Origin of the sequence: Glutamicibacter sp. NPDC087661 (assembly GCF_044743275.1) — a bacterium.
Taxonomy (GTDB): Bacteria; Actinomycetota; Actinomycetes; order Actinomycetales; family Micrococcaceae; genus Glutamicibacter.
This window is the reverse complement of sequence record NZ_JBIUWE010000001.1, coordinates 960,740-1,018,410: the sequence shown is the minus strand read 5'-3', so window position 1 is coordinate 1,018,410 and position 57,671 is coordinate 960,740. Positions and strand designations below refer to the sequence as shown.

Below are 57,671 nucleotides of genomic sequence, written 5' to 3'. Positions count from 1 at the left end.
GGTTTGCAGGCCTCGCGCGCATGGGTCTTGAGAATCTCTCGGATTTGCCGGTATTTGCTTTGCCGGCTGGCCGGATCAAGGTGCGCCTGGACATGTGGCTGCGGTGCGTGGCGCATGCTGCTTCTCCTTGATCCAAATATCCTGACGGCCTATCGCCATCGAGGAACCCCTATTAAAAGACTAACGGGACGACAAGCAAAATTGCTTGTCGTCCCGTTAGGGTTACTGCCTAGTGAGCGTGATCGCCACGGCTGTATTCGTAAACCCAGCCGGTCACGCCAACGACGGCCAAACCGGCGCCGATGAAGAAGACCCACCAGCCCACAGCGAGGCCAAGGAAGCCAATCGCTGCAGCCGAAGCCAGGACCAGTGGCCACCAGCTCCATGGGGAGAACATTCCGATATCGCCGGCGTTCTCGTGGATTTCGCCATCCACGCGGTCCTCGGGCCTGTTGCCAACGCGCTTAGCGGTGAATAGCAAGTAGCCACCTACCATCGCGGACAATGCGACCAGCATCAGCAATGCCAGGAATCCGACCCATTCGCTCCAGTTGGTCATGTAACCGTAGACAATCGCTACTGGGGTGAAGAAGAAGACGCCACCCAGGAAAATCCAGGATTCAACTTTCATCGTTACACGTCCTTCTGGTCAGCCGAGCCGAAGATCTTCGCAACCGGAGTTTCGGGGGTTACCCGTCCACTCAGTTCCGGGTGGTGCAGATCCAGTGCCGGACGCTCGGAACGGATGCGAGGGATCGAGTGGAAGTTGTGGCGTGGTGGAGGGCAAGAAGTTGCCCATTCCAGCGATGCGCCGAAGCCCCATGGATCATCTACTTCGACCTTCTTGGCGTTTCGGTGGGTTACCCACACGTTCCAGAAGAATGGAATCATCGACGCACCCAGAATGAATGCGAAGACGGTCGAAACCTGGTTCATGGTGGTGAAGCCATCTTCAGGCATGTAGTCGGCGTAGCGACGTGGCATGCCCATAACGCCCAGCCAGTGCTGGATCAGGAAGGTGCCGTGGAAGCCGATGAACAGCAACCAGAAGTGGATCTTGCCAAGACGCTCGTTGAGCATCTTGCCGGTCCACTTCGGCCACCAGAAGTAGAAGCCAGCGAACATCGCGAACACAACGGTACCGAAGACTACGTAGTGGAAGTGAGCCACAACGAAGTAGGTATCCGATACGTGGAAGTCCAGCGACGGAGCCGACAGGATAATACCGGTCAGACCGCCGAACAGGAAGGTGATCATGAAGCCCATGCTCCAGAGCATTGGGGTTTCGAAGGTGATCGAGCCGCGCCACAGGGTTCCGATCCAGTTGAAGAACTTCACACCGGTTGGAACTGCGATCAGCATGGTCATGAAGCCGAAGAACGGCAGCATTACCGAGCCAGTGACGTACATGTGGTGTGCCCACACGGAAACCGACAGTGCAGCAATCGAGATGGTCGCGAAGACCAGGCCCTTGTAGCCGAAGATCGGCTTGCGGGAGAACACTGGGAAGATCTCGGAGACGATGCCGAAGAACGGCAAAGCAATGATGTAAACCTCAGGGTGCCCGAAGAACCAGAACAGGTGCTGCCATAGTACGGCACCGCCATTCTCTGGGTCGAAGATGTGGGCACCGAAGCGGCGGTCTGCACCCAGTGCGAACAGCGCAGCTGCCAGTGGCGGGAAAGCCATCAGGACCAGCAACGAGGTGATCAAGGTGTTCCACGAGAAGATTGACATGCGCCACATGGTCATGCCAGGTGCACGCAGGCAGATGATCGTGGTGATGAAGTTGACGGCGCCAAGGATGGTACCGAAGCCCGACAGTGCAAGGCCGAAGACCCAGAGGTCTCCGCCGATTCCTGGCGAGAAGGTGGTGTTCGACAGCGGAGCGTAAGCGAACCAACCGAAGCTAGCTGCACCCTGGGGGGTGAGGTAGCCGGCCAGAGCGATCAGCGAGCCCAGCGAGAAGAACCAGAAAGCCAATGCATTCAGACGTGGGAAAGCCACATCCGGGGAACCGATCTGCAGGGGCATCATGACGTTGGCGAAACCTGCGAACAGCGGGGTTGCGAACATCAAGAGCATGACAGTGCCGTGCATGGTGAACAGCTGGTTGTACTGTTCCTTGGTCTGCAGGATCTGCATGCCTGGTTCGAACAGCTCTGCACGAATCAGCAGCGCCATAACGCCACCGACACAGAACAGGATGAACGAGCTGATCAGGTACATGTACCCGATCTTCTTGTGGTCGGTCGAAGTAATGTAGTCGACGAACAGACGACCCTTGGACTTCGGCACTACGGCTGGAGCAATCGACTTCACGTCGTCAGTTGCATATTCAAACGTTGTCATGATTACTCTCCTTCCCCGTGCTCTACTACGACGCCGTTAACAACATCTGGCTTACGGTCGTACTCTTCACCAATGTGTCCATCTTCCATCTTTGCCAGCTGAGCCTTGAACTCGGACTCATTGACAACCTCGACGTTGAAGAGCATCTCGGAGTGGTACTCGCCGCAAAGCTCGGCGCACTTTCCGTCGTAGCTGCCTTCAACCTGTGGAGTCAGGTAGATGTAGTTGGTCTTGCCTGGGATCATGTCCAGCTTCTGCAAGAAGGCTGGTACCCAGAAGGAGTGGATGACATCGCGGCTATTCAGCTCAAGGGTTACCGACTTGCCCGCTGGCAGGTACAAGGTTGGCAGTTCTTCGCGAACGCCTTCCGAGCCATCGGTGTTCAGGTGAGCCTGTTCGCCGGCGTAATACTTCTCGGTGCCCTGGTAGCTGTAGTTGAAGTCCCACGACCATTGCTTGGCTCGGACGTCGACTACGACCTCAGAATCAACAGGGGCGTTGATCTGCTTTTCCAGGGTGTTGTTGAAGCTAAAGAAGACTAGAACAAGGACCAAAGGAATGGCCGTGTAGAAGATCTCCAATGGCAGGTTGTAGCTCAGCTGACGCGGGTAACCCGTATCGTTCTTGCGGCGGCGGTAGGCGATGACGCACCAGAGCATCAATCCCCAGGTCAATACGCCGACGACAATAACAGCGATCCACGAGTTAACCCAGAAATCCTGGATTGCCCCGGTGTGGTTGGTGGTGTCGCGCTCCACGTTTGGGAGCCAACCGCGTTTTGCCTCCGCTGTACATCCCGTCAACAGCAATGCGCCAGTGCCGACTAAAGCCAGTACTTTGGCTTTAGCGGACCCGCGACTGCCGGTTCGGTCTTGCGAACTCACAGACGGCCCTTCCTCTTTGTTGGTGCAGAATGTGGTCTTCATAAGTCACCTCGTGGTTTAAACGAGTTGCACGGTGAGGTGGCTCACGAAGGGAAACATAGTTTTACTACTTAATGTAGAGCTTACCCTCTTTGGGGTCAGAATGCCGAAAAACGCCGCTGTGCTAACGAGAAATTTCTTCAACGTTTGAACAGCGGCGTTTGTTCCCTACGGCCTAGTGGAAGGAATCTCCACAGGCGCAGGAACCCGATGCGGCCGGGTTGTCGATGGTGAAGCCCTGCTTCGAGATGGTGTCCTCGAAATCAATGGACGCGCCAGCGAGGTACGGGACGCTCATCTTGTCAACGATGACCTCAACGCCATCGAAGTTGCGTACCGCGTCGCCGTCGAGCATGCGCTCATCGAAGTAAAGCTGGTAGATAAGGCCCGAGCAGCCACCTGGCTGCACGGCGATGCGGAGACGAAGATCATCCCGGCCTTCCTGTTCCAGAAGCGAGCGAACCTTGTCCGCCGCCACGTCGGAAATCTCTACCTCATGGGTTGGCACCTCAGTTGGATCGCCCTTGGTCTGGTCAACAGATGCAGTCATGATTTTCCTCCCATACTGCTCGATGCGGCACCAAGCTCCAGATTTGTTACTGGAACCGGCACCTCTGTTCTTGCTTCTATCCTACGTCGCTACGCTGAAGAATTCTTCCCCTGCGTCTCTCCGTATGACACGGTTCATAGTCCCTTGGCGTTGATCCTCGCCAGCATGAGGGCTTCAGCCTCAATTGCGTGCTGGAAGTCGCCTAGATGCAGCGACTCGTTGGCCGAGTGCGCACGCGAATCGGGATCCTCGACACCGGTCACCAGGATCTGCGCCTTCGGGAAAACTTCCAGCAAATCTGCGATGAATGGAATTGATCCACCCAGGCCCATATTCACTGGTACAACGCCCCAAGCTTGTTCAAGCGCCCAGCGCGCAGTGTCATTTGCCGAAGCGTCCAGGTTCGCCTTGTAGGCGTTGCCTGCTTCGGTGGCGACAAATTCAACCTCGGCGCCGCGAAGGTCAACGCTTTTGACGTGTGCCTCAAGGGCCTTGAGCGCATCTGCAGGATTCTGCCCTGGGGCCAGGCGCATCGATACCTTGAAACGCGTTGCCGGCAGCAAGGTATTCGACGAGTGGTCGACACTCGGGATATCCATTCCAATCACGCTCAGTGCTGGTTTATTCCACAAGCGGTCGGTGATCTTGCCGGTGCCGGCAAGCTGGAAGGATTCCAGAACGCCGGAGTCCCTGCGGAATTCGGCTTCGTCGAAGTCGACTTCAGCGATGTCGTTGGCAACCAGGCCGGCAACGGCAACAGAACCGTCTTCGTTGTGGAAGCTGGAGATCAACTTGGCGGCGAGGATCGGGCCATCGAGAACTGGTCCGCCAAACATGCCCGAGTGAACTGCATGGTTCAACGAGCGAACGGTGATCTCCGCTGCGCACATGCCGCGCAGCGAGCTGGTCAGTGCTGGGGTTCCAACCGACCAGTTGGACGAGTCGGCAACTACGATCACATCTGCTGCCAACTTGTCCTGATGGGCTTCGAGGAAGTTGCGGAATGATGGGGATCCTGCTTCTTCCTCCCCCTCGAAGAAGTAGGTTACGCCGACGCCGAAATCGCCAATGAGGTCCAGCACGGCGCGCATCGCCGCGATGTGGACCATGATGCCGGCCTTGTCGTCAGCGGCACCGCGGCCGAACAGCCGGTCCCCTACCTTCGTGGCTTCGAATACCGGGGTGTTCCAGTCCGCCGCGTTGCCAGGAGGCTGGACGTCGTGGTGTGCGTACAGGAGCACGGTTGGCTTTCCGGGTGCCGCCTTGCGCTGGGCTACCACGGCAGGCGCGCCCATAGCGCCGTTCTGCGCAGGCTCGCGCAGGATTTCCACGGTCTCCATCCCGGCCGACTTGGCCAATTCGGCCACTGCCGCAGCCGATTTTTCCAGGTTCTGCGGGTCGAAGGATTCCCATGCGATGCTCGGGATCGCGACCAGGGAAGTGAGCTCTTCGAGGATCTTCTCGAAGTTCGTGTCGATGTGGCTTTTTAGCGCGGCAATATCGACGCCGCTTGAAACAGCGTCGAAGGTAGTATTTTCGGTCATGCCTTCAGCCTAGCAATTCCTCGCGTATCGAATGTCACGCCGCTAACTATTTCCGGCTAGAATAGAGGGGTGTTTGGACGTAAGAAGGATGAACCTCAATCCCCCGTAAATGTGGAGTCTGCCCAGCAGGCCCCGGAAACAACCGACGGCCGCAAGACTGGTCCAACGCCCAAGCGCAATGCGCAGCAGGCGAACCGTCAGCGCCCGTTGGTTCCTACCGATCGCAAGGCCGCTAAGGAAGCCCAGCGTCAACAGCGTGTTGAAGCGCAGAATCGTTTGCGCTTAGCCAACGAAACTGGCGATGAACGCTACCTGATGCCACGCGACAAGGGTGAGCAGAAGCGCTACACCCGTAACTTCATTGACTCTCGCTGGATGTTCGGCGAGTTCATGATGTTCATCATCCTGGCCTTCTTGGTTGTCTCGCTGGTGTTCCAGCGCAACCTGCAGATCCAGATGTTTGTGCAGGCAGCCCTCTGGGTTGTTATCGCACTGATCATCATCGAAGCAATTGTGACGACCATCCTCTTGAAGAAGCGCCTGGTCGCCAAGTTCGGCCACATGGAAAAGGGCGTACGCATGTACGCGGCAATGCGTGGAATGCAGTTCCGCAAATTGCGCCTGCCAAAGCCACAGGTCAAGCGCGGCGCAAATATCGACTAGTCGATACCGCTAGACCGCAAAGGGGCAAGCTCGCTGAGCTTGCCCCTTTCTAGTTAATTGCTTGGTTGAATAACAATGTTCAAAATTTGTGGAGCCAACTACAAGGTGATGCAAATTCTGCGATAGGAATATCGTTGCCGCGACGCATTTCTGCCAATCCTGTCCGTGCTCGCAGCATGCGGCCTTGTTGGCTCCGATACAAGGATTCATCCCGGTCGGCAACCGTTATTGCCACCTTCTCCCCTAGCGCGGCTGCCCTTGCCTAGTCTCCTGATCCAAGTTGCGTTCAAAGCTGTTGCAGGCAGGACGTACGCAGAAGATGGGCCCGGTTAACGCGGAATGGCTCCGATTCTTCGCGAATCGGAGCCATTCCGGAGCATTTGGGAAATTCCACTCCAAAGAACTAGAGCATGCGCTCCAGGTCCTTATTGATCGAACGTGCCCAGAACGGACCCTCGTAGAGGAATGCGGTGTAACCCTGTACCAGGTCCGCGCCGGCGTCCAGGCGTTCCTTCACATCCGCGGCATTTTCCACGCCGCCGACGGCGATCAGAGCCATCTCGGCCGGAACAAGTGCACGCAACTGGCGAAGAACTTCAAGCGATCGCTGCTTGAGCGGAGCGCCAGATAGCCCGCCGGCGCCAATCTCTTCAACCTTGGACGCATCGCTGGTCAAGTTCTCGCGACCGATGGTCGTATTGGTGGCAATAATGCCGTCGAGTTCAAGTTCCATGGCCAAGCGTGCAACGTCAGCGACATCCTCATCGCTAAGATCGGGAGCAATCTTGACCAGCAAGGGAATATGGCGGCCGGCAACCTTGTCAGCCAACTGGCCGACTTCGGAAAGCAGCGGACGAAGAGAGTCAACGCTCTGGAGCAGGCGCAGACCCGGGGTGTTGGGGCTCGAAACATTGACGACCAGGTAATCTGCGTGGATCGCCAGCTGGCGGGTGGACGCCAGGTAATCCCCTACCGCGTCTTCCAGCTCTACAACCTTGGTCTTGCCGATATTCACGCCGATGACCGGGCGGGTTCCAGCGTAACCAGTCTTGAGCTCTTGGCGAGAACTGGCGACACGGGCAGCGACAGTTTCGGCGCCTTCGTTGTTGAAGCCCATCCGGTTGACTACCGCGCGGTCCTCAACCAAGCGGAAGAGCCGCGGTTGCGGGTTGCCGGACTGGGCCTGTCCGGTGACGGTTCCGATTTCAACATGGCCGAAACCGATATCGCTCAACGCCAGGATTCCGGTGGCGCCCTTGTCGAAGCCAGCAGCCAATCCGAATGGGGACGGGAAGTCGATGCCCATAACGGTGCGCTTCAGCTTGGGTGCCGGAGCGAAGAACTTGCGAGCTGCCTTAGTGAGCCCTGCGCGTTGCGCAATCTTGATCGCGTTGAATGCAAAATGGTGAGCCTGTTCAGGATCCATCTTGGTGAACACGTGCTTGAAGACCAGTGGGTATATGCGCATGGAACCATTTTCCCGTGAAGAACCCGAAACAGACAACTTGAGATGGGTAGTATTCAAGATATGAAGCACTTCGTTGTTCCAGAAAGCAGCAGTTGGCCAGACTTTATGTCTTCAACTAGGCCGGGGCAATGGGTCGAAGATCCCCTCGGGCCTGATTTTGAGCACCAAACCTTGGATTTCGGCGTCGATGCGGAAGGACCGGCCGTCGCGACCTTGGTCCGCTATTGCCCGGCTGGATTCAGGAATCGGCTCGGACGACGAGCCCAGGGAATTGTTCTGAGCGTGCATGGCTGGAGCGATTATTTTTACAACCGCGAACTGGCAGCTTTCTGGCATCACCATGGATACCACTTCTACGCACTTGATCTACGCAGGCATGGACGCAGTCTGAGAGCCGAACATGCTTTGCCTGGTTATGTCGATGACTTGGCGGACTTCGATGAGGAGCTCAATGCGAGCTTGGAACTGCTGCGTAATGAGCATCCTCAATTACCGGTGGTTGCCCAAGGGCACTCGACGGGCGGCTTGATCCTCAGCTTGTGGCTTGCGCGCCAAGCGCCGGGCATTAAAGCTCTGGTCCTGAATGCTCCATGGCTTGAGTTTCAGGGAACGGCCTTCCTGCGCATTCCTTTTCACGGCCTAATGGAAGCGATCACTCGCACGAATCCGCGCAGGAAGCTCAACGGACCAGAATTCGATCATTACTGGCAATCGCTAAGTACTGATAGCCATGGCCAGTGGGACGTTCATCGGCTATGGCGACCACGGATCGCTTTTCCGAACACCGCGGGATGGCTGAAAACGATATTCGATGGCCATGCCCTAGTTGCGAAGGGGCTGAAACTTCAACAGCCGATCTTCGTCCTCACCTCGGATCGCACCCATATCGGCACGAGCTACTCCCCTGACATGCAGCACTGCGATTCGGTACTCGACGTTCAGCAAACGCGCCTGCGGGCGTTGAAACTAGGCAGTTTCGTTACTTTGTCCGAAATTCCGGGCGCAATGCACGATGTGTTCACCTCCGCTGAGCCCGCCAGATCCGCAGCATATCGAGACCTAAGCCTCTGGTTGCGATTGGTGGGAACAGCGCTGAAAACGTCCTAGGCCTGTGGCTTGTCGATAGCTCCGCCGTAACGGCGATCGCGTTTGGCATATTCTTCTACGGCGGTAAAGAGCGTTCGCCGGTCGACATCCGGCCAAAGCTGGTCGAGGAAGACCATCTCTGCGTATGCCGACTGCCACAGCAGGAAGTTGCTTGTGCGTTGCTCGCCACTGGTTCGGAGGAAAAGATCCACATCAGGCAGTTCCGGAGCATGCAGGTATTTGGCGATAGTCTTTTCGCCAACCGAGCTAGCGCGAAGCCTGCCGGCTGCAACATCCTGGGCAATCGCGCTGACAGCGTCGCCTAGTTCTGCGCGCCCGCCGTAGTTCACGCACATGGTCAGCTGGCAACCCAAGTTGTCTTTGGTGAGTTCTTCGGCTTCCTTGAGTTCATTGATAACCGATTTCCAGAGCTTGGGTTCTCGACCCGACCAGCGTATGCGGACGCCCCATGAGTTCAACGTATCGCGTTGGCGGCGCAGAACATCACGTGAGAAGCCCATCAGGAAGCGCACTTCCTCAGGGCTGCGCTTCCAGTTCTCGGTTGAGAACGCGTAGACAGAGACGTACTTGACGCCCAGCTCCACGGCTCCGGCCACCACATCAAGCAAAGCTGCTTCGCCTGCACGGTGCCCCTCGGTACGAGGCAATCCCCGCTGGTTCGCCCAACGTCCATTGCCATCCATGACGATAGCTACGTGTTCAGGGATGAGTTCCTGCGGAATGGCGGGCATCTGCGGATGATCCGGATGCGCATAAGGAGCAACTGGGCCTCGGCGGCCGGTGATCTTAGGAAGCTTCTTCAATTTCTCTCCACAAGACGTAGGGAATTCACGGCACGCTCAAGGTGCCACTGCAAGTAGTTGGCCACGATATCTGCAGCTTGCTTGCGCGCTCGAGGTCCTGCTTCTGCCACGGTGGACCAGTCCCCTTCCAGCAGCGCCTGCAGATATTCAATGGTGACGGGATGCGGCGATAACGATCCAGAGGGACGGCATTCTGGGCAGACGACGCCGCCAAGCTGGACGTGGAGCGCTTGATGCGGGCCAGGCTTGCCGCAGCGCACGCAGTCGGTAAAGGACGGCGCCCAACCAGCAACCGAGAGGGCCCGCAAGATGTAGGAGTCCAGCACGGCTCCGGAATCGACTCGCTGCTTGGATAACAGGGCGATCGCACCGTGGAAGAGCTGATATTGCTGGAGGGCCGAATCGCTTTCTGTTTCCAGCAGTTTTTCAGCGATCTCCGACATGGCGTTGGCCACCGTGTAGCTCGGGTAATCCATGACCAGCAATTGGCCGTATGGATTTCGAAGCTGTGCCTGCGAGACGATATCGAGATTGCGGCCCATCACCAGAAGCGCGTCGACTTCCATGAACGGTTCCAGCGTGGCGCCCATCCGCGACGACGTCCGGCGTACGCCCTTAGCCACCGCACGGACAATCCCATTGGGTGTCAGCAGGGTGATGATGCGATCGGCTTCTCCCAGCTTGTGGGTACGCAAAACCAAACCACGGGTGTGGTAGCTCTTGGAAGCGAAACCTGATCTGGACACGGACAATATTCTCCCACTTCAACTCCCAAAGTTCTGAATCCAACGATTCCTATGGGTGTCGATTCGTCCCTGGGCGCGGTAGCTGCAGGAGCAACCCGGCATCTACCGGGCCCGAGGAAAAGGGGTTCAAGGTGTCTCTCGACTTGAATTGAGCGGGAACACCGACAGCGACGCAGTTATCAGGCAGGTCAGTAGCGACCACGGCATTCGCTCCTATATTGCACCGGCTACCTACTTGCACGCCACGCAATACCGTGGCACCGGATCCAATCATTCAGTCGCTGCCGATGACGGTTGTAGCTGGACCGGCAGACCCGGCTGCCGCGATAGTGGCCCCCTGGTAAATCAATGTTCTGGATCCAATTACCGTATTAGGCCCGATAACGACACCAGTGCCGTGATCGATGAGAACGGGACTGCCAATAACAGCAGAGGGATGGATGTCGATTTGCGTCAATGATCGGGCAATGAGCCTGATGATTTTCGACAGACCCCTGGTTGTCTTGCGCTGCCACAGCTGGTGAGTAACCCGATGCATCCAGATCGCGTGCAAGCCCGTTGAAGTAGTTGCCGTGGCCAATAGTCCTTGTGCTGCCGGATCGCCCGCAATGACCGCGCGGATTTCATCCATGAAACGGGGCAAAGCTCTTCCCTTTCCTCGTCGGCGCTTGCTTGCCAGCCGCCCTGGCAGTATATGGAAGGCAAAACGCCACGGCCAGCGTGGTGAGGCTGGCCGTGGCGTTGAGCTGGCAACAAGGTGGTGCCGCAGACCTACTTGCTGTCGCGGATCGCGCGGTTGACGGCCGAAACTACGGCCTTCAGTGCTGCAATGTTGGTATTGGTGTCCAGGCCAATGCCCCACAGGATGCGATCGCCCACGGCGCATTCGACGAATGCGGCTGCGCGGGCGTTGCCGCCTTCGCTCATGGCGTGCTCGGAGTAGTCCAGCACGCGCAGATCCACGCCATCATCGTTGAGCAGCTTGACCAGCGCGGAGACCGGACCGTTGCCCTGGGCGCTGCGCTCATGGGCCACGCCGTCGATGATCAGCTTGGTATCCAGGCGGAAGCTTCCGTCCTCCGCCGAAGCCGCGGTCGCCGAAGCAATCTGGTAGTAGCCCCAGGGACTCATGCCCGAATCTTCGCTGACCGGCAGGTACTCATCCTGGAAAACGTCCCAGATGCGCTGCGAGGAGATCTCGCCGCCCTCGGTATCGGTCTTGCGCTGGATGACGCCGGAGAACTCGATCTGCGCGCGGCGCGGCAGGTCCAAGTTGTAGTCGTTCTTCAGCAGGTAAGCAACCCCGCCCTTGCCGGACTGCGAGTTCACGCGGATCACGGCCTCGTAGGAACGGCCGATGTCCTTCGGGTCGATCGGCAAGTAAGGAACAGCCCAGACCAGGTCGTTGATGTCCTTGCCTTCAGCCGAAGCCTTGGCTTCCATCGCTTCCAGGCCCTTCTTGATTGCGTCCTGGTGCGAACCGGAGAAGGCAGTGAAGACCAGATCTCCGCCGTACGGGCTGCGTTCTGCCACTGGCAGCTGGTTGCAGTACTCGACGGTGCGGCGGATGTGGTCCATGTCCGAGAAATCGATCTGCGGGTCGATGCCCTGGCCGAACATGTTCATGCCCAAGGTCACCAGGTCGACGTTGCCGGTGCGTTCGCCGTTGCCGAACAGGCAGCCTTCGATGCGGTCGGCGCCGGCCAGGTAGCCCAGTTCGGCCGCGGCCACTCCGGTGCCGCGGTCGTTGTGCGGGTGCAGCGAGAGAATGATCGAATCGCGGTTGGCCAGGTTGCGGTGCATCCACTCGATGGAGTCGGCGTACACATTCGGGGTAGCCATTTCCACCGTGGCCGGCAGGTTCAGGATCATCTTGTTCTCCGGGGTCGCTTCCAGCACCTCGGCCACGGCCTCGGAAATGCGCTTGGCGAAGGCCAGCTCGGTCCCGGTGTAGGACTCTGGCGAGTACTCGTAGGTGATCTTGGTGCCGGTCAGCTGCTCTTCGTACTTCTTGCACAACCGGGCGCCCTGGACGGCGATGTCCACGATGCCGTCTTCGTCCTGGCGGAAGACGACTTCGCGCTGCAGGATCGAGGTGGAGTTGTACAGGTGGACGATGGCCTGCTTGGCGCCCTCCAGCGCTTCGTAGGTGCGCTCGATCAGGTGCTCGCGGGACTGGGTGAGCACCTGGATGGTCACGTCATCGGGAATGCCGCGCTCGATCAGCTGGCGGACAAAGTCGAAGTCGGTCTGCGAAGCCGACGGGAAGCCGACCTCGATTTCCTTGAAGCCCATTTCGACCAGCAGGTCGAACATCTTGTGCTTGCGCTCCGGGCTCATCGGATCGATCAGCGCCTGATTGCCATCTCGCAGGTCGACCGCGCACCAGCGCGGGGCCTTGGTGATGTACTTGTCGGGCCAGGTGCGATCGGGCAGATTGACCTCGATCTGATCCTGGAATGGAACATACTTGTGGATTGGCATGTTCGAAGATTTCTGCATGTTCTGCATTTCTGTGGGTCCCCTAGACAAAATTAGTGCTTAGTTTGTGGGGCCAGACAAGAGCTACTCCGCGACGAGGGGTCGGCCTGTAGACCACTAGCGGTCCTTTGGATCCTCGCAGCGGCTAAGTAGTAGTAGAAGCTCGAAATGCACGAAATGAGCATAGCACCGCGCTTTGGAGGCAAGTGAAACTTATGTCACTTGCGTGTCACATAGTGGACGTTCGCCTTGCGCAAGGCGGCGGACAGGATGCCCAAGCAGGCGAACAATGGGGCTCATGGAGCTAAGCACCAGGGAGGTCCATGGATGGAGACGATCAGCATCGGCGCTGGAATCCATGGGCTGCGTACCGGTGCTTCTCCCGTGGAAAGGCTGGCCCGGGAGATCCAGAGTGCGGGCCAAGCAGCCGATTAACCAGCTCGTCCCCCAAAACGGGTCTGGTCTTGAGGGACGAGCTACGCATTTTCCAGCGCTGGGGTGCGCAGCCTAGAAGCCGAGGCGTCCAAGCTGCTTCGGGTCGCGCTGCCAATCCTTGGCAACCTTCACGTGCAGGTCCAGGTAGACCTTGGTGCCCAGCAGCTTCTCGATGCCCTGGCGGGCGTTGGTGCCGACCTCGCGCAGGCGCGAACCGCCACGGCCAATGATGATGGCCTTCTGGCTGGAGCGCTCAACGAAGAGCGAGACGTGGATGTCGATCAGCGGATTGCTTTCGCTGCGTCCTTCGCGGGGAACCATCTCTTCGACGACGACGGCCAGCGAGTGCGGCAGTTCGTCGCGCACGCCTTCAAGGGCGGCTTCGCGAATCAGCTCGGAAACCATCTTGGCTTCCGGCTCGTCGGTCAGCTCGCCGTCCGGGTACAGCGGCGGGCCCACTGGCAGGTGCTCTGCCAGCACGTTGGCCACCTCTTCGACCTGGAATTCCTTGACAGCCGAGACCGGAACGATTGCGGCGAAGCCGTTCTCGCCGAAGTTCTGGGTACCCATTTCGGCCACCGCAACCAGCTGCTGCGCGAGCTGTTCGCGGTCCACCAGGTCAGCCTTGGTGACCAGGGCGATGATCGGCTTGCGCTGCAGCTGAGCCAGCTGCGTGGCGATGTAGCGGTCGCCCGGGCCGATCTTCTCATTGGCCGGGATGCAGAAGCCGATCGCGTCCACCTCGGAGAGGGTGTCGGCGACCAGGTCATTCAGGCGCTGGCCGAGCAAGGTGCGCGGACGGTGCAGGCCCGGGGTATCGACCAGGATCAACTGCGCATCCTCGCGGTGCACGATACCGCGGATAGTGTGGCGGGTAGTCTGCGGCTTGGCCGAGGTGATGGCCACCTTCTGGCCCACCAGCGCATTGGTCAGGGTCGACTTGCCGGCATTCGGGCGGCCTACGAAAGAGGTGAAGCCGGAGCGGAAGCCCTCAGGCCATCCGCTGGATGCAAGCAGGTTGTGGTTTTCACTCATGTGAGGAATCCTCGTCGTTCTCAATATGGTCGGATGCATCTGTTTCCAGACGCTCTACATGGATTTTGCCGATACGGTTGCGGCGGCCCGCGAGGGCTACCACGGTCAGGCGCAGGCCGTGCACTTCAGCGGTGGAACCGAGTACGGGCACCGATTCCAAGGCCTTGGAGAGCAGGCCGCCGACGGTGTCGACGTCCTCTTCCTCGATGTGCATGTCGAAGTGGTCGGCAATATCGTCAATGGATGCCGCCGCCACGGCGAAAATCGACCCGTCAGGGTTCTGGATCAATTCGGCCCTCGAACGATCATACTCGTCATCAATTTCGCCAACGATTTCCTCAAGCAGGTCTTCCAGGGTCACCAGGCCCGCGGTGCCGCCGTACTCGTCGATGACGATGGCCAGGTGGATGGATTCCTGCTGCAGTTCCTGCATCAGCTCTGCTGCCGACTTCGATTCGGGAACAAAGCGGACCTTTCGCGCCAATTCGGCCAGGGTCCGGGCCTGCTGCAGACCGTGGATCTCGCGGATCAGGTCCTTGAGGTAGATGATGCCCTGGATATCATCGGTGTCCTCGCCGATCAGCGGGATGCGGGAGAAGCCCGAGGCGATGAACAGGTCCATGGCGCTGTGGAAGGAATGATCCGCATCCAGCACCACCATGTCGGTGCGCGGCACCATCACCGAACGAACGCTGGTCTCCTCCAAGTCGATCACCGAGGAGATCAGTTCGGCCGATTCCTCATCCAGGTCCTCGCCTTCGGAGGCGCGATCCACCAGATCACGCAGTCGTTCCTTGCCCAGGTAGCCGTCGCCATCCACGCCGCCGGGGCTCAGCGCCTTGGCGATGGATGCCAACCACGTGGTGATGGGTCCGAGCACCAGGCGCAGGAAGCGGACCAGGGTGGCGGTGGACTGCACGACGTTCTGGGCGTTGGAACGCCCGTAGCGACGTGGCGACACGCTGACCAGGACGAATCCCAAGGCGGCCATCGCAATAGTGGAGATCATGCCGATCAGCCACACATTCTCGATCCACTGCGAAACGAGCAGGGCTACAGCGACAGCGGAAGCGGTCTCGAACCAGATCCGCCAGAACTTCACTGCCTGGGCGTGGGTTTCTGTTTCATCCAGAATTGCGGACAGCGATTTGGAATTGGACTCGGCGCGCAGGCGTTCAGCAGCGTGCCGGGATAATGCGTAGAAGGCTGAGTCTGCGGCAGTCAGCACGGCCGAGAAGGCCATGAAAACAAGGGCGAGAATCAGCAAAATTATTTCCACGGGGTTATTCCACCGTTTCCTTTGGCGCGGGGCGGCCGGTGTAGCTCTCTAGCAGCTGGCGCTGCAGCGCAAACATCTCTTCCTTTTCTGCTGGCTCCATGTGGTCGAAACCCATGAGGTGCAGCAGGCCGTGGGTGGTCAGCAACAGGATTTCATCGTGGGTGCTGTGGCCCCCGGCCTTGGCCTGCGCTTCGGCGACGGCAGGGCAGATGACGATGTCGCCAAGGATGCCGCTCTCCCCCGGCGCACCGGCAGTTCCTGGGCGCAGCTCATCCATCGGGAAGCTCATCACATCGGTGGGGCCTTCGAGGTCCATCCACTCGACGTGCAGGGCGCTCATGGCATCCTCGTCGATGAAAACGATCGATACTTCGGTTTCCGGATGCAGGAACATTGCCCGCATCACCGATTCTGCCAAGGCGTTGACATCCTTGAGATCGACGTCGTATTCGGTTTCGTTATTTACTTCAATGCTCATTTGCTGCGGCGTCCCCGGTTGTGGTCTTTGCGTCGGGTGTCATCCCAACGGTCGTAAGCGGTAACGATGTCGGCAATCAGACGGTGGCGAACCACATCCGAAGAGTCGAGTCGGCAGATGCTGATGTCGTCGATGCCTTCAAGGACATCGCTGGCCATGCGCAACCCGGAGGTCGCATTGTTGGGCAGATCCACCTGGGTGACATCCCCCGTCACTACCATCTTGGAACCGAATCCCAGGCGGGTCAGGAACATCTTCATCTGTTCACTGGTGGTGTTCTGCGCTTCATCCAGGATCACGAAGGCGTCATTGAGGGTGCGTCCACGCATATAGGCCAGCGGAGCGACCTCAATGGTTCCGGCTTCGAGCAATTGCGGAATGGTTTCCGGATTGATCATGTCGTGCAAGGCATCGTAGAGCGGGCGCAGGTACGGGTCGATCTTCTCGGTCAACGAGCCCGGCAGGAAGCCCAGCTTCTCCCCTGCCTCAACGGCAGGCCGGGTCAGGATGATGCGGTTGACCTGCTTGTCCTGCAAGGCGGCGACGGCCATGGCCATGGCCAGGAAGGTCTTGCCGGTACCGGCTGGGCCAATGCCGAAAGTAATTGTCGAATCCTCTATGGCGTCGACATAGCTCTTCTGGTTCACGGTCTTGGGGCGGATGGAACGTCCGCGCCCCGAGAGGATCTTCAGGCCCAGGACGTCGGTGGGTGCATCCGGATTGCCGGCGCTGAGCATCTTGATGATCTGCTCGATCGTTTCGGCGCTCATGCGCGAGCCGCGAGTGGCCAGCGAACGGGCTTCTTCGGTGACGCGCTGGGCCTTGCGGACTTGCTGCGGTTCACCTACCAGAGCCAGGGATTGGCCGTTGGGGCGGAAGCTCACCTGCGGGTAGGCGCCGGAGAGAATACGCAAGAGCTCGTCATTGGGACCGAGGGTGGCAATCATGAGCTCAGCTGTATCGAAACTGATGGTGAGCGATGCGGATCCGTTCTCCGCTGTCGCCTTATTCTGTTCAACCTGCATGCAGTGCGCGGCGCCCCTTTGCGAGCTTGGTGGTAATCGTGATTTGTCCTGCTTGCCATTCTATCGAGTCGCAGGCCAATCCGGAGAAAATTCAGGTCTCAGCGTAAGCAGTAGAACCTGAAAGTAGTCTTGAATGATGCTAATCGGGGCAAGTGGCGAACATATAGATTTGGTTACGGATTAGTAAGTTGGGCCATTTTTCTGCAGTTAGCCGCTTCTGATATGGCAAGCTTGAGAGCGGTTCCAATACGGCCAGGAGCCGCAACAGCTAAAATCACCACGGATTGGTACGCAGTGCAATCAAGGATCTTGCGGAAGATTCCACGCCGATTCGGCGTTTTGGGAATCACTGCCGCTCTCGTCGTCGCCGCAGGATGCGGTCTGACGAATCGCGAGAGCTCCTATGAGATGCCATCGACCGCCGTGGCTGAATCGCTGAACCTGCCGAACGCCACCGACGCTGGCGAGGATGTCGGCATCGCGGCTAGCCTGCCCATCTACTGGCTGGAAAACACCGATACCGGCGTGTTCCTGTACCGCGAGTACATCGAGGACACCCGCCATCAGGAACCCATCGGCGATGCGATCTGGACGCTGCTCTCAGCCGACCCGATGAAGCCGAAACGCTATACCCATTTGAAGCCCACCGATGAAATCGGGGTTTCAATCAATAATGCGAATGTCATCACCTTGGATCTGCCGGCCAAGGTCTTCAGCGCCAATCTCGACCAGGGCCTGTCGGAGCGCGCCATCCAGCAATTGGTCTTCACCGCTACGGCAGCTGCCGCCAGCGCTGGACTGGTCGTGGGCGAGCTTCCCGCAACGGTCCGCATCCTGGTTGACGGCCAGGCAAATGCCACAGTCTTCGACGGTTTCCGGCTCAAGGATGTCTACGAGCGCGATGCGGCGTTCATTGCACCGATCTGGATCATCGATCCGCAGTTCAACAAGACCTTGGCGGATGGCTCGATCAAGATTAACGGCCGAACCACCCAGTTCGACATCGGCACCTTCTACTCCTTGCAGCGCAAGGACGCGGACGGCAAGCTCACGGTGATGACCGCTCAGAAGCAGGTCAACCCCGGGCAGATCAATGCCGACGGTTCATTCACCCTGACCACCGATCTGCGTGCCGGCTCATACCGGCTGACTTTCTGGGGCGTTGAGACCGAATCGGACCATCTGGTCGGCAAGGTCACCAGCGACTTCCGCGTCGAGTAACGCAGCATCCAGCGCTGCAGCCCCCGCCGGAAGTCCTGGACATGAACCTGGGCGCCCGTTGTCCGGGCCAGCTCCTGAACTGGTGGCGGCTGAGCATTCTTGGCCTGCTGGCAGGATTTCCAGTGCCGTTGCCTTGGACAGCGTCCTTATCCGATCGGCTGCCGCATTCGCGTATCCGGCCCGCAGCGACTTCGCGTTCCCCGTCCCGAGGCCTTTTCTCGGCTCGAACCCGCTGCGCCGGCCGGAGACGAAATTGCTCCGCAGATCCCGGCAGGCACATGCCTGCCGGGATCTGCGGAGCAATTCAACTGCTAACCGGAATTCTGGAACCTAGATTTCGCCGATCAAATGGCGGATCAAGACCAGGGCCGCGGGGCCCGCGGTCGAGGCACGCAGCACATGCTGGCCCAGCAGGGCTGGTTGGGCGCCGGCATCGACGAAGGACTGCAGCTCCGTTTCGGAGATGCCTCCTTCTGGCCCGACGATCATGATGATCTCCTGGCCGGTCCGCGCATCGGCGAGCCACGACTGCACACGCCGGGCCACCGATTCCGCGGCCTGCTCGTGCAGAACCAGAACCAGTGCGCCATTTGCGGTATCGGCCGCGATGGCCTTGGCCAGTTCCTTGGAACCCAGCGGGTCCAGCACCTCTGGCTCATAGGCGCGGCGCGACTGCTTCTGCGCCGAGCGCACCTGGGCGCGCCACTTGGCCATGGCCTTGTCGACCTTGGCCGCGTTCCAGCGCACGATCGAGCGGTCAGCCTGCCAGGGGCGTACCGACAGCACGCCCAGTTCCACGCCGGACTCGACAGCTTGCAGGTCGCGATCCCCCTTGGACAGCGCCTGGACCAGGGTGACCGGGTGATCGCTGACCGCTTCCTCGGCACGGCGCAGGACCTTCACGCTCAGCAGGTCCTTGGCGGTGCCGATGACCTCCACAGTCAGGCGCAGCCCCTTGCCATCCAGCAGGTCCAGGTGCTCGCCCGCGGAGACCCGTTTAACGGTGACCGCGTGGTGCGCTTCGGAGCCATCCAGTTCAAGAATGTCCCCGACCGTTGCGTCCCGGCCCTGCTGGGCGTCGATGACGAAGCTGTGGTTGCTCATGCCTAGCGCTGGTTCAGCTTGTCGCGCAGGCGGGAGAACATGCCGCCGCTGTGCTCCACGCGGCCGGCCGAGAGTTCTTCGCCACGCAGCTTGGCCAGCTGCTCGAGCAGATCGCGCTGGGCAGCGTCGAGCTTGGTCGGCGTCTCCACCTGCAGGTGCACGATGATGTCCCCGCGCTTGCCTCCGCGCAGGCGCGGCACACCGAGGCCCGGCAGGGTGACGGTGTCGCCATCCTGGGCGCCTGGCTCCACATTGATGGACTGGCCGCCGTCGAAGGTTTCCAGCTTCAGCTCGCAACCCAGTGCGGCGGCGGTCATTGGCAGGCTCATCTTGGCGTGCAGGTCGGTGCCGGCGCGCTCGAAGACCTTATGGCGGCGCACGTCGATCTCGACGAACAGGTTGCCGTTAGGCCCGCCGCCCGGGCCGGCTTCGCCCTGTCCGCGCAGCTGGATGCGGGTGCCGGAGTCGACACCTGCAGGAACGTTCAGCGACTTGGACACATGCTCGCGCACCCGGCCTTCGCCGTTGCACTCCAGGCAGGGGTCCGGGATGGTGGTGCCGAAACCGCGGCAGGCCGCACAGGTTTCCACGGTCATCATCTGGCCCAGGAATGAACGCACTGGACGCTGCACCTGGCCTGCGCCATGGCAGATGTCGCAGGTGACCGGGCTGGTGCCTTCGCGCGTGCACGAACCGTTGCACGTCTTGCAGGTGACAGCGGTTTCCATCTCCAGCGGGTAGACCGTGCCCTTGACCGCGTCTTCCAGGTCGATGGTGATGGTGATCAGCGCGTCGCGGCCCGGCTGGGTGCGTGATGCCGGGCCCTGGGCCTGGCCGCCACCGAAGAACTGCTCGAAGATGTCGCCGAAGCCGCCAAAGCCCTGGCCGCCACCGCCGAAGCCCGGGTGGCCGTTGCCGTTCTCATCGCCGGTGGCGTCGTAGTTGGAGCGCTTGGTCTGGTCGGAAAGGACTTCGTAGGCTCGGGTGACCAGCTTGAACTGTTCTGCAGCGTCATCGCTAGGGTTTACATCCGGGTGCAGCTTACGCGCCAACTTGCGGTAGGCACTCTTGATTTCCTGCGGGGTCGCGTCCTTGGCGACGCCTAGGGTCTCGTAATGCGAGCTCACGTTATTCGCCGTGTCCTTTCCTGAGAATCTTGAAATTCGATAGTGCCGGGCGGTGCCCAGCGAGGCTAGTTAGCCAAAATCTTCGACAGGTACCGTGCCACCGCACGAACCGAGGCCATGGAGGTTGGATAGTTCATCCGGGTGGGGCCGAGGACCCCGAGCTTGTTGCGCACATCGGTGCCGTAGGTGGTGGCGACCACTGCGGCTTCCGACAGCTGCCCGTAGTGGTGCTCGGTGCCGATGGCCACGGCCACGCCGCGCGAATCGGCTTCCAGCTCGGAGAAGAGCTTGAGCAGCACTACCTGCTCCTCGAGCGCCTCGAGCACCGGGGTTATGCTCAGCGGGAAGTCCCCTTCCACGCGGGCGAGGTTCGCGGTGCCTGCCATGATGATGCGTTGCGCGTTGGCCGCCTGGGCCATTTCTTCCAGCGCACCGATCACCTGGTCCACCAGGGGGTCGGCCTGCTGCGTCGAACTGCGCTCGATGCGGGTGAGCCGGCCGGCAAGTTCGGCAAGCTTCACTCCCCCGAAATTGTTGAGCAGCCACAGCTTCAAGTCATCCAGCTCATCATCGCTGTAGGAACGCTGGACCGGCATCATGCGCTGATCCACCGTGCCATTGGAAGCGATCATCACCATCAGCACCTGGGCCGAGCCCAGTCCGACCAGATCGAGGTTCTTCAACGAAGCGGTGTCGTAGTGCGGCACCTGGATCATTGCTACCTGGTTGGTCAACCGCGCCAGGAGGCGAACGGTGCTCTTGAGCATCTCGTTCAGGTCCGTGGAGCTGTCCAGGATCTTGTTGATGGCGTCGCGTTCAGCCCGCGACAGCGGCTTGAGCTCGCCGATCTCATCGACGAAGCGGCGGTATCCCTTTTCGGTGGGGATCCGTCCGGAGGAAGTATGCGGAGCGACTATGAGCCCCTCTTCTTCCAGCATAGCCATGTCATTGCGGATCGTTGCGGCGCTGACACCGAGGTTGTGCCGGTCCAGGAGCGCTTTGGAACCCACTGGCTCACGGGATTGGACGTAGTCCTCCACGATGGCCCGCAGAACGTCTAGGCGTCGCGGCTCTGTCACAACAGCACCTCCTTGGATTCCCTGTGCCCGGCTTTGGCACTCTAACCTGTCAAGTGCCAAGTCTAATACGTTCAGCAGTTGCTAGCATTGGATTTCGAGCGTATTCGATCACAGCGAAAGGCAGTACGTGACTAATTACTCCTGGGGACCACGGGATCTGAGTGCACCGGCACCGAAAAAACTCCGCCAGGTCCCTGTTGAACGTGGCATGATTCTGGAAGATGCCACCTCAGGATGGGTAGGAGAAGTCATCCGTACCGAGAAATCCGGTGGCATGCGCGTGATCGTGCTCGAGGACCGCCACGGCAAGACCCGCTCCTTCCAGGCGGGCTTCGGGTTCTTCCTCGAAGGCGAAGCGGTGCAGATCATTGATCCCGTTGCCAAGGCCGCACCGCCCCAGAAGCTGGTCTCGGCTTCGGGTTCGCGTGCCGTTGCCGGACTGAAGGCCCGGGAAGCCAGGGCAAGCCGCATCTGGGTAGAAGGCAAGCACGACGCTGAGCTGGTTGAAAAAGTTTGGGGCCACGACCTGCGTGTTGAAGGCATCGTCGTTGAACCGCTGCATGGCGTGGACGATCTTGCCGGGGCTATCCGCGACTTCGCCCCCTCCGCGCAGCGCCGCCTGGGAATCCTGGTTGACCACCTGGTTGCCGGAAGCAAGGAATCGCGCATCGTTGCCGAGGCGATGAAGGTCCCCGGTGCAGCGCAAAACGTGCTGATCCTCGGCCACCCGTACGTGGATGTATGGCAGGCGATCAAGCCTGCGACACTGGGCATCAAGGCTTGGCCGGTGATCCCCAAGGGCACCGATTGGAAAACCGGTGCGCTCCGGGCCTTTGGCTGGCCGCACTCCACCGCGGAAGACATCGGCATCGGATGGCAGCGGCTCTTGTCCACGGTGCAGCATTACGGGCAGCTTGAACCGCAGCTCTTGGGCCGGATTGAAGAATTGATCGATTTTCTCACGACCGAAGATTACGGTTTCCTAACGATTGACTAATAGTTGGAGATTAGTCTGCGAATCTCCCCGTGCGCCCAGCCGCGGTCGCTATGATAAGAGGAACCACACTTAGCAAGACAAGGAAAAATAGTGACATCACGCCAGACGAAGCCATCGGAGAATTCCCGCTTCGAAGGTTCCAGGACCTCTGCGCTGCCGCTGACTCCTTCAGAAGATCGCCAGTGGGCAATGATGGCCCACTTCGGTGCCATCTTGGGTTGCGTTCCTTCGGCAATCGTCTTTGCCGTATTCCGGGACCGTGGCCCGTTCACTGCACAGGAATCGAAGGAAGCGTTCAATTTCACGTTCCCGCTGACCATTCTCGCCATCGTATTCAATGTGCTCATGGTCTTGCCGGTGATCGGCTGGCTTTTCGCAGTACTCGCCGTGGCCCTCTGGGTCTTCATGACGGTCTCGGGCGCCCTTGCTGCCATCCAGGCCAACAAGGGACGCCCTTACCGCTACCAATTCAATCTGCGGCTGATGAAGTAGCAGCGGTTTCCCAGTCTTAGAAATCGAGCAGTTCACGCACCACGAGGTCGGCCAGGAGCCGGCCTCGCTGCGTTAACACCAATGTGCCGGCGAACGCGGCCTTGGCATCAATCAGCTCGTCGGCGATCAAGCCGGCGACTTTCTTGCGTCCGGTTTCATCGAGCTCGCTAATCTTCATGCCCGAACCCAGCCGGGTCAACAGCATCGTGCGCTCAAGCTGCACGGCCTCGGCATCCGGGTATTCGCGGCCGTGGCCCGGGGAGATTCCAGCATCGATCCGTTGCTGATACGCGGCTGGATGCTTCACATTCCACCAGCGCAGCCCGCCAACATGGGAATGCGCGCCGGGGCCTGCGCCCCACCAGTCGCCGCCCTGCCAGTAAGCGATGTTGTGCTGGCAGGCATTCGCCGGGGTCTTCGCCCAGTTGCTGACCTCGTACCAGGAGAAACCGGCCGTGGCAAACATGTCGTCGGCCAACTGGTACTTTTCGGCATGGTCGTCATCATCGATGTTCGGTACCTCGCCACGGCGAATCTGGGCCGCCAGCTTGGTGCCTTCCTCGATGATCAGCGCATACGCCGAAATGTGATCAGGTTCGTAGCTCAACGCGGCTTCGATGCTGGTGCGCCAGTCTGCCAGGCTCTCCCCCGGAGTGCCATAAATCAAATCGACACTGACATCCAGGCCGGCCTCGCGCGCCCACGCAACGGCTTGCGGAACGCGCTTCGGATCATGGGTGCGCTCAAGCACCTTGAGCACGTGGGGCACCGCGGACTGCATGCCGAAGGACACGCGGGTGAACCCGCCGTCGGCCAGCTCCTGCAGGCTTTCGCGGGTCACCGAATCCGGGTTGGCCTCCGTGGTGATTTCCGCACCCGGCTTCAGGCCGAAGTCGTCGCGGATCCGGCCGAGCACCGAGACCAGGTCTCCGGCGGGCAGCAGCGTGGGAGTTCCGCCGCCGAAGAAGACAGTTTCAATTTCGCGGTGCGGTTGGCCCGAACGGTCCATCACCTCGCGGGCGAAGCTGATTTCCTTGCTGACGGTGGCAGCGTAGGTTGCTTGGCTGGAACCGGAGCCCAGCTCCGTGGCGGTGTACGTGTTGAAATCGCAGTAGCCGCAACGGACGGTGCAGAACGGAATATGCACATAAAAGGACATGGTCCGCCCCTGTGCCTCATGCGCGCATGAGGCAGGTAGCAGACCATCGGCCGGAGCCGGATCGCCGTCAGGCAGTACTGAAGGCATTTACTTCTTTTTCGGCTCGTCGGTGGACAGTGCGGCAATGAAGGCTTCCTGCGGAACCTCCACGCGGCCGACCATCTTCATGCGCTTCTTGCCTTCCTTCTGCTTTTCCAGCAGCTTGCGCTTGCGGCTGATATCGCCGCCGTAGCACTTGGCAAGAACGTCCTTGCGGATTGCGCGGATGTTCTCGCGGGCAATGATGCGCGAACCGATCGCGGCCTGGATTGGAACTTCGAACTGCTGGCGAGGAATCAGCTCACGCAGCTTCGAGGTCATCATGGTCCCGTAGTTGTAGGCCTTGTCGCGGTGCGTAATGGCGCTGAAGGCATCCACTTGCTCGCCCTGGAGCAGGATGTCGACCTTGACCAGATCTGCAACCTGCTCGCCGTCGGCCTTCCAGTCCAGCGAAGCATAGCCGCGGGTCTTGGACTTGAGGTGGTCGAAGAAGTCGAACACGATCTCAGCCAGCGGAAGGTGGTAGCGCATTTCGACACGGTCCTCGGAGAGGTAGTCCATGCCGCGCATGGTGCCGCGGCGGGTCTGGCACAGTTCCATGACCGAGCCGATGAATTCGCTCGGCGCCAGGATGGTGGCGGCAACCATTGGCTCGTGGACTTCCAGGATCTTGCCATCCGGGAATTCCGAGGGGTTGGTGACCGTAATCATTTGCTTGTCTTCGCCCATGACCTCGTACACCACGTTCGGCGCCGTGGAAATCAGGTCCAGATTGAATTCGGATTCCAGTCGCTGGCGGGTGATTTCCAGGTGCAGCAGGCCCAGGAAGCCCACGCGGAAGCCGAAGCCCAGGGCCACGGAGGTTTCCGGTTCGTAGGTCAGCGCAGCATCGTTGAGCTGCAGCTTATCCAGCGCATCACGCAGTACCGGGTAGTCGGTGCCGTCCATCGGGTACAGGCCGGAGAAGACCATTGGCTTGGCCTCTTCGTACCCGCCCAGGGACTCGGTGGCCGGCTTGTGGAAGTTGGTGACGGTATCGCCGACCTTGGACTGGCGCACGTCCTTGACACCGGTGATCAGGTAGCCCACTTCGCCAACGCCCAGGCCCTTGGTGGGCTCGGGGTTCGGCGAGGATACGCCGATTTCCAGCAGTTCGTGGGTGGTGCCGGTGGACATCATCTGGATCTTCTCGCGAGGAGACAGATTGCCATCGACAACTCGAACGTAGGTCACCACGCCACGGTAGGTGTCGTATACGGAGTCGAAGATCATTGCGCGAGCCGGAGCCTTGGCATCGCCGACAGGCGGCGGGAGCTGCTTGATGACCTCATCTAGCAGTGCTTCAACGCCTTCACCGGTCTTGCCCGAAACCTTCAGCACGTCTTCTGGCTCGCAACCGATCAGGTTGGCCAGCTCGGCAGCGTACTTTTCCGGCTGCGCGTTGGGCAGGTCGATCTTATTGAGCACAGGGATGATCGTCAGATCGCCCTCGATAGCCAAATAGAGGTTGGCCAGGGTCTGCGCCTCGATGCCCTGGGCGGCGTCAACTAGCAGGATCGCGCCTTCGCAGGCGGCCAGCGAACGCGAGACTTCGTAGGTGAAGTCGACGTGCCCGGGGGTATCGATCATGTTCAGTGCATAGGGGGTGCCATCTTCGGCTCCCCACGGCATGCGCACAGCCTGGGACTTGATGGTGATGCCGCGTTCGCGCTCGATGTCCATGCGGTCGAGGTACTGTGCCTTCATGTCGCGGGCAGCGACAACGCCGGTCAGTTGCAACATCCGGTCGGCCAGGGTCGACTTACCGTGGTCGATATGGGCAATGATGCAGAAGTTACGGATGAGCGACGGATCGGTCGCGGCAGGCACCGGAGCGGTGCGGGCCAATGGAGACACCTAAACAGACCTCACTAGCTGACTAAAAGACATAGTTGGATTAGCTTCCATTCTGTCATGATTTCCGCGTCTTCTCATATTTCGACAGCCTGAAACTGATAGTTTGTCGTCCATGGCACTGAATCCAGAGAAGATATTTAGCATCGTCATGAGCGCGCTGAAGGAAATCAGCAAGGTCCGCGCAAATTCGGCAAGCAAGCGCCCGGCCAGCAACCGCGGGGCCAGCGGGTCCCCGAGCACTGCCGGAAGCCGCTCTCGTGCCAACTCCATGCAGGATTCTCCAGCGGGTGCCGGCTACCCGGGTGATTACCGTGGCAAGATTCACTACGAGTACAACCCGGCGAAGGACGGCAACGCCGATCCGGGCGAAATTGTCTGGACTTGGGTTCCCTATGAAGAGGATTATTCGCAGGGCAAGGATCGCCCGGTGCTGATCGTCGGCCGTGATAGTGGCTGGCTGCTGGGGTTGATGCTCACCAGCAAGGACAAGAACAACTCGGATCACCGCGACCGCAACTACATGGACATCGGTACCGGGGACTGGGACCGCGAGCGGCGTCCGAGCGAGGTCAAGCTCGATCGCATTATCCGAGTCGGCGAGCAAGCCGTCCGCCGCGAAGGCGCCATCCTGGATCGCGAACGCTTCTCAAATGTGGTGAACGCCCTAAACGAACGCGCATAAGCACTCGTTGTCAGGCTCCCTATCTGATAAAGTTAATCTTTGTGTGTTGCGCAGGTTGGGCAACACGCCCCCTTCGGGTCGCCATAGGTGCCCCACACCGCTCAGTCGATGGCCTGAAGGATGAACCCTCTACCGACCGTATAAAACGATAAACGAGAGAGTTTATTAAAGTGGCTAACATCAAGTCCCAGAAGAAGCGTATCCTGACCAACGAGAAGGCACGTCTGCGTAACGTAGCTGTCCGTTCCGAGGTCAAGACCGTGATCCGTAACGTCAACGAGGCAGTAGTCTCCGGTGACAAGGAAAAGGCAACCGAGGCACTGCGCCTGGCTGGCAAGAAGATCGACAAGGCTGTAAGCAAGGGTGTTCTGCACAAGAACAACGCTGCTAACCGCAAGTCGGCTATCGCCAAGAAGGTTAACGCCCTCTAAGCCGAGCTTAGACTTCATCAACTCCCCCGCACTCATCGAGTGCGGGGGTTTTGTTTTGCCCGGAACTGCTCATCGAAGCTTCCAGGCAGACACGCGCTGATGGCTAGCCTTCATTAAAGAGCAGTGGGAGCGCGCAGGAGTGCATCGTGCCCGCCCCCACCTGGAACCTCAGCGGCTAGCGTCCCGGAGCCTTGCCTGCAATGAACATGATGGCGTGTTCCAGCGCGTAGCCCGGTGAACGGCTGCCGCCCTTGACCATGCGGTCGGTATTCGCTATTTCTTCGACGCACAGGGCAAGATCGCTGCGTTTCCAGCCGCGAGCCTGCTGCTGCGCCTGCTGAACTTGCCACGGCGCCATCCCCAACTCGGATGCCAATGAAGCTGCGGGTTCATTCACGCCGGCGACCTTGGCGATCTGGCGGACCTTCATCGCCAAGGTGGCCACAATGGGAATCGGGTCGGTTCCAGTACCCAGCGCATGGCGCAAAGTGCGAAGCGCCATCTGGGCGTTGCCGGAAATTGCGGCATCGGCCACCTTGAACGCAGTTGCTTCAACCCGGCCGCCGTAGTACCTGTCGACCGTATCCTGGTCAATGGTTCCCGTGGTGTCGGCAATCAGCTGGGAGCAGCTCGATCCAAGCTCTGCCAGCGAGTTGCCTACCGCCGCTACGAGGGCTTTGACCGCGTCATTGGTAATCCGGCGCTTGGCGGCCTTGAATTCGGACTGGACGAAGTCGATCTTCTCGGAGTCCTTTTTCACCGGTTGGCAATTGACGATCAGGGCACCGGCAGCTTTGATTGCGTCAATCAGCTTCTTGCCGCGCGTACCACCCGAGTAATGCATGATGAGCACATTCTCGGGAGCCTGGTCTTTCAGGTAGGCCAGGGCGTCCTTGAGGAAGTACTCGTTCATGTGGGCCAGTTCGTGGACCTCGACCAGATTGGCGCTGGAAAACAGCGAAGAGCTGGTGGCCATGAGCAGCTCTCCAGGCTCGTACTTTGCCGCGTCAAGACGCGTGTGCTGGATATCGTCCCGCTGGGATGCCTGGGAACGCAGCAATTCGAAGGCGCGCGAAGCGAGGTAATCCTCTGAACCGGTCAACAGGATCAGTGGTTGCGGGCGCAGTTCCCGCCATGAGATACCCGGATTTGCTTGGGCGCGTGCCATCGAACTCCTTAGTGCATCGGTCGATATAACGATCCTACCGAACTGGCGTACCCAGGGCGGTACCCAGAACGCCCTGGCTGGTAAATGTGAGCAGTACGGTACCCGATTGGTCGGTGCGAATCACCGTCGCGCCGACCTGCTGCGCCATCTCCAGGGTTTCGGGGTGCGGATGGCCATAGGAATTATCCTTCCCCGCGGAGACCAGCAGGATCTGCGGACGGATCTGCTCGATGATTTCGGTACCGCCGTTGCGTGCCCCATGGTGCGAGGCTTTCAGGATCGCTGCATGCTCTTGCGGATGCAGGCGCAGCAGGCGATCCATGGCTTCGGTTTCCATGTCCCCGGCTGTGAAGAGATCGATGGTTCCGGCCCCGGTGGAAAAGCTGAACCGGATGACCAGCGACGTATCGTTGGGTTCGGCGTATTTCGCGAAGCGCGCCTCGGGGCCCACGACTTCGAAGCCCACCTCCCCTGCAGCCTGTCGCGTACCGGGCTCCAAGGCGCGTGCACCGGGCCATAGTTCAAGGTCGAACCCGGTCGAGACCAGGCGTTCACCAATCTTTACGTGCGAATTCTCCAGCTCGCCCAAGGCCCCGAAATGGTCGCTGTGGGTGTGCGTGATGAAGATCTTGCTCAAGGTGCTGATGCCCAGCCGCTCCAGGCACAGCAACAACCCGCTCTCCGGTGGTCCGGTATCGATCAGCCAGCCCTCTGAATCCCCCAGATTGATGACGAAGGCGTCGCCCTGGCCCACATCGCACATGGCAATGCTCCAATGCGGCGCGATATCTTCCCGGTAGAACAGCGTCGCAGGCAGAACGAGCGCTACGGCGAATACCAGGATCGCTCCCAGCACGCTTAGGGACACCTGCCTGACCCGGAGCCTCTCGGTTTCCCGGCCCAGCACCAGCAGGGTGCAAAGCACCAGGGAGAGCATCACTGCCAAGACGATTCCGGGTAGGCCTTCGGGCCACGGCCGGGCGGCACCGGGGAGCCCGGAAACGAAATGGGCCACCTGGCCAATGGCTTCTGCCGGCAGCCCCGGAACCCAGATCAGCACCGATTCCAGCGCTGGCCACGGCGTGCACAGCAGCAGGCAGGCCATGCCGAGCGCAGTAATCAAGGGCAGCAACGGCGCGACCACGAGGTTCGCGGGCAGCGAGTACAGGCTGAAATCCGAATTCAACGCGATGACCACCGGCAGGCAGGTGAACTGTGCCGCGCAGCAAATGGCCGACAGCTGCGCGAACCAGGCCGGGAATATGTGGAGAAGAATTTCGGTCAGGGCCGGGGCGAGCATGATGATTCCCAGGGTCGCCAGCATCGACAGGGCGAAGGCCGGTTCGGCACCCAGCGAGCGATCGATAGCCAGCAAGGCGGTTCCGCTCAGGCACAGTATTCCCAGAGAGCCTTGGCCACGACCCAGCAGCACCGAGATGACCGCAATGCTGCCCATCAGGCTGGCGCGCAGGACACTGGGATCCGGCCCGGCAAACCAGGCGAAGAGCCCGACCACGCCAATCATCAAGATCGCGCTGGGTGCCCGTGGCACCGAAAACAGCCGGAGCAGCACCAGCACAATGGCCCCGATCAGGGCAATGTTCGATCCGCTCACCGCGGTCAGGTGGCTCAACCCGCTGGATCTCATCGCCTCGCTCAACGCTTCGTCCTGTCCGGAACGATCGCCATAGAGCATGCCAGGCAGCAGCGCCTGGGCATTGTCCGGCAGGCCGCGCAGGCCCTGGGTGAACCGTTCCTTGAGGTAATCCGCGGCGGTAGGCTCAACCCAGGAGCTCACCTGCGGTTCACTGGCGGCATGCGCCCACCAATCGAAGGCGCCGGCAGCTGCTGCTTCCAAGTCGAGGATGGTCTCGAACTCGCCCGCAGTGGCAGGCACCCCGAAATCAATGGTGAGGAAGACCGGCACCCGGCATGGCACCCATTGGCCGTTGGCCCAGTACCGCTGGATTTCCGCCCGGCCGGCGGCAGCCCCCTGGCCCTGCGCGGTGGCCGGGTCCTCGAAGCGGACCACGGCACGGCGCTGTTGCTCGCCGGCGCCCGGCAGCTGGCACTGGGGGTCGGTGAAGGCCAGGCTGCTGACGGCCACCACCCCCAGGAGCAGGATAATGGGACCGGTAAACCATGGCGCCGCGTAGGCGCGGTCGTGCCGGGGCCGCAATAGCAGGAACAGCAGGATAGCCATCAGCGCGGAAAGTACCCAGAGCAACCAGACTGGGAGGGTGAAGTAGGCGGCGGTCCACGCGCCGCCCAGCAGCCACAGGCCGCGGAAATCGGTGTTCACGGGATCACCAGTTCGCTCAGCTGGCCCAGCAGCGCCGGACCGATGCCCGGTACCGCATCCAGCTCTTCCACGGAGCTGAACGGGCCGTTCTCGGTGCGGAAGTCGATGATCCGGGCTGCCAATGCCGGACCGATCCCCGGAAGCTCCTGCAGGGTCTGGGAATCGGCACTGTTGAGCGAAATCTTCCCGCCCGCCGTCGCGCTCGGTGCCGCGGCTGGTTCCGTGGCCGTCTCGGCGCCCGGAAGGACCACCTGCTGGCCGTCGACCAGCTTGGCCGCCAGGTTCACCATCTGCGCACGTGCGCCCTTGGCCAGCCCGCCGGCGGCGTCCACCGCGTCGGCAATCCGCGAATCCACGGGCAGCTGGTAGACGCCGGGCTTCTTCACCGCGCCGACCACGTGGACCGTGACCTCGGGTGCGGCCGGGCTCGGGGACTGGCGGTCCGCCGGCGCCGTAGCGGACGGGTCGGATACCAGCGGAACTGTTTCAAGCTCCTGGGCGACCGGCGGTGGCGCGAGCAGGATGGAGATCGCAATCCAGGCGAGCACCACGATAACCAGCACCAGCACGGCCACGCGCGAGATCGCGAATCTCAGGCGACCGGGACGTGGCGCGTACTTGCTGAAGAAGTCGTGGCGGCCCATGGGCCACAGTCTGGGCTATGGTGCCGGCGGCCGATCCAGGATGGACGCCGACTGTGGATAGCTGGGGGCGACGCACACGGCGATCACGCCCAGGCCGGTATGCGCGGCCAGCACCGCCGGAAGGGACTCGACCACGACCGGCATGGCGCTGAACGGTGCCAGTTCGGTGGCGATTTCCTCGGCCAGTTCCTCGGCACCGAAATGCATCACCCCCAGCCGCACCTCGCCATTGGCGTCGCGGGCGTCGCGCAGGGCCAGGGCGACCAGCCGTGCGGTGGCGCGCGCGAAGGAGCGGGGCTTTTCCAGGGCGACGATCGAGCCCTCGGCGATCCCGAGGATCGGCTTGAAATTCAGCAAGCTGCCGACCACGGAGGACAGCGCGCTGATCCGGCCGCCGCGGCGCAGCTGCTCAAGGCTTGGCACCGCGAAGTACACGGTGTTGGCGGTGGCCGTGCCGGCGATCTGCTCGAGCATCTCCAGCGGGGCGCCGGCGGCGCGGGCAGCCAGCACATCGGCCACGGCAAATCCCTGGGGCAGGCACACGGTGCGCGAATCGACCACGGTGATTGGTGCGTCAAAGCTGCGGGCCGCCAAGCGGGCCGCCTCCACGGTGCCCGACAGCGCCCCGGACATGTGGATCGAGATGATCGACTCGCAGCCGGCGTCGAGCAGCTGCCGGTAGGCGCGTTCGAACTCGCCTGGCGCCGGGCGCGAGGTTTTCACCGCCTTGCCCATGGCCAGGCCCATCATCAGCGCCTGCAGGTCTTCGCCGTGCACATGGTTGTCCACGATGATCGGGATCGGCACTTCGATGAAGTCCGGATGCGGCCCGAAATGCCCGGGCAGGCAGGACGCCGAATCGGAGACGACCCCGATGCGGGTACGCGAAAGCCCGCGCGGGGCCAGCCACTTGGGCAGCCAGCCCGCGCGCGAGCTTTTCTGGCGTTCAGTCATGAGCCGAGCTTACGGGGCGGGAACCACGTTCACGAGCTTCGGCGCACGCACGATGACCTTCAGCGGCTCCTTGCCATCGAGCATGCGGATCACCGACTCGTGGGCCAGGGCCTGGGCGCGCAGCTGCTCCTCGGTGATGTCCACCGGAACCTCCAGGCGGGCACGGACCTTGCCCTTGATCTGCACGACCGCGGTGATGGTGTCATCGACCAGCAGCGACTCGTCCACTTCAGGCCAGGCGCTGGTGACCACGGAGGGCGCATAGCCCAGCGCTTCCCACATGTCCTCTGCGGTGTACGGGGCGAACATGCTCAGCAGCTGGGCGGTCACCGTGGCGGCCTCGCGCACTGCCGGGTCCGCTGCCCCGGCACCGGAGTCGATGGTCTTGCGGGTCGCGTTGACCAGCTCCATGGTCTTGGCGATGACCACGTTGAACTTGCCCGAATCCAGCAGCGCGGCGGATTCATGCACGGTGCGGTGGGTGACCTGGCGCAGCGCCTTGTCCCCTGCCGCGTAGTCCACGCCGGCCTCGCTGGTGGTGTCCTGGGCGATGCGCCAGGCGCGGGCCAGGAACTTCTGCGAGCCCGATGGGGAGACATCGGCCCAGTCCACGTCGTCCTCCGGCGGGGAGGCGAAGACCATGGTCAGGCGTACCGCGTCGACGCCGAACTTGTCCAGCTGCTCGCCCAAATCCACGCCGTTGCCCAGCGACTTGCTCATCGCCTTGCCGCCGTTCAGGACCTGGCCCTGGTTCAGCAGCGCGGAGAACGGCTCGGTCGCGTCGATCAGGCCCAGGTCGTGGATGACCTTGGTGAAGAAGCGCGAGTACAGCAGGTGCAGGATCGCATGCTCGACCCCGCCGACGTACTGGCCTACCGGCATCCAGTCGCGCACGGCCTTCGGGTCGAAAGGGCCCTGCGTGTACTGCGGGGAGACGAAGCGCAGGAAGTACCAGGAGGAATCCACGAAGGTGTCCATGGTGTCGGTGTCGCGCTTGGCGGCGCCGCCGCACTGCGGGCAGGCCACGTTGACCCATTCCTCGGCGGCGGCCAGCGGGGAGGTGCCCTTCGGGGCCAGCTGCTCGCCGCGCAGGTTATCGGGCAGGCGCACCGGCAGCTGGTCGTCGGGAACCGGGACCTCGCCGCAATCGGCGCAGTGGATGATCGGGATCGGGGTGCCCCAGAAGCGCTGGCGGGACAGCAGCCAGTCGCGCAGGCGGAAGTTGATGGTGTGCTTGCCGGTGCCGGCAGCTTCCACGATCTCAATGGCCTTGGCGATCGCCTCGGTCTTCTCCAAACCGGACAGCTGCCCCGAATTGACCAGCTGGCCTTCGCCCGCGGTGGCGGTGCCGGTTTCGTTCGGGTCTTCCAGACCGGTTTCGACGACCACGCGTACTGGCAGGTCAAAGGCCTTGGCGAAGTCCAGGTCGCGCTGGTCGTGTGCAGGCACGGCCATGATGGCTCCGGTGCCGTAGTCGGCCAGCACGTAGTCCGCCGCCCAGACCGGCAGCTTCTCCCCGGAGAGCGGGTTGATCGCGTAGCGGCCGGTGAATACGCCGGTCTTCTCGCGTTCGCTGGACTGGCGCTCGATCTCGGACAGGGCCTTGACCTGCTCCTGGTATTCCTCCAAGGCGGCGCGGTGCTCATCGGTGACCAGTTCGCCAGCCAGCTGCGCGTCGGCGGCGACCACCATGAAGGTAGCACCGTACAAGGTGTCCGGGCGGGTGGTGAAGACCGGGATCTGCAGCGCAGGCTTGTCCTCGTGCGCTTCGATCCCGAAGGTGACCTCGGCGCCTTCGGAACGGCCGATCCAGTTCTTCTGCATCAGCAGCACGCGCTCAGGCCAATGGCCCTTGAGCTGCTCCATGTCCTCAAGCAGGCGATCGGCGTATTCGGTGATCTTGAAGTACCACTGGTTCAGCGACTTCTTGGTCACCGCAGTGCCGCAACGCTCGCAAGCGCCATTGACGACCTGCTCGTTGGCCAGCACGGTCTGGTCCTTCGGGCACCAGTTCACCGGGTGGTCCTTGCGGTAGGCCAGGCCCTTCTCGTAGAACTTGTTGAACAGCCACTGGGTCCAGCGGTAGTACTCCGGATCCGAGGTGTGCAAGCGGCGATCCCAATCGGCGGAGATCGCGTAGCGCTTGAAGCTGGCGGCCTGGGTATCGATGTTCTTGTAGGTCCACTCGGCAGGGTGGGCATTGCGCTTGATCGCGGCATTCTCTGCGGGCAGGCCGAAGGAGTCCCAGCCGATCGGGTGCATCACGTCATAGCCGCGCAAGCGCCAGTAGCGCGAGACCACATCGCCCATGGCGAAGGCCTCGGCGTGGCCCATGTGCAGATCGCCCGATGGGTAGGGGAACATGTCCAGCACATAGCGGCGTTCGCGGCTGCCATCATCGGCGGGCTTGAACACCTGTAGTTCGTCCCACACCGGAAGCCACTTGGACTCGATGTCCTTGAAGTCGTAGGTCCTGGGTTCGTTCGTCGATGATGTCACGCTGCTCTTTTCACACGCTTTGCGGAAAATTTCCGATAGGAAAAACTTGTTCTTGGTTCCAGACACAACAAAAGCCCCCAAATTTCCACTCGGGGGTACGGCCAACGGGCCGTGCTCAGGCTAGGTTGCGCTTCGGATTCATATCGCGATTCTATCGCATATCCCCTGCCCACGCGCGCATCGATGAAGCGCAAGATTGCACACAGCGGCAAACGCGGCGCCACCGCAGTTATCCACATCCCGCAGCTGCCCGCAGGGGCAGGAGCGTCCAGCGCCCGATCATGGAGCCATGAACGCGCCAGCCCTGATCGCCGCATTGCGCACCGCATGCCAGGCCCCGATGCACCTCGGACCGGCCTTGTCCGGTGCCATGGTGCTGCGCCTTGGCTACCTGTGCCTGGCCCTGTATGCCGCGCTGGGCAAGCTGGTGCGCGATGCGGGCGACCCGCGCCTGGTCCTGGCGCATCTGCAGCTCACCGAAAGGTTCGCCCAGCAAATCCATTGCGAGCAACACGCCGGCGCACTGCATGCCGAGGCCACCGGCGCCCGGGCGCTGGCACTGGACAGCTACGCGGCCCTGCGTTTGCCTGCGGATGACCCCGACGCCATCAGCGACGGGCTCTTTGCCGGGGAACCGGACCTTGCCCCGGGGCGCTGCTGCTACAAGGACACCGCCCAGCTGCTGGCCGCATGGCTGGGCATCAGCTACTTCGAAGCCCAACGGCGCATTGCCGACGCGCACCTGCTCATTGGCCGGCACACCCCCGATGGCGGCATCTGCGCGCCGCGTTTCAAGCATCTGGCCGAACTCTACGGGCAGGGCGCTGCCAACCGCCGGGCCATCGCTTCCGCCGCGCGGCGCCTTGAACGGCTCGAACCGCAGGACACCATCTTTGACGGCGTGCCCGTGCCGCTGCTGGCGCATGGCACCGATGGCCGCAGCCTGGACCAAGCCGCGGCCCACTCCCTGCGGGAGCTGGGCCCCGCCGCCGCGCAGAAGCAGATCAGCACCTCAATCAGGACCTACAAAGAACTGCACGGCAAGCAGCTGCCTCCCAAGCTCGGCATGTTCATCGGCCCGGTGAAAAACGGCGTGCATTTCTTCTCGCTGCGCACCGATGCCACCGACGCGCAACTGGTTCATTCGGTACTCACGCAGGCCGGCAACCCACGAACCAAGGCCGGCCGGGCCGATCGCGATCCCCAGCAGCAGCGCCCGGCGGGTTCGGGATCCAGCGCCAGCGGCGGCCCGCGAGAGGGCCAGGACTCCCAAGCGGACCAGGAGTCCACGGCAGGCCAGAACGCTGGCAACGGAAGTGGAGCCGCACCCGAGCCGCCGTCGTGGCTGCGCAGCGATCAGCCCATGCCGCCGTGGGCCGAAGAGGAACCAGAAGCTCACGATGGCCAGAACCCGGACGGCGGCCGCACCGCAAAGCAGGCAGAGGCCCAAGGCGAACCGCAAGACGGGGCGCAAGACGAGCCGCACCTGCAGGACTCCCCCGCCGGGCAGCCCGATGTGCATCGTCGCCGGCTCAACGCGTTCATGGCGCTGTTGCGCGCACCATTTGCTGGCGGCGAGCGAAAAGTCGTCATCCCGAAGTTCGTGGTCTACCTGTGGCTCGCGGATCTGCAGAACCTGGCGGACGCGCACGGCATGACCGCAAATGGCATCGACATCCCGCCCGGAGAACTCCGGCAGCTGCTCGCCAGGGCGAACATCATCCCGATGGTCCTTGGAGGCAACAGCCAAGTACTGGATATGGGGCGCAAGATGCGCTACCACAAAGGCCGGATCCGCGAAGCGATCATGGCCCGGGATCGCGGCTGCATCGTGCCCGACTGCACCGCGCCGCCGGATCATGTCGAAACCGACCACTACCAGAAGCCCTGGTCCGAAGGCGGCGAAACCAGTGTCTGGTCCGGGGCGGGAATGTGCACGTCCGATCACCACAAGCGCCATGCCGGACAGCTCGAGGTCATCGATGTCGATGGGCTGCCGCACGTGGTCATGCCTGCACATGTCGATCCGGAGCAAAAGCCCCGCCGCAATACCTATTGGGACGCCCGGCAAGCCGGCGAGTCCCCCGCGCGCCGCAGACCCGCCGCGCAGGAAACCGCGCGTCCAGGCCAGGAAGACACCCCTGAGGCCGCATCGGGCGATTGAGGCGATTGAGCTGCCCCGCGGGTTAAACCGGCAACGCCCGAACCACCCATCCGGGTGATTCGGGCGTTGCCGGTTGCGGCCGGCTCGGAACCGGCCAAGCCACGGTTGCGCTTAGGCCTTGGTATCTTCGTCGACCCAGTCGAAGGTGCGGGTGACAGCCTTTTTCCACAGGCGCAAGCTGCGCTCACGCGTAGCCTCATCCATGGTTGGCTCCCAGCGCTTGTCCTCGGCCCAATTGTCTTCCAGTTCGCCCAGGTCCTTCCAGAAGCCAACGGCCAGGCCAGCAGCGTAGGCTGCACCCAGTGCGGTGGTCTCGGTGACCTTCGGGCGAACCACTGGCACGCCGAGGATGTCAGCCTGGAACTGCATCAGGGCTTCGTTGGCCACCATGCCGCCGTCGACCTTCAGTTCGGTGAGCGGAACCTCTGCGTCGGCGTTGACTGCATCCAGGACTTCGCGAGTCTGGAATGCGGTGGACTCCAGGGCCGCACGGGCGATGTGGTTCTTGTTCGCATAGCGGGTCAAGCCCACGATCGCGCCACGGGCATCCGAGCGCCAATATGGTGCGAACAACCCGGAGAAGGCCGGAACGATGTACACGCCGCCGTTGTCCTCCACCTTGGCTGCCAGTTCCTCGATCTCCGGAGCGGTAGCGATCATGCCGATATTGTCGCGCAGCCACTGGATCAGCGACCCGGCCACGGCAATGGAACCTTCCAAGGCGTACACCGGTGCGTTCTCGCCCAGCTTGTAGGCCATGGTGGTCAGCAGGCCGTTGGTCGAATTCACGATCTCTGTGCCGGTGTTGAAGATCAGGAAGCAACCGGTGCCGTAGGTGTTCTTCGCGGTACCTGCGGTGAAGGCCGCCTGGCCGAAGGTCGCCGCCTGCTGGTCGCCCAGGATGCCTGCAACGGGCACCTCGCGCAGCAGCTGGTTGGTGTGCACGGAGCCGTAGACCTCCGAAGAAGAGCGGATCTGCGGCATCATCGAGCGCGGCACGCCGAAGTCAGCCAGGATCTTCTCGTCCCAGTCCAGGGTCTTGAGGTCCATGAACAGGGTACGTGATGCGTTGGTCACGTCGGTGACGTGCACGCCGCCGTCCACGCCGCCGGTCAGGTTCCACAGCACCCAGCTGTCGGTGGTGCCGAAGAGCAGGTCGCCTGCTTCGGCACGCTCCCGGGCACCTTCGACATTGTCCAGGATCCACTTGATCTTGGTGCCGGAGAAGTAGGTCGCCAGGGGCAGGCCAACGGTCTGCTTGTAGCGTTCCAGGCCGCCATCGGCTGCCAGTTCGTCGACGATGTCCTGGGTACGGGTGTCCTGCCAGACGATCGCGTTGTAGACGGCTTCGCCGGTGTTCTTATCCCACACCACCGCGGTTTCACGCTGGTTGGTGATGCCGACGACCTCGATGTCGTGGCGGGTCAGGTTGGCCTTGGACAGGGCCTGGCCAATCACTTCGCGCACGTTGCTCCAGATTTCGGCTGGATCGTGCTCGACCCATCCGGCAGCCGGGAAGATCTGCTCGTGTTCCTTCTGGCCTACCGAATGCACCTCACCGGCGTGCGTGAAGACAATTGCGCGGGAGCTGGTCGTGCCTTGGTCAATGGCGATGACGAATTTTTCACTCATGATTCACTGCTCTCTTTCTAGAACATTGGCGCGGCGGCAAGTCCGCCAAGGATACCGCCGATGGCTGGACCAGCCAACGGAACCCACGAGTAAGACCAGTCGGAGGAGCCCTTGCCCTTGATCGGCAGGATTGCGTGGGCAATTCGTGGACCGAGGTCGCGGAACGGGTTGATGGCGTAGCCGGTGGCTCCACCCAGGGACAGACCGATGGCAACAACCAGCAGGCCGACAGCCAGCGGGCCAAGCTCGTGAGGAGTGTGCCCCAGTCCGGCGATCACGAACACCAGGACGAAGGTGCCGAAGATTTCCGAGACCAGGTTCCAGCCGTAGGAGCGGATGGCCGGTCCGGTGGCGAAGACGCCCAGCTGCGTGCCCGCGTTCTGCGGATCATCCAGGTGCTTCTTGTAGGACAGCCAGGTGCCCACGGCACCCAGGAAGGCGCCAATGAACTGCGCCGCGAAGTAGAGCAGCGTATTGGCCATGGTCTTGGCGACGCCGGGGGCGTACTCGGCAACGTCCGGGTTGACCAGCAGGCCCAGGGTGACTGCCGGGTTCAGGTGGGCTCCGGAGATCCCAGCTATCCAGACGCCGCAATAGACGCCCAGGCCCCAGCCGAAGCTGATGGCTACCCAGCCCGCGGCGCTGCCGAGAGTGCCTTTCAGGGCGACGTTCGCGCAGACGCCGCCGCCCATCAGCAGGAGAATGAAAGTGCCGGCTAATTCGGCGAGAAACACGTGAGTGGACAACGTTGACCTCTTAGTGGTTTCGAGTGCCAGCGGCGCCTTGCCGCCGGCTTGGATGCAGGTTAGACCAGGGTGACTCCGTGGGCTTCTGCGAGTACCGAGAGCGAATGGTCGATCTCGGCTTGGGTCTGGGACTGGTCCCAACCCATCGGCTCTGCAAGGCAATTAGCTGCCTCGATTACCAAATCCTTCGTGACCAGGCCGCGGAAGGCCAGGTTGGTGCGGCGGATGAAGACATCGATCAACCGGCCCACCTGCTCTTGGTTCGCCATGTAGGCCAACTCCTGGCAGGACAGCTCGTTGGTGTGCTCCAGCATGGTTTCGTTGCCGCCGATGATTTCCAGCAGGGCATCGGCTCCGGTGCCATAGCGCTCGAGCAGCACGCGCAAGCGTTCGCGGCCGGCCTTGGACTCGCGCGCGGCATACCAAGCGGCGAGTTCGCCCTCGTTGGCCGGGAAGTTCTTTCCGCCACCGATGGCTACGCCGGCGGTGGACTTCACTTCACGGGCGCCGAGGAATTCCAGGGCCTTGCCGCCGAGGTTCTCGCTCAGTGCGCGGAAGGTGGTCCACTTGCCGCCGATCAGCGAGAGCATGGTGGTCGCGTCGGTCAGGCGGGTTTCCTTGATCTGGTAATCGCGGGATACGAAGCCTGGCGCGGTGTCGTCATGGCTGGGCAGGGGGCGCACGCCGGAGAACTTGTAGACGATCTGTTCCCTGGTGGCCTTGATGCCCGGGAAGACATGGTGGACCAGCTCGAAGAAGTAGTCGACTTCCTCGTCGGTGCATACCGCTGGCTCGTTCATGTCGTGCTCGAGGTCGGTGGTGCCGACCAGCACGCGGCCGAGCATCGGGTAGATGAGCACGATTCGGCCGTCTTCATGCTCGAAGAAGATTTCGCGGCCTCCGGTAGCGGCGAGCAGTTCCGGGTGATCCAGCACGATGTGCGAACCCTTGGTGCCGCCGGTCCACTTGGTATCGCGGCCCAGGTCCTTGTTGGTCAGATCCACCCACGCGCCGGTGGCGTTGATGATGACATCGGCGTCGAAGTCGAATTCTTCGCCGGAGAGCATATCGCGCAGCTTCGCGGTGCCGCCGTCGACGCCGGCCAGCTCAACGTAGTTGCTGGCGCGGGCCTCGTCGTTGGCGTTCAGGCCTTCACGCAGCACATCCAGGGTCAGCCGCTCGGGGTTGTGCACCGAGGCGTCGAAATAGGTGGCGGTGTACTTGACGTCATCGCGCAGTGCTGGCAGATCCTGGCGGGCAGCCTTGCCGGCCTTGAAGTTATGCCAAGGGGTGTTGCGTCCGCCGATCCCTGCGAACACGTCGTACATGATCAACCCGGCCTTGATCAGCGCCGCCCCGCGTTCGGTTGGCTTGCCCGACTTGTGGGACAGGAAGCGCATCGGTGCGCTGAGGATGCCGGAGAAGGTGGAGAAGATGGGAATGGTGGTCTGCAGCGGCTTCACGTAGTGCGGAGCGATCTCCAGCAGCGAGTTGCGCTCCTGCACCGACTCGTGAACCAGGCGGAACTCGCCGTTCTCCAGATAGCGGATTCCGCCATGGATCATGTGCGAGCTGGCACCCGAAGCGCCCTGGCAGTAATCGCCGCGCTCGATCAGGGCTACATCAATCCCCTGCATGGCCAGGTAGCGGAAGGTCGCTACGCCGTTGATGCCACCGCCAACAACCAGAACCTGCGCCTGCGGACGTTCGCGCAGTTTGGCTAGCTGTTCCCGAATCACGATTTGTGCCCCTTATGTAAATATTGAATGAGTCTGAAGCTAGTCTTGTTACTGAACGGCAAAGCGGTCAAACAAAATGCACAAACGTGCAGAAGTGGTCTGAATCATGATGAAATCCTCGTCCGGGGGCACCTACAAGCGGGCAACGACTGGCACATCTGTGCACAGCACCCCCAAGGCGAAGGATGCGCTGCGCGCCGCCCAGCTGTATTACCTTCAGGATATGAAGATGGAAGTGATCGCCAAGGAGCTGGGCACCTCGCGGTCCACGGTCTCCCGGTTACTCACCCACGCCAAGCGCACCGGCATGGTTTCGATCAGCATCTCCCCCAGCGCCAACATGTCGGCGCTGCTGGGAAACCAGCTCTCCGAGCACTACGGGATCAGCTTCAACGTCGTACCCACCGATGGCAACATGGATGACTCCGAGCTGCTGGCCCGGGTCTCTGCGCACGCGGCCTACCTGCTCGGCGGCATGGTTTCCTCCTCGATGACGGTGGGTGTTGCCTGGGGATCGACCATGCAGTCGGTGTCCACGGCGCTGGGCTCCCACCCGACCCATGACACGAAGATCGTGCAGCTCAATGGAGCGGCTAATCCGGTGACCAGCGGCGTGCGCTATGCCAGCGACATCCTCACGCGTTTCGGCCAAGCCTTCACCGCCCGCACCGAGCAGTTCCCGGTCCCGGCCTTCTTCGACCGGGCCTCCACCCGCGACGCAATGTGGAAGGAAACATCGATCCGCCGGGTACTGCAGGTGCAGAAGGAGATGAGTCTCGCGGTATTCTCCCTGGGCTCGGCCGGCTCCGCCGTGGCTTCGCAGGTCTACCGCGGCGGCTACCTGACCAAGGCGGAAACCCAAGAGCTCAACGAGATCGGCGTGGTCGGCGACGTGGCCACGGTGTTCTTCGACAAGGACGGGAACAGCTCGAACATTTCGCTTAATGCCCGCTCCACCGGCCCGAACCTCGATGCCCTTCGCAAGGTGCCGACCCGTTTCTGCGTGGTCGCCGGCCGCGGCAAGCTCCAGGCCGTGCGCGGTGCGCTCAAAGGCGGGCTGATCACCGATCTGGTGATCGACGAAGGCACCGCCCTGGCGCTGCTGGACGGGTAGGGTTAAAGCCATGGCCCCACGACAGCAGCTAGTGACCACCCATCATTTGAACGGTGCAGAAATCCGGGTCTACACCCACCCGGCCCAGCAGCCCTCCCGCGGGGTGATCTACGCCGTGCATGGTTTCCGCGGAGACCACCACGGGCTGGCGCGCATCGTCTCGCACCTGGAGCACTACACGGTGATCGTTCCCGATCTTCCCGGCTTTGGCACTTCGACCTCGATGGCGGATCTGCCCCATGACGTCGAGGGGTACGCTGCGGTGCTCAATCAGCTGGCCGAAGAGCTGCAGCTGGAATCCTCCGTGCACCTGCTGGGGCATTCCTTCGGCTCGATCGTGGCCGCCAAGCTGGCCACCGTCCGCGGCTTTGCCTCGCTGGTATTGCTCAACCCGATCTCCGAGCCGGCGTTGGAGTCCGACCAGGCGCTGCTGGCCAAGCTCACCAGCGGCTACTACGAGGTGTGCGCCAAGCTTCCGGCCCGCATCGGCGAACCGCTGCTGCGTTCCAAGCTGTTCAGCGATGCCATGAGCCTGGTGATGACCAAGAGCAGGGACCCGGAAATCCGCCGCTACGTGCGCGAGCAGCACCGCGCCTACTTCGGCGGCTTCCACTCGCGGGCCACCTTGGCCCAGTCGTACCGCGCCTCGGTCAGCGCAACGGTCGGGGACTACTCCCCTGCGCTGAGCTTGCCGACGCTGATGGTCGGCGGCCTGCAAGACGAACTGGGCACCGCGCAGACGCAGGAGGCGCTGCGGGCCAGCTTCGCCAACGCCCAACTGGTCATGCTCGAGAACGTCGGGCATCTGATCCACTACGAGAAGGCTCCCGAAACCGCCGCCGCCATCGATGGCTTCCTGCAGCTGCTGGCAACCGGCCAGGCCGAGGATCCCGCGGCGGGCTCCTAGAGCGCGTCGTCCGGGTCGATAGCGATATTCACGACCGGGTCCTTGGCCGCGGACATGCTCGCGCGCAGCTGGCGCAGGGCCATGGTCACCGCCGGCCCGTCGGAGTAGGAGAAGAAGAGCACGTAGCGGTGCTGGGCCGGGGGCCCGTCTATCACCGTCGGGCCGTGGATTTGCACGCACTGCCGGGTCTGCGGATCCAGGTTCGCGACCAGCCGTTCGGCGCCCAGGCCCGAAATCACTGCGCTGCGCACTGCCGGAGGCAACCCCACCTCGCGGCGCTCGGCCAATTCGCGTTCGGCAAAGCTCGCCGGGTCATAGCGCACCAGCGCGGCCCCGGCGGGGCTCGGATTGCCGGTGAGCACCACTACCCCGTCGGCACGCGCCATGGAAGCAGCGGTGAACCAGCGGGAGATGACTTCTTCGGGGTTGCGCAGCGAATCGTGGGTCATCATCTTGTCGGCATCGAGCAGCAGCACCGCGGCGTAGCCGGATTCGGCAAATGGTTCGACCCCTGGCGTAGCGACCACCAGCGCCGGTTTGCCGGGAATCTTGTCCACGGGTTTTGCTCCGGTGGAAGAAATAACGCTGACCTTAGGGAAGGCCAGCCCGAGTTCTTCGGCGGTGCGGTCGGCGCCGATGCTGGCGGCCCGGATCCTCGGTGAGGCGCAGTGCACGCACCGGTAGTCGTGGTACTGCTCGCCGCACCAGCGGCAAGCCACATGCGAGCCTTTGCCGGCGATGTGCAGCGGGCCTTGGCAGGCAGTGCAGCGCGCCGGGGTCCGGCAGTCCTGGCAGGCCAGCGCCGGCATAAACCCGGTGCGCGCCACTTGCACCAGCACCGGGCCGGATTCCAGCGCCCTGGTAGCTTCCCGCCAGGCCAGCGAAGGGATGCGGGCCCGGGCGAGCACCGGGTCGCGCTCGAGCTCGAAATCGTTTGTGGTGGCCACAATGCGGGCGGTTTGCGCACGCAACAGGTCGCGGGGAACCTTCAGTTCGGTGGCCCAGCCGGTCGCCACCAGGCGCTGGGCTTCGACCGAGCGCGATGGCGATGCGATCAGCAGGGAGATGCCTGCTTGCTGGCTGCGCAGCAACGCCACCTCGCGGCTGTGCTGGTAGGGTGCGCGCTGTTCGCGGTGCGATTGGTCCGCGTCCTGCCACACGATCATCAGTTCCAGCCCGGGCACGTGGCATAGCGCCGCCGAACGGGTGCCGATGACGATCTGCACATGCCCTCCGATGGCACGCAGGAAGTTGCGGTAGCGCGGAGTCGGCCCGTCGTCGGCCTGCAGCCGCGCATAGGATTCGGCGCCGAAGTGCTCATCGAGATAGCCACCCAGCAGCCGCAGGTCGCGCGCGTCGGGCACGATCAGCAGCACGCGCTTGCCGCGCTCAAGCACCGGACGGGCCGCATCCATCAAGAACCCTGGCCAGGCACCGTGGAAATTCGGCACCCAGGTGGCAACGGCGCGCAGGGTTTCGCCGCTTCCCCAGGCGTCAAGCGCTTGGGCGCCGTGCTCGTAGCGGGAGAGCTGGTTCGGGGCGTCGGGCAGCAACGGCGCGACGGTGGCCAATTCCTCTTTTTCGACCTTGGCCGCGCGGGCGGGCACCGCAAGACGCACCACATCCCACAGGGTTCCGGCATAGCGGGTCGCGATCTCCTGCGCGGCGGCCACGATTTCCGGGTACAGCGCCACCTGGGTGCTGACCAGCTTGGCCAGCGGCCGCAGTTTCATCTCCGGGGCGTGGTCCTCGAGCACCGCGACGATGAATCCGGAGAGCAGCTGCGGCCCGAAGGGCACCTTCACGCGCACCCCCGCCACGGCATCCTGGGCCATCGAGGGAGGAATCTCGTAATCGAAGAAGCGGTCCAGGTGCGGGACGGAAGAATCAATCAGCACCCGGGCAACCCGCTTGAGGCGGGCCGGCTCGGGTGCTGAGATGAGGGCGTCTTGCTGCACGCTCAGGTCCTAGGCGTTGAACCAGCTGCGCAGGGCCTCGACGCGGTCCAGCTTCTCCCAGGTGAAGTCGTTGTCCTCGCGGCCGAAGTGGCCGTGGGCAGCGGTCTTGCGGTAGATCGGGCGCTTCAAGTCCAGGTCTTCGATGATGCCCAGCGGGCGCAGGTCGAATACCTCGTTGATGGCCTTGGTGATCTTGGCCGGATCAACGGTTTCGGTGCCGAAGGTCTCCACATACAGGCCCACCGGACGGGCCACGCCGATCGCGTAGGCCACCTGGACCTCGGCACGGCGTGCCAGGCCGGCGGCGACCACGTTCTTGGCCACCCAGCGCATCGCGTAGGCAGCCGAGCGGTCGACCTTCGAAGGGTCCTTGCCCGAGAAGGCGCCTCCGCCGTGGCGGGCGAAGCCGCCGTAGGTGTCCACGATGATCTTGCGGCCGGTCAGCCCGGCATCGCCGACCGGGCCGCCGATGATGAACGGGCCCGATGGGTTCAGGATGATCTTGGTGTTCGAGATGTCCAGGCCCGAACGCTCCAGGATCGGGGTCACAACCTCTTCATGCAGGTCGGCCTTCAGGGTCGCCAGCTCGTATTCGGCGGCGTGCTGGCTGGAGACAACCACGGTGTCCACGGAGACCGGCTTGTCGCCGTCGTAGCCAATGGTGACCTGGGTCTTGCCATCCGGGCGCAGCAGCGGCATGCGGCCGTTCTTGCGGACCTGGGTCAGGCGCTCGGACAGGCGGTGCGCCAGGAAAATCGGGGTCGGCATCAGCGAGTCGGTCTCATCCGAGGCGTAGCCGAACATCAGGCCCTGGTCGCCGGCACCCTGCATGTCGCGGGGATCCTTGGCCGTGCCTTCGCGCGACTCCAGCGAGTTGAAGACGCCGTCGTGGATCTCCTGGGACTGCTGGCCGATCGACACGGACACGCCGCAGCGCGCACCGTCGAAGCCGTTGGCCGAGGAGTCGTAGCCGATATCCAGGATGGTCTTGCGGACGATCTCCGGGATCTCCACGTAGCCATTGGTGGTCACCTCGCCGGCAACGTGCACCAGCCCGGTGGTGGTCAGGGTCTCGACGGCGACCTTCGAGTCCGGATCCTGCGCCAGCATGGCGTCGAGGATCGCGTCGGAAATCTGGTCGCAAATCTTGTCCGGGTGGCCCTCGGTCACGGATTCCGAGGTGAAAAGACGAAGTTCAGGGGTTGTTGAAGTCACCGTATAACTCTATCTGGTCTCTGGGACCGGTAAGCAGATCTGGTACGTTTCGTGAACAAGCACCGTATGGCGCCACTCACTTTGTTACAGCTGCATGACTTTTTGTTGCATTCGAAATCTGTTCGATGACCACGCGGGCCACCTCGAGCTTGCTGCCCGAAGCCTGCACCGAGTCGGCGCCATCGGCGAAAAGAACCTGGATGCTATTGGTTTCCTGCCCGAAGGTCAGGGATGCGCCCACCTCGTTGACCACGAGCATTTCGCAGCCCTTGCGGTTCAGCTTGGCCTGGCCGTACTCCAGCACGGTCCCCTGCTCATCGCCGGTCTCGGCGGCAAAACCGACAATGAACGGCGGCAGTTGCGGATTCTGTCCGCGCGCGGCGACCAGCTCGGCGAGGATGTCCGGGTTGCGCACCAGTTCGATGACCGGAGCCGAATGCTCATCGCGCTTCTTGATCTTCGAGTTCTCGATTCTTGCCGGGCGGAAATCGGCGACCGCGGCATTCATGATCAGCACGTCTTGGCCCTCGGCGCAGTCGAAGACCGCCTCGCGCAGCTCCAGTGCGCTGGAGGCGTGCACCAGCCGTACGCCATGCGGCGCGGGCACTTCCAGATGGGTGGCGATCAGCGTGACCTCGGCCCCGGCATCTCGGGCGGCCTGTGCCAGCGCGACACCCTGGCGGCCCGAGGAGCGGTTACCCAGGAAGCGCACCGGGTCCAGCGGTTCACGGGTGCCGCCGGCGGTGATCAGTACCTTGGCTCCGGCCAGCACCGGTTCGGCGAGCAGGTCCTGGATTGCGGCGAAAATTTCATCGGGTTCTGGAAGCCGGCCCGGCCCCGAGTCCTTGCCGGTCAGCCGCCCGGAGGCGGGTTCGATCACCCGCACGCCGCGATCCCGCAGGGTTTGCACATTCGCGGCAGTGGCCGGATGCTGCCACATTTCGGTGTGCATGGCCGGGGCCATCACTACCGGCGCCCGCGTGGCCAGCAGGGTTCCGGTGAGCAGGTCGTCAGCCAATCCCGCAGCGGCCTTGGCTAAGACGTCCGCGGTGGCCGGCACGACCATCACCAGATCGGCCTGCTGGCCCAGGCGCACGTGATTGACCGAATCCACCGCGTCGAACACGTTCGAGGTGACAGGATTTCCGGACAAGGCCTCCCAGGTGGCGTTGCCCACGAAGTTGGCGACGTTCCGGGTGGGGATCACGTCGACGTGGTGCCCGGCTTCGCGCAGCAAGCGCAGCAGGAGTACGGACTTGTAGGCGGCGATACCAGCGGAAACGCCTAGGACAATTCGCTTCACGAAGTACTTCCTCGAGGATTCGGTGCGGCAATGAGGTGGGTGCGGGAGAAAAAGGAGCTTAACGAAAAAGAAGGCGCCCGCTCAGGGGCGCCGACTTTTCGATTAGTCTTCGATGACCTCGGCTGCGGTTACCTTCAGCAGGTTATCGTCCAGCTCGCGCAAGGCGATGGTCAGCGGCTTCTCGTTCAGCTTGGTTTCCACCAGTGGGCCTACGTACTCGAACAGGCCTTCGTTCAGCTGCGCGTAGTAGGCGTTGATCTGGCGTGCACGCTTGGCCGAGTTCAGCACAATGGCGTACTTCGAGTCGTTGGTCTCAAGCAACGAGTCGATCGATGGGTTAATGATTCCCTCTGGGTTGGACACAGGACTCCCTATTTGTCGTTCTTTAGCCCCATGAGGGCTACAAGCTCTTCGGCGGCACGTGCGACATCGTCGTTGACGATGGTCACGTCGAATTCAGATTCCGCTGCAAGTTCTAGTTTAGCGGTTTCTAGGCGGCGCTGCTGTTCCTCGGCCGTTTCAGTGCCGCGTCCCACAAGGCGGCGCACCAATTCCTCCCATGATGGCGGTGCCAAGAAGACGAATTTTGCCTCGGGCATCGACTCCTTGACCTGCCTCGCACCTTGCAGATCGATTTCCAGCAGAACCTTCTTGCCATCTGCCACTGCATCTTCAACCGTCGATCGAATCGTGCCGTAGCTGTTCTGGCCATGGACAACAGCCCATTCCAGCATCTGGCCTTCCTCGACCAGGGATTGGAAACGTTCGGGGCCCACGAAGAAGTAGTGGACTCCATCCTGCTCCCCTGGCCGGGCGTTGCGGGTCGTTGCGGACACCGAAAGCCAAACATCTGGATAGTTATCGCGGATGTAGGTAGAGACGGTGCCCTTGCCTACTGCCGTGGGGCCGGCTAGAACAGTTACCGACGCAGCGGTCATTGACTACACTTTCGTTTTTGGCGGGCTTTGCTTGAAGTGCTCGGTGATTGCGGTGCGCTGCTTGCGTCCCAGTCCGCGCAGACGGCGGGAAGGGGAAATGCCAAGTCGCTCCAGCAAATTTGCCGCGCGTACTTCACCTACGCCCGGTACCGATTCCAGAAGGTCCATGACACGCATGCGTCCCACGGCTTCATCTTCGTATACCAAGTCTAGTACCTCGGTGATGGAAATTTTGCCGGCACTGAACTCGGCCTTGATTTCTGCACGACGAGTGCGTGCGGCGAGTGCCTTGGCGCGGGCGCGGATACGATCTTCGTCAGAGAGTTCTCGCAGTACCATCGTTCAGCCATCCTTCAGTTGTAGTGGACTAAGGCTTATGTTGAGAAACATAGCGAGCTAACGCTGCTTTTGCAAGACTAAACGCGTTGTGGCTACTAGAAACTCTAATAGCCACAACGCGCCTATGTCACTTATTCGAATTTTTTGCTAGCGAGCTGCCAGCAATTCGTCCCTAACCCGCAGGGCTTTTTCCCTGAGAGCGGCCTTACTCGGCCCCTCTTTGAGGATGTCCCTGCTGCTCGTGCCCAGTACCTGGCCGTAGCTTGAGGCGAATGACTTGGCAATATCCGCTGCCGTGGCACCCTGGGCGCCGAGCCCTGGTGTGAGCAGCGGAGCCTTGGAAGCTGCCAGATCGATTCCGAGCTTGGACGGTGCATCCCCGATGGTCGCACCGACAACCAGCCCGACATGTCCTAAATCTCCTGCGTATGCATTATCCGCAGTGACTTGGTCAATAATTGATTTAGCAACCGAGTTTTCCCCGCCTACGTGCTGTACCGATGGCCCCTCGGGGTTGGAAGTCAGTCCGAGAACGAACACTCCCCTGCCGGTTCCAGCAGCCAAATCCAATGCCGGACGCAGCGATTCATAACCCAGGTACGGGCTCAAAGTCACAGCATCTGCAGCCAGCGGAGAAGCATCATCGAGCCATGCGGTCGCATACGCTGCCATGGTCGAACCGATATCCCCGCGCTTGGCGTCGGCCAGCGTGAGCAGTCCAGCGGACTTCGCAGCACTCAAGGTTTCTTCCAACGCGGCAAATCCCTTGGACCCGAAACGCTCGTACAGAGCCACCTGGGGCTTGAGGATTGCCGCCGCACCGGCCATCGCTTCCACGACGGTCAGTGAGAAAGATCGCACGCCCTCGGCCGTATTCTCCAGCCCCCAGGCTTCCAGCAGCACCGGGTGGGGATCGATCCCCACGCACAGCGGGCCGGAAGCCTGCATAGCTGAACGAAGCCGCTGACCGAATGGGATCGGCTCAGGCATTGCGCGCTGCGTTCAGGTTGGCGTCGTGCACCTGCAAGCTGGTGACATCCCACTCGTACTCGCGCAGGGCATCGATCGCCTGGACCGAAGCGTTGAACTCCGCCACGGTGGTGATGACCGGGGTGCCGACAGACGTCGCGGCGGCGCGGATTTCGTAGCCATCGCCACGTGCATCCGAGCCCGACGGGGTGTTCAGGATCAGGCCGATCTGGCCGGCTACGATCAAATCGACAATGGACTCCCCGCCTTCGTGCAGCTTGCCGACCACCTGGGTCGGGATGCCGTTGCGGCGCAGCACTTCCGCGGTGCCGCCGGTGGAGATGATCTCGAAGCCCTGGTCAGCAAGGTGCTTGACCGGCAGGACGATCGAGCGCTTGTCGCGGTTGGTGACCGAGACGAAGACCTTGCCGCCGGTTGGCAGCGGGTTGTTCGCTGCGGCCTGCGACTTGGCGAAAGCGGTGTCGAAGTACTTGTCGATGCCCATGACTTCGCCGGTGGAACGCATTTCTGGGCCGAGCAGCGAGTCGACGACCTTGCCCTCCGGGGTGCGGAAGCGGGCGAACGGCATGACTGCTTCCTTGACGGCGATCGCCGCCGATTCAGGCAGGTGCGCGCCATCGCCGGATGCTGGCAGGTAGCTGCCGCGCATTTCGGCCAGGGTACGGCCCACGCCGATCAATGCGGCGACCTTGGACAGCTGCACGCCGGTAGCCTTCGAGGTGAATGGCACGGTGCGCGATGCACGCGGATTCGCTTCGATCACGTACAGGATGTCGCTGGCCAGGGCGAACTGGATGTTGATCAGGCCACGCACGCCCACGCCTTCGGCGATCGCACGGGTTGCCGCGGCAACGCGGTCGCGCACGTCGGCGCCCAGGGTGATCGGAGGCAGGGTGCAGGCCGAGTCCCCGGAGTGGATGCCGGCTTCCTCGATGTGCTCCATGATGCCGCCGACGTACAGGTCGGTGCCGTCGAACAGGGCGTCGACATCGATCTCGATGGCGTCTTCCAGGAAGCGGTCCACCAGTACCGGGTGGTCCACGGTGATTTCGGTCGCGTTGGTGATGTAGCGCTCGAGGTTGGCCTCGTCGTACACGATCTCCATGCCGCGTCCGCCCAGCACGTAGGAAGGGCGAACCAGTACCGGGTAGCCGATGGAGTCGGCGATGGTCTTGGCATCGGCGAAGGACACCGCGGTGCCGTTCTTCGGCGCTACCAGCCCGGCGTTATCCAGTACCTGCTGGAAGGCGCCGCGGTGCTCGGCCAGGTCGATGGCCTCGGGCGAGGTGCCCAGGATCGGCACGCCGGCAGCCTTCAGCTCGGCGGCGAGCTTCAGCGGAGTCTGGCCGCCAAGCTGGACGAACACGCCCAGCACGCCGCCGGTTTCCTCTTCAGCGTGGATGACCTCCAGGACATCTTCCAAGGTCAGCGGCTCGAAGTAGAGGCGGTCGGAGATGTCGTAATCGGTGGAGACGGTCTCGGGGTTGCAGTTGACCATGACGGTCTCGTAGCCCTCGGCGCGCAGCGCCATCACCGCGTGGACGCAGGAGTAGTCGAACTCGATGCCCTGGCCGATGCGGTTCGGGCCCGAGCCCAGGATGATGACCGACTTCTTCTCGTGGCGCGCCAGCTCGGTCTCTTCGTCGTACGAGGAGTACATGTACGGGGTGAAGGCCTCGAATTCGGCGGCGCAGGTGTCCACGGTCTTGTAGACCGGGCGCACGCCCAGGGCATGGCGGATGCCGCGGATGACCGATTCGGCCTTGCCGGTGAGCTGGGCGATCTGGACATCGGAGAAGCCGTGGCGCTTGGCTTCGCGCAGCACGTGCTCCGGCAGGTGCTTGTTCGCGGCCACCAGCTGCGCGACCTCGTTGATCAGCTGCAGCTGGTCCAGGTACCAAGGGTCGATCGCAGTGGTCTCGAACAGCTTCTCGAGGGACACGCCGGAGAACAGCAGGCGCTGGACCAGCGACAGGCGCTCGGTCGAACCCTTGACGATCGAGGCCAGCACGGCCTCGTGCTCGGATTCCGGGATCGGCTCGAAGGACAGCTCGGAGCCCTTCTGCTCCAGGGAGCGCAGCGCCTTTTGCAGCGCTTCGGTGAAGTTGCGGCCCAGGGCCATCGCTTCGCCGACCGACTTCATGGTGGTGGTCAGGGTCTTGTCCGCTGCCGGGAACTTCTCGAAGGCGAAGCGCGGGACCTTCACGACCACGTAGTCCAGGGCCGGTTCGAAGGAAGCCGGGGTCTTCTGGGTGATGTCGTTCGGGATCTCATCCAGGGTGTAGCCCACGGCCAGCTTGGTGGCGATCTTCGCGATCGCGAAGCCGGTGGCCTTGGAAGCCAGTGCCGAGGAGCGCGAGACGCGCGGGTTCATCTCGATGACCACGACGCGGCCGGTGTCAGGCTCGATGGCGAACTGGATGTTGCAGCCGCCGGTGTCCACGCCGACTTCGCGGATGACCGCGATCGAGATGTCGCGCAGCTTCTGGTATTCGCGGTCGGTCAGGGTCATGGCCGGGGCGACGGTGATCGAGTCGCCGGTGTGCACGCCGACCGGATCGAAGTTCTCGATGGAGCAAACGACCACGACGTTGTCGTTCTTGTCGCGCATCATCTCCAGCTCGTATTCCTTCCAGCCCAGGATGGACTCCTCAAGGAGCACCTCGGTGGTTGGCGAGTACTGCAGGCCGGCGCCCGCGATGCGGCGCAGGTCCTCCGGGTTGTAGGCCATGCCCGAACCCAAGCCGCCCATGGTGAACGACGGGCGCACGACTACCGGGTAGTTCAGCTCCTCGACGGCGGCAAAGGCCTCGTCCAGGGTGTGCACGATGACCGAGCGGGCCGATTCGGCGCCGCAGCGCTCCACGACGCCCTTGAACTTCTCGCGGTCCTCGCCCAGCTCGATGGCTTCGATGTTCGCGCCGATCAGCTCGACGTCGTACTTCTCCAAGGCACCGGACTTGTCCAGGGCGATGGCGGTGTTCAGCGCGGTCTGGCCGCCCAGGGTCGGCAGGATCGCATCCGGGCGTTCCTTGGCGATGATTTTCTCGACGACCTCGGGGGTGATCGGCTCCACGTAGGTGGCGTCGGCGAATTCCGGGTCGGTCATGATGGTGGCCGGGTTGGAGTTGACCAGGATGACCCGCAGGCCTTCCTCCTTGAGCACACGCAGTGCCTGGGTGCCGGAGTAGTCGAACTCAGCGGCCTGGCCGATGACGATCGGACCCGAACCGATAACGAGAACTGATTTCAGATCGGTGCGCTTAGGCATTACTTGCTGTCCTTTTCTGCGGCGGAATCCAACGCGGTCATGAAGCGGTCAAAGAGGTAGGCGGCATCGTGGGGGCCGGATGCTGCCTCTGGGTGGTACTGCACGGAGAAGGCCGGGATGTCCAGGCAGCTCAGGCCTTCGACCACGTGGTCGTTCAGCGAATAGTGCGAGACTTCGACCTTGCCGAAGCGTTCGACCGGAGCGGTGACGGCGCCCTCGATGGGCGCGTCGACGGCGAAGCCGTGGTTCTGGCTGGTGATTTCCACGCGGCCGGTGGCCTTGTCCATCACCGGCTGGTTGATTCCGCGGTGGCCGAAGCGCAGCTTGTAGGTGTCGAAGCCCAGCGCGCGGCCCAGGATCTGGTTGCCGAAGCAGATGCCGAAGTACGGGATGCCGGCATCGAGCACCGAACGGACTAGTTCCACCTGGGCGGTGGCGGTGGCAGGGTCGCCGGGGCCGTTGGAGAAGAACACGCCGTTAGCGCCGGTGGCCTTGATATCTTCCAGGGTGGCGTTGTACGGCAGCACGTGCACGCGCAGGCCGCGCTCGGCCAGGCGGTGCGGGGTCATCGACTTCATGCCCAGGTCGATCGCGGCCACGGTGTGCTTGGCCTCGCCATCGTAGCCGTGGTCCGCTGGCTCGACGATGTAGGCGGCGTCCACCGAAACCTCGGCGGAGATGTTGCGGCCGGCCATCGACGGCTGCGCCTTGACCAGGGCCACCAGCTCGGCGTCGGTCTTCGCGGCGTCATCGCCGGAGAAGATGCCGGACTTCATCGCGCCGGCGTCGCGCAGGTGGCGGGTCAGCGCGCGGGTGTCCACGCCCTGGATGCCCACGATGCCGTACTCGACCAGATCTGCATCAAGGGTGCGCTCGCTGCGCCAGTTGCTTGGCCGGCGGGCGGCGTCGCGCACCACGTAGCCGGCAGCCCACATGCGGGTGGATTCCGGATCTTGCGAGTTCACGCCGGTGTTGCCGATGTGCGGGAAGGTCTGCACGATGATCTGGTGCGCGTAGGACGGGTCAGTCAGGGTTTCCTGGTAGCCGGTCATGCCGGTGGTGAACACTGCTTCACCCAGGGTGGTGCCCACGGCGCCATAGCTGCGCCCGCGGAAGATGCGGCCATCTTCAAGTACCAACACGGCTGGTAGGTTGCTCAGGGAATTCACTTATTTGTCTCCTGCTCGGCTTACGTCGTTGTGCGACGCCAGCAACTGATAGATCTTTGGGGTGTCCTCGTGGTAGCGGGGACGGAATCCGGTGTCGAAGGTGAAGCCGTCCTTGTTCCAGGTGATGACGATCAGGCCGTTCTTCTCCACGACCTTGCCGATCATCCCGTTGCTGCGCTTCACGTCCTCGTAGTGCTCCCACGGGATGTGCACGTCGCGCGCTCCGGAACGGATCAGGTGCAGCCCTTCGCGTCCCAGTTCCAAGGTGGCGTTGGTGCGCACCCCGAGCTCATGGACCGCGATGCGGGCCAGCCAGTCGTCGAACCGGGTGGTGACCACGTACATGCCTGCGAAATGGTGCTCCACCTCATCGGCGAAGTCCTCGAAGGGCTCGGGAATCGCTGACTGCCGGGCCTTGAGGTTCCGCCAGCCGAAAAGGATCAGGCCCACGCCTGCGACGATCGCGACAATCGTCCAGATCAACGGGGTCAGGGCTCCCTCAGGCATTGGCCGTCCTCGGGGTAGCCAGCTGGCCATCGAGCACGGTGGCATGGCCGTGGAAGAAGGTGGCGCGCACCGATCCTGGCAGCTCCATGCCGGCGAACGGCGAGTTGCGCCCCTTGGTGGCCATGGCGGCCGGGTCGACGATCCAGCGGGCTGCCGGATCGACCAGCACCAGGTTGGCAGGCTCGCCGATGGCGATCGGTCGGCCCTGGTCGGCAACGCGGCCGATCTGCGCGGGCACCTGCGAGGTAATGCGGGCCACGCCCGCCCAGCCCATCAGCCCGGTGTCCACCAGCGTGTGCTGCACGATGGACAGCGCGGTCTCCAGGCCGGTCATGCCCATGGCGGCCGCGCCCCACTCGCAGTCCTTGGCCTCGGAGGGGTGCGGGGCGTGGTCGGTGCCGATCACGTCGATGGTGCCGTCGGCAACGCCCGCGCGCAGCGCCATCACGTCTTCTTCGCGGCGCAGCGGCGGGTTGACCTTGAAGACCGGGTCGTAGGTGCGGACCTTCTCATCGGTGAGCAGCAGGTGGTGCGGGGTGACCTCCGCGGTGACCTGGATGCCGCGGGCCTTGGCCCAGCGGATGATCTCCACCGAGCCGGCCGTGGACACGTGGCACACGTGCAGGCGGGCGCCGACGTGCTCGGCCAAGAGCACATCGCGGGCGATGATCGATTCCTCGGCGACCGCTGGCCAGCCGGGCATGCCCAGGATGGCGGAGACTTCGCCCTCGTTCATCTGGGCGCCTTCGGTCAGGCGCGGTTCCTGGGCGTGCTGGGCGATGACCCCGTCAAAGGCCTTCACGTATTCCAGGGCGCGGCGCATCAGCAGCGGGTCCCAGACGCAGATGCCGTCATCGGAGAACATCTTCACCTGGGCACGGGAGTCGGCCATTGCGCCGATTTCGCTCAGCTGCTTGCCGGCCAACCCGACGGTCACCGCGCCGACCGGGCGGACATCCACCCAGCCTGCCTTGCGGCCCAATTCGTAGACCTGCTCGACGACGCCGGCGGTATCGGCTACCGGGGTGGAGTTGGCCATGGCGTGCACGGCGGTGTAGCCGCCGCGGGCCGCTGCCTGCGAACCGGTTTCCACGGTTTCGGCGTCTTCGCGGCCTGGTTCGCGCAGGTGCGTGTGGGTGTCGACGAGCCCGGGCAGGAGCACGAGATTCCGCGCGTCGATGACCTGGGCATCACCGGCGGCAGCAATGCTGCCCAGCTGGGCGATCTTGCCGTCGGCAATCAGCACGTCGACCGGTTCGCCGCCGAGGATGGAGGCCTGCTGGATCAAGTAGTTCATGGGTTCTTCCTTCAGATCAGGTCGCCGGAGAGGAGCATGTAGAGGCTGGCCATGCGCACGGCCACGCCATTGGTGACCTGGTCGAGCACGGTGGAGCGCGGCGAATCCGCGGCAGCCGAGGAGATTTCCAGGCCGCGGTTCATCGGGCCCGGGTGCATGATCAGGGTTTCGGCGCCCGAGGCGTCCAATTGCGCCAGGCGCGCATCGTCCAGTCCCCAGTAGCGCGAGTATTCGCGGGGGTTCGGGAAGTAGGCGGCGTTCATCCGCTCGCCCTGCACGCGCAGCATCATCAGCGCGTCAACGCCCGAGGCGATCACTGCGTCCAGGTCGTAGCTGATGGCGCAGGGCCAGGAGCCGGCGCCGAAAGGCAGCAGGGTCGGAGGGGCCACCATCGTCACTTCGGCACCGAGGGTGTTCAGCAGCCACAGGTTGGAGCGGGCCACGCGCGAATGCAGGATATCCCCGACGATCGCGACCTTCAGTCCGTCCAGGCCGCGGCCTGCCGGGCTGGTGCCATCGCGCAATGCCACCTGGCGGCGCAGGGTGAATGCGTCCAGCAGCGCCTGGGTGGGATGCTCGTGCGTGCCGTCGCCTGCATTGACGATGGGCAGGCCAATCCAGTCCGTGGCCGCTAGCCGGGCCGGGGCGCCGGAATCCGGGTGGCGGATGACCACTGCGTCGGCGCCAATGGCCAACAGGGTCTGGGCGGTATCCTTCAGGGACTCGCCCTTGGAAACGCTCGAGCCCTTGGCCGAGAAATTGATGACGTCCGCGCTCAATCGCTTGGCGGCGGCCTCGAAGGAAATCCGGGTGCGGGTGGAGTCCTCGAAGAAGAGGTTCACCACGGTGCGACCGCGCAGGGCCGGAAGCTTCTTGATGGCACGGGTCGAGGACTCGCGCATCTCTTCGGCAATATCAAGGATGGCGATGGCTTCTTCGCGGGTCAGGTCCGCGGTGGATAGCAGGTGTTTCACGCGGCGCCCTCGATCACGACTTCGTTTTTCCCATCGATTTCCGCCAGGTGCACGCGCACCTTTTCGCTTTTCGCTGTCGGCAGGTTCTTGCCCACATGATCGGCGCGGATCGGCAGTTCCCGATGCCCGCGGTCAACCAGGACGGCCAGCCGCACGATGCGGGGGCGGCCCCAGTCTGCCAGGGCATCCAGGGCGGCGCGGATGGTGCGTCCGGAGTACAGGACGTCGTCAACCAGGACCACGACCTTGCCTTCGATGCCGCCTGCTGGCAGGCGCGTCGGCGACGGGGTGCGGGTAGTGGAGTGGCGCAGATCATCACGGTACATGGTGATGTCGAGCTGGCCTACCAGGGATGCCGGGTCCAGGTTGCCCGGGGCGGTAGCCGCGATTCGCGCTGCCAGCCGCTGTGCCAGCGGGAAACCCCGGCTGGGAATGCCCAGGAGCACCAGGTCGTCGGTGCCCTTATTGGCCTCGATGATCTCGAAGGCTACGCGAGTGAGTACACGTTCGATGTCGTCGCCGGTTAATACCGTGCGGGCAGCATCTGGCACTGAATTTTCATTCATGCTGTGCACCTCTCCCTTCTCCGCCTCACGGGACGGGATTTAAAGGAATATTGCTAACTCAAATTATCACGAGCGGGAGCTGATTCCCTAGCGGAAACCTATGCATGACACTGAATAGGGCATGGGATCGGTCACAGCGATCGGCCGGCGGCTTCGTGC

General features: G+C 62.4%; 52 protein-coding genes (1 of these 52 cut by a window edge). 10 read left to right on the top strand and 42 right to left on the bottom strand.

Going from position 1 to position 57,671, the window contains the following annotated elements:
* The 6 genes from ACIOTN_RS04840 to ACIOTN_RS04815 form a co-directional block, all read right to left on the bottom strand.
* Positions 1–116 carry the 5' portion of a GntR family transcriptional regulator gene (locus tag ACIOTN_RS04840; protein ID WP_105658348.1) on the bottom strand. The gene continues 667 nt to the left of window position 1, outside the view, so 116 of the gene's 783 nt are visible here — the first part of the coding sequence; it begins with the start codon at positions 114–116; the stop codon falls past the left edge of the window.
* 113 nt (positions 117–229) lie between these two features.
* On the bottom strand, positions 230–631 hold the full coding sequence (locus ACIOTN_RS04835; protein WP_105658347.1) for a cytochrome c oxidase subunit 4: 402 nt from the start codon (positions 629–631) through the stop codon (positions 230–232).
* 2 nt (positions 632–633) lie between these two features.
* Positions 634–2,352 (bottom strand): cytochrome c oxidase subunit I, encoded by a 1,719-nt coding sequence (gene ctaD / locus ACIOTN_RS04830; RefSeq protein WP_105658346.1) that lies wholly within the window; start codon positions 2,350–2,352, stop codon positions 634–636.
* A gap of 2 nt (positions 2,353–2,354) precedes the next feature.
* Positions 2,355–3,278: a cytochrome c oxidase subunit II gene (gene coxB, locus ACIOTN_RS04825; protein ID WP_286134304.1), complete on the bottom strand. Its 924-nt coding sequence runs from the start codon at positions 3,276–3,278 to the stop codon at positions 2,355–2,357.
* A gap of 172 nt (positions 3,279–3,450) precedes the next feature.
* Positions 3,451–3,825 carry an iron-sulfur cluster assembly accessory protein gene (locus tag ACIOTN_RS04820; protein ID WP_105658344.1) on the bottom strand — a complete coding sequence of 125 codons (375 nt, stop codon included), beginning with the start codon at positions 3,823–3,825 and terminating at the stop codon, positions 3,451–3,453.
* 134 nt (positions 3,826–3,959) lie between these two features.
* Positions 3,960–5,369 carry a dipeptidase gene (locus ACIOTN_RS04815; RefSeq protein WP_402734827.1) on the bottom strand — a complete coding sequence of 470 codons (1,410 nt, stop codon included), beginning with the start codon at positions 5,367–5,369 and terminating at the stop codon, positions 3,960–3,962.
* A gap of 69 nt (positions 5,370–5,438) precedes the next feature.
* On the opposite strand from ACIOTN_RS04815, the gene ACIOTN_RS04810 reads away from it, so the two are divergent.
* The gene (locus ACIOTN_RS04810; protein ID WP_105658342.1) at positions 5,439–6,032 is read left to right on the top strand and encodes a DUF3043 domain-containing protein; all 594 of its coding nucleotides are present in this window, start codon (positions 5,439–5,441) and stop codon (positions 6,030–6,032) included.
* Between the two features lie 403 nt (positions 6,033–6,435).
* On the opposite strand, the gene ACIOTN_RS04805 is transcribed toward ACIOTN_RS04810, so the two are convergent.
* Positions 6,436–7,500: a quinone-dependent dihydroorotate dehydrogenase gene (locus ACIOTN_RS04805; RefSeq protein ID WP_133833360.1), complete on the bottom strand. Its 1,065-nt coding sequence runs from the start codon at positions 7,498–7,500 to the stop codon at positions 6,436–6,438.
* Between the two features lie 60 nt (positions 7,501–7,560).
* Between ACIOTN_RS04805 and ACIOTN_RS04800 the strand changes: the two genes are divergently transcribed.
* Complete coding sequence (locus ACIOTN_RS04800; protein WP_181148993.1) at positions 7,561–8,607, top strand: alpha/beta hydrolase; 1,047 nt, start codon at positions 7,561–7,563, stop codon at positions 8,605–8,607.
* Here the strand turns inward: ACIOTN_RS04800 and ACIOTN_RS04795 are convergent.
* The 9 genes from ACIOTN_RS04795 to ACIOTN_RS04755 all read right to left on the bottom strand — a co-directional run bounded on the left by ACIOTN_RS04795 (position 8,604) and on the right by ACIOTN_RS04755 (position 16,889).
* On the bottom strand, positions 8,604–9,410 hold the full coding sequence (locus ACIOTN_RS04795) for an isoprenyl transferase (protein ID WP_133833358.1): 807 nt from the start codon (positions 9,408–9,410) through the stop codon (positions 8,604–8,606). The two genes, ACIOTN_RS04800 and ACIOTN_RS04795, sit on opposite strands and share 4 nt — an antisense overlap.
* Positions 9,407–10,156: a DNA repair protein RecO gene (gene recO / locus ACIOTN_RS04790; RefSeq protein WP_105661281.1), complete on the bottom strand. Its 750-nt coding sequence runs from the start codon at positions 10,154–10,156 to the stop codon at positions 9,407–9,409. The genes ACIOTN_RS04795 and recO overlap by 4 nt, the downstream gene beginning before the upstream one ends.
* Before the next feature lie 49 nt (positions 10,157–10,205).
* Positions 10,206–10,430: a DapH/DapD/GlmU-related protein gene (locus ACIOTN_RS04785; protein ID WP_402734826.1), complete on the bottom strand. Its 225-nt coding sequence runs from the start codon at positions 10,428–10,430 to the stop codon at positions 10,206–10,208.
* On the bottom strand, positions 10,431–10,787 hold the full coding sequence (locus ACIOTN_RS04780; protein ID WP_402734825.1) for a serine O-acetyltransferase: 357 nt from the start codon (positions 10,785–10,787) through the stop codon (positions 10,431–10,433). It abuts the gene before it with no gap.
* 140 nt (positions 10,788–10,927) lie between these two features.
* Positions 10,928–12,667 (bottom strand): 2-isopropylmalate synthase, encoded by a 1,740-nt coding sequence (leuA, locus tag ACIOTN_RS04775; protein WP_105661283.1) that lies wholly within the window; start codon positions 12,665–12,667, stop codon positions 10,928–10,930.
* Between the two features lie 477 nt (positions 12,668–13,144).
* Positions 13,145–14,107 (bottom strand): GTPase Era, encoded by a 963-nt coding sequence (era, locus tag ACIOTN_RS04770; protein ID WP_105658337.1) that lies wholly within the window; start codon positions 14,105–14,107, stop codon positions 13,145–13,147.
* Positions 14,100–15,386 (bottom strand): hemolysin family protein, encoded by a 1,287-nt coding sequence (locus ACIOTN_RS04765; RefSeq protein ID WP_105658336.1) that lies wholly within the window; start codon positions 15,384–15,386, stop codon positions 14,100–14,102. Before ACIOTN_RS04765 ends, era begins: the two co-directional genes overlap by 8 nt.
* 4 nt (positions 15,387–15,390) lie before the next feature.
* Positions 15,391–15,864, bottom strand: a complete 474-nt coding sequence (ybeY, locus tag ACIOTN_RS04760; RefSeq protein WP_105658335.1) for an rRNA maturation RNase YbeY — start codon at positions 15,862–15,864, stop codon at positions 15,391–15,393.
* Positions 15,861–16,889, bottom strand: a complete 1,029-nt coding sequence (locus ACIOTN_RS04755; RefSeq protein ID WP_105658334.1) for a PhoH family protein — start codon at positions 16,887–16,889, stop codon at positions 15,861–15,863. Before ACIOTN_RS04755 ends, ybeY begins: the two co-directional genes overlap by 4 nt.
* Before the next feature lie 309 nt (positions 16,890–17,198).
* Between ACIOTN_RS04755 and ACIOTN_RS04750 the strand changes: the two genes are divergently transcribed.
* The gene (locus tag ACIOTN_RS04750; RefSeq protein WP_332728102.1) at positions 17,199–18,110 is read left to right on the top strand and encodes a GerMN domain-containing protein; all 912 of its coding nucleotides are present in this window, start codon (positions 17,199–17,201) and stop codon (positions 18,108–18,110) included.
* Between the two features lie 330 nt (positions 18,111–18,440).
* On the opposite strand, the gene ACIOTN_RS04745 is transcribed toward ACIOTN_RS04750, so the two are convergent.
* The 3 genes from ACIOTN_RS04745 to hrcA form a co-directional block, all read right to left on the bottom strand.
* On the bottom strand, positions 18,441–19,214 hold the full coding sequence (locus tag ACIOTN_RS04745; protein WP_332731228.1) for a 16S rRNA (uracil(1498)-N(3))-methyltransferase: 774 nt from the start codon (positions 19,212–19,214) through the stop codon (positions 18,441–18,443).
* Between the two features lie 2 nt (positions 19,215–19,216).
* Positions 19,217–20,341: a molecular chaperone DnaJ gene (gene dnaJ / locus ACIOTN_RS04740; RefSeq protein WP_105658331.1), complete on the bottom strand. Its 1,125-nt coding sequence runs from the start codon at positions 20,339–20,341 to the stop codon at positions 19,217–19,219.
* A 65-nt stretch (positions 20,342–20,406) separates the two neighbouring features.
* Positions 20,407–21,420 (bottom strand): heat-inducible transcriptional repressor HrcA, encoded by a 1,014-nt coding sequence (hrcA, locus tag ACIOTN_RS04735; protein ID WP_402734824.1) that lies wholly within the window; start codon positions 21,418–21,420, stop codon positions 20,407–20,409.
* Between the two features lie 127 nt (positions 21,421–21,547).
* Here hrcA and ACIOTN_RS04730 point away from each other — a divergent pair, with 127 nt between their 5' ends.
* Together ACIOTN_RS04730 and ACIOTN_RS04725 are read left to right on the top strand one after the other, a co-directional pair.
* Positions 21,548–22,417 (top strand): DUF3097 domain-containing protein, encoded by an 870-nt coding sequence (locus ACIOTN_RS04730; RefSeq protein WP_402734823.1) that lies wholly within the window; start codon positions 21,548–21,550, stop codon positions 22,415–22,417.
* 90 nt (positions 22,418–22,507) lie between these two features.
* Entirely contained in the window at positions 22,508–22,909 is a 402-nt protein-coding gene (locus tag ACIOTN_RS04725) for a DUF4870 domain-containing protein (protein ID WP_105658328.1), read from the top strand.
* Positions 22,910–22,925: 16 nt separating this feature from the next.
* Here ACIOTN_RS04725 and hemW read toward each other — a convergent pair whose 3' ends face one another.
* Both hemW and lepA read right to left on the bottom strand, forming a co-directional pair.
* Entirely contained in the window at positions 22,926–24,155 is a 1,230-nt protein-coding gene (gene hemW / locus ACIOTN_RS04720; protein WP_332503480.1) for a radical SAM family heme chaperone HemW, read from the bottom strand.
* Positions 24,156–26,003 carry a translation elongation factor 4 gene (lepA, locus tag ACIOTN_RS04715; RefSeq protein ID WP_105658326.1) on the bottom strand — a complete coding sequence of 616 codons (1,848 nt, stop codon included), beginning with the start codon at positions 26,001–26,003 and terminating at the stop codon, positions 24,156–24,158.
* Between the two features lie 148 nt (positions 26,004–26,151).
* Here lepA and ACIOTN_RS04710 point away from each other — a divergent pair, with 148 nt between their 5' ends.
* Both ACIOTN_RS04710 and rpsT read left to right on the top strand, forming a co-directional pair.
* Positions 26,152–26,685, top strand: a complete 534-nt coding sequence (locus ACIOTN_RS04710) for a type II toxin-antitoxin system PemK/MazF family toxin (RefSeq protein ID WP_402734822.1) — start codon at positions 26,152–26,154, stop codon at positions 26,683–26,685.
* 170 nt (positions 26,686–26,855) lie between these two features.
* Positions 26,856–27,116, top strand: a complete 261-nt coding sequence (gene rpsT, locus ACIOTN_RS04705; protein WP_105658324.1) for a 30S ribosomal protein S20 — start codon at positions 26,856–26,858, stop codon at positions 27,114–27,116.
* Positions 27,117–27,291: 175 nt separating this feature from the next.
* Here the strand turns inward: rpsT and holA are convergent, their stop codons facing one another.
* The 5 genes from holA to leuS are packed head-to-tail and all read right to left on the bottom strand — an operon-like array spanning position 27,292 to position 34,683.
* Positions 27,292–28,284, bottom strand: coding sequence for a DNA polymerase III subunit delta (holA, locus tag ACIOTN_RS04700; RefSeq protein WP_105658323.1), 993 nt, complete (start codon positions 28,282–28,284; stop codon positions 27,292–27,294).
* 34 nt (positions 28,285–28,318) lie between these two features.
* On the bottom strand, positions 28,319–30,586 hold the full coding sequence (locus tag ACIOTN_RS04695; protein ID WP_402734821.1) for a ComEC/Rec2 family competence protein: 2,268 nt from the start codon (positions 30,584–30,586) through the stop codon (positions 28,319–28,321).
* Positions 30,583–31,230 (bottom strand): helix-hairpin-helix domain-containing protein, encoded by a 648-nt coding sequence (locus ACIOTN_RS04690; RefSeq protein WP_402734820.1) that lies wholly within the window; start codon positions 31,228–31,230, stop codon positions 30,583–30,585. Before ACIOTN_RS04690 ends, ACIOTN_RS04695 begins: the two co-directional genes overlap by 4 nt.
* A gap of 15 nt (positions 31,231–31,245) precedes the next feature.
* A complete protein-coding gene (locus ACIOTN_RS04685; RefSeq protein ID WP_402734819.1) occupies positions 31,246–32,184 on the bottom strand; it encodes a DegV family protein in 939 nt (312 codons plus the stop codon).
* 9 nt (positions 32,185–32,193) lie between these two features.
* A complete protein-coding gene (leuS, locus tag ACIOTN_RS04680) occupies positions 32,194–34,683 on the bottom strand; it encodes a leucine--tRNA ligase (protein WP_402734818.1) in 2,490 nt (829 codons plus the stop codon).
* A gap of 289 nt (positions 34,684–34,972) precedes the next feature.
* Here leuS and ACIOTN_RS04675 point away from each other — a divergent pair, with 289 nt between their 5' ends.
* On the top strand, positions 34,973–36,847 hold the full coding sequence (locus tag ACIOTN_RS04675) for a hypothetical protein (RefSeq protein WP_402734817.1): 1,875 nt from the start codon (positions 34,973–34,975) through the stop codon (positions 36,845–36,847).
* Between the two features lie 111 nt (positions 36,848–36,958).
* On the opposite strand, the gene glpK is transcribed toward ACIOTN_RS04675, so the two are convergent.
* The 3 genes from glpK to ACIOTN_RS04660 are packed head-to-tail and all read right to left on the bottom strand — an operon-like array spanning position 36,959 to position 40,964.
* The gene (gene glpK / locus ACIOTN_RS04670; RefSeq protein WP_105658318.1) at positions 36,959–38,479 is read right to left on the bottom strand and encodes a glycerol kinase GlpK; all 1,521 of its coding nucleotides are present in this window, start codon (positions 38,477–38,479) and stop codon (positions 36,959–36,961) included.
* Between the two features lie 17 nt (positions 38,480–38,496).
* Positions 38,497–39,225 (bottom strand): MIP/aquaporin family protein, encoded by a 729-nt coding sequence (locus ACIOTN_RS04665; protein WP_105658317.1) that lies wholly within the window; start codon positions 39,223–39,225, stop codon positions 38,497–38,499.
* Between the two features lie 59 nt (positions 39,226–39,284).
* A complete protein-coding gene (locus ACIOTN_RS04660; RefSeq protein WP_105658316.1) occupies positions 39,285–40,964 on the bottom strand; it encodes a glycerol-3-phosphate dehydrogenase/oxidase in 1,680 nt (559 codons plus the stop codon).
* A 106-nt stretch (positions 40,965–41,070) separates the two neighbouring features.
* Between ACIOTN_RS04660 and ACIOTN_RS04655 the strand changes: the two genes are divergently transcribed.
* Positions 41,071–42,078: a sugar-binding transcriptional regulator gene (locus tag ACIOTN_RS04655; protein ID WP_105658315.1), complete on the top strand. Its 1,008-nt coding sequence runs from the start codon at positions 41,071–41,073 to the stop codon at positions 42,076–42,078.
* Positions 42,079–42,088: 10 nt separating this feature from the next.
* Positions 42,089–42,985 (top strand): alpha/beta fold hydrolase, encoded by an 897-nt coding sequence (locus tag ACIOTN_RS04650; protein WP_105658314.1) that lies wholly within the window; start codon positions 42,089–42,091, stop codon positions 42,983–42,985.
* On the opposite strand, the gene ACIOTN_RS04645 is transcribed toward ACIOTN_RS04650, so the two are convergent.
* The 13 genes from ACIOTN_RS04645 to pyrR all read right to left on the bottom strand — a co-directional run bounded on the left by ACIOTN_RS04645 (position 42,982) and on the right by pyrR (position 57,512).
* Complete coding sequence (locus ACIOTN_RS04645) at positions 42,982–44,943, bottom strand: primosomal protein PriA (RefSeq protein ID WP_105658313.1); 1,962 nt, start codon at positions 44,941–44,943, stop codon at positions 42,982–42,984. The genes ACIOTN_RS04650 and ACIOTN_RS04645 overlap by 4 nt on opposite strands.
* A gap of 9 nt (positions 44,944–44,952) precedes the next feature.
* Entirely contained in the window at positions 44,953–46,158 is a 1,206-nt protein-coding gene (gene metK / locus ACIOTN_RS04640) for a methionine adenosyltransferase (protein ID WP_105658312.1), read from the bottom strand.
* A gap of 76 nt (positions 46,159–46,234) precedes the next feature.
* Positions 46,235–47,461, bottom strand: coding sequence for a bifunctional phosphopantothenoylcysteine decarboxylase/phosphopantothenate--cysteine ligase CoaBC (gene coaBC, locus ACIOTN_RS04635; RefSeq protein WP_105658311.1), 1,227 nt, complete (start codon positions 47,459–47,461; stop codon positions 46,235–46,237).
* A gap of 102 nt (positions 47,462–47,563) precedes the next feature.
* Complete coding sequence (gene rpoZ, locus ACIOTN_RS04630) at positions 47,564–47,824, bottom strand: DNA-directed RNA polymerase subunit omega (protein WP_286134300.1); 261 nt, start codon at positions 47,822–47,824, stop codon at positions 47,564–47,566.
* 8 nt (positions 47,825–47,832) lie between these two features.
* Positions 47,833–48,399 carry a guanylate kinase gene (gene gmk / locus ACIOTN_RS04625; RefSeq protein ID WP_105658309.1) on the bottom strand — a complete coding sequence of 189 codons (567 nt, stop codon included), beginning with the start codon at positions 48,397–48,399 and terminating at the stop codon, positions 47,833–47,835.
* A 3-nt stretch (positions 48,400–48,402) separates the two neighbouring features.
* Complete coding sequence (gene mihF / locus ACIOTN_RS04620) at positions 48,403–48,738, bottom strand: integration host factor, actinobacterial type (protein WP_013349055.1); 336 nt, start codon at positions 48,736–48,738, stop codon at positions 48,403–48,405.
* A 147-nt stretch (positions 48,739–48,885) separates the two neighbouring features.
* Positions 48,886–49,728 (bottom strand): orotidine-5'-phosphate decarboxylase, encoded by an 843-nt coding sequence (gene pyrF, locus ACIOTN_RS04615; RefSeq protein ID WP_105658308.1) that lies wholly within the window; start codon positions 49,726–49,728, stop codon positions 48,886–48,888.
* A complete protein-coding gene (gene carB, locus ACIOTN_RS04610; protein WP_402734816.1) occupies positions 49,721–52,999 on the bottom strand; it encodes a carbamoyl-phosphate synthase large subunit in 3,279 nt (1,092 codons plus the stop codon). The genes pyrF and carB overlap by 8 nt, the downstream gene beginning before the upstream one ends.
* The gene (carA, locus tag ACIOTN_RS04605) at positions 52,999–54,168 is read right to left on the bottom strand and encodes a glutamine-hydrolyzing carbamoyl-phosphate synthase small subunit (protein WP_105658306.1); all 1,170 of its coding nucleotides are present in this window, start codon (positions 54,166–54,168) and stop codon (positions 52,999–53,001) included. The genes carB and carA overlap by 1 nt, the downstream gene beginning before the upstream one ends.
* Positions 54,169–54,675 (bottom strand): hypothetical protein, encoded by a 507-nt coding sequence (locus ACIOTN_RS04600; protein ID WP_105658305.1) that lies wholly within the window; start codon positions 54,673–54,675, stop codon positions 54,169–54,171.
* Complete coding sequence (locus ACIOTN_RS04595; RefSeq protein ID WP_105661292.1) at positions 54,668–55,972, bottom strand: dihydroorotase; 1,305 nt, start codon at positions 55,970–55,972, stop codon at positions 54,668–54,670. Before ACIOTN_RS04595 ends, ACIOTN_RS04600 begins: the two co-directional genes overlap by 8 nt.
* Positions 55,973–55,983: 11 nt before the next feature.
* The gene (locus tag ACIOTN_RS04590) at positions 55,984–56,946 is read right to left on the bottom strand and encodes an aspartate carbamoyltransferase catalytic subunit (RefSeq protein ID WP_105658303.1); all 963 of its coding nucleotides are present in this window, start codon (positions 56,944–56,946) and stop codon (positions 55,984–55,986) included.
* On the bottom strand, positions 56,943–57,512 hold the full coding sequence (pyrR, locus tag ACIOTN_RS04585; RefSeq protein ID WP_105658359.1) for a bifunctional pyr operon transcriptional regulator/uracil phosphoribosyltransferase PyrR: 570 nt from the start codon (positions 57,510–57,512) through the stop codon (positions 56,943–56,945). The genes ACIOTN_RS04590 and pyrR overlap by 4 nt, the downstream gene beginning before the upstream one ends.
* Positions 57,513–57,671: the final 159 nt, after the last annotated feature.

Excerpts from the sequence above, each read along its gene's own strand:
- ACIOTN_RS04835 (WP_105658347.1), bottom strand. The coding sequence starts at position 631 with ATGAAAGTTGAATCCTGGATTTTCCTGGGTGGCGTCTTCTTCTTCACC.
- ctaD (WP_105658346.1), bottom strand. The coding sequence starts at position 2,352 with ATGACAACGTTTGAATATGCAACTGACGACGTGAAGTCGATTGCTCCA.
- coxB (WP_286134304.1), bottom strand. The coding sequence starts at position 3,278 with ATGAAGACCACATTCTGCACCAACAAAGAGGAAGGGCCGTCTGTGAGT.
- ACIOTN_RS04820 (WP_105658344.1), bottom strand. The coding sequence starts at position 3,825 with ATGACTGCATCTGTTGACCAGACCAAGGGCGATCCAACTGAGGTGCCA.
- ACIOTN_RS04815 (WP_402734827.1), bottom strand. The coding sequence starts at position 5,369 with ATGACCGAAAATACTACCTTCGACGCTGTTTCAAGCGGCGTCGATATT.
- ACIOTN_RS04805 (WP_133833360.1), bottom strand. The coding sequence starts at position 7,500 with ATGCGCATATACCCACTGGTCTTCAAGCACGTGTTCACCAAGATGGAT.
- ACIOTN_RS04800 (WP_181148993.1), top strand. The coding sequence starts at position 7,561 with ATGAAGCACTTCGTTGTTCCAGAAAGCAGCAGTTGGCCAGACTTTATG.
- ACIOTN_RS04785 (WP_402734826.1), bottom strand. The coding sequence starts at position 10,430 with ATGATTGGATCCGGTGCCACGGTATTGCGTGGCGTGCAAGTAGGTAGC.
- ACIOTN_RS04780 (WP_402734825.1), bottom strand. The coding sequence starts at position 10,787 with ATGGATGAAATCCGCGCGGTCATTGCGGGCGATCCGGCAGCACAAGGA.
- leuA (WP_105661283.1), bottom strand. The coding sequence starts at position 12,667 with ATGCAGAACATGCAGAAATCTTCGAACATGCCAATCCACAAGTATGTT.
- era (WP_105658337.1), bottom strand. The coding sequence starts at position 14,107 with ATGAGTGAAAACCACAACCTGCTTGCATCCAGCGGATGGCCTGAGGGC.
- ybeY (WP_105658335.1), bottom strand. The coding sequence starts at position 15,864 with ATGAGCATTGAAGTAAATAACGAAACCGAATACGACGTCGATCTCAAG.
- ACIOTN_RS04755 (WP_105658334.1), bottom strand. The coding sequence starts at position 16,889 with ATGCAGGTTGAACAGAATAAGGCGACAGCGGAGAACGGATCCGCATCG.
- ACIOTN_RS04745 (WP_332731228.1), bottom strand. The coding sequence starts at position 19,214 with ATGAGCAACCACAGCTTCGTCATCGACGCCCAGCAGGGCCGGGACGCA.
- hemW (WP_332503480.1), bottom strand. The coding sequence starts at position 24,155 with ATGCCTTCAGTACTGCCTGACGGCGATCCGGCTCCGGCCGATGGTCTG.
- ACIOTN_RS04710 (WP_402734822.1), top strand. The coding sequence starts at position 26,152 with ATGAGCGCGCTGAAGGAAATCAGCAAGGTCCGCGCAAATTCGGCAAGC.
- holA (WP_105658323.1), bottom strand. The coding sequence starts at position 28,284 with ATGGCACGCGCCCAAGCAAATCCGGGTATCTCATGGCGGGAACTGCGC.
- ACIOTN_RS04690 (WP_402734820.1), bottom strand. The coding sequence starts at position 31,230 with ATGGGCCGCCACGACTTCTTCAGCAAGTACGCGCCACGTCCCGGTCGC.
- ACIOTN_RS04685 (WP_402734819.1), bottom strand. The coding sequence starts at position 32,184 with ATGACTGAACGCCAGAAAAGCTCGCGCGCGGGCTGGCTGCCCAAGTGG.
- ACIOTN_RS04675 (WP_402734817.1), top strand. The coding sequence starts at position 34,973 with ATGAACGCGCCAGCCCTGATCGCCGCATTGCGCACCGCATGCCAGGCC.
- glpK (WP_105658318.1), bottom strand. The coding sequence starts at position 38,479 with ATGAGTGAAAAATTCGTCATCGCCATTGACCAAGGCACGACCAGCTCC.
- ACIOTN_RS04655 (WP_105658315.1), top strand. The coding sequence starts at position 41,071 with ATGATGAAATCCTCGTCCGGGGGCACCTACAAGCGGGCAACGACTGGC.
- ACIOTN_RS04650 (WP_105658314.1), top strand. The coding sequence starts at position 42,089 with ATGGCCCCACGACAGCAGCTAGTGACCACCCATCATTTGAACGGTGCA.
- gmk (WP_105658309.1), bottom strand. The coding sequence starts at position 48,399 with ATGACCGCTGCGTCGGTAACTGTTCTAGCCGGCCCCACGGCAGTAGGC.
- mihF (WP_013349055.1), bottom strand. The coding sequence starts at position 48,738 with ATGGTACTGCGAGAACTCTCTGACGAAGATCGTATCCGCGCCCGCGCC.
- pyrF (WP_105658308.1), bottom strand. The coding sequence starts at position 49,728 with ATGCCTGAGCCGATCCCATTCGGTCAGCGGCTTCGTTCAGCTATGCAG.
- carB (WP_402734816.1), bottom strand. The coding sequence starts at position 52,999 with ATGCCTAAGCGCACCGATCTGAAATCAGTTCTCGTTATCGGTTCGGGT.
- ACIOTN_RS04600 (WP_105658305.1), bottom strand. The coding sequence starts at position 54,675 with ATGCCTGAGGGAGCCCTGACCCCGTTGATCTGGACGATTGTCGCGATC.
- ACIOTN_RS04595 (WP_105661292.1), bottom strand. The coding sequence starts at position 55,972 with ATGAACTACTTGATCCAGCAGGCCTCCATCCTCGGCGGCGAACCGGTC.
- pyrR (WP_105658359.1), bottom strand. The coding sequence starts at position 57,512 with ATGAATGAAAATTCAGTGCCAGATGCTGCCCGCACGGTATTAACCGGC.